Annotated in this window: 50 protein-coding genes (2 of these 50 cut by a window edge); 18 read left to right on the top strand and 32 right to left on the bottom strand. The window is 67.7% G+C overall.

The annotated features are described in order from the left end of the window. On the top strand, positions 1-872 hold the 3' portion of the coding sequence (locus CJZ80_RS07745; protein ID WP_094512014.1) for a glycosyltransferase. 226 nt of this gene lie to the left of the window's left edge; 872 of the gene's 1,098 nt are visible here — the last part of the coding sequence; its start codon lies off the left edge, out of view; the stop codon is at positions 870-872. On the opposite strand, the gene CJZ80_RS07750 is transcribed toward CJZ80_RS07745, so the two are convergent. Continuing rightward, on the bottom strand, positions 841-1,992 hold the full coding sequence (locus CJZ80_RS07750) for a histidinol-phosphate transaminase (protein WP_094512018.1): 1,152 nt from the start codon (positions 1,990-1,992) through the stop codon (positions 841-843). The genes CJZ80_RS07745 and CJZ80_RS07750 overlap by 32 nt on opposite strands. Positions 1,993-2,044: 52 nt before the next feature. On the opposite strand from CJZ80_RS07750, the gene CJZ80_RS07755 reads away from it, so the two are divergent. The 4 genes from CJZ80_RS07755 (at position 2,045) to CJZ80_RS07770 (ending at position 6,659) form a co-directional block, all read left to right on the top strand. Further along, on the top strand, positions 2,045-2,983 hold the full coding sequence (locus CJZ80_RS07755; RefSeq protein ID WP_233132904.1) for a MoxR family ATPase: 939 nt from the start codon (positions 2,045-2,047) through the stop codon (positions 2,981-2,983). After that, the gene (locus tag CJZ80_RS07760) at positions 2,970-3,947 is read left to right on the top strand and encodes a hypothetical protein (protein ID WP_233132905.1); all 978 of its coding nucleotides are present in this window, start codon (positions 2,970-2,972) and stop codon (positions 3,945-3,947) included. The genes CJZ80_RS07755 and CJZ80_RS07760 overlap by 14 nt, the downstream gene beginning before the upstream one ends. After that, entirely contained in the window at positions 3,944-5,761 is a 1,818-nt protein-coding gene (locus CJZ80_RS07765; RefSeq protein WP_158217451.1) for a DUF3488 and transglutaminase-like domain-containing protein, read from the top strand. The genes CJZ80_RS07760 and CJZ80_RS07765 overlap by 4 nt, the downstream gene beginning before the upstream one ends. 85 nt (positions 5,762-5,846) lie before the next feature. Next, positions 5,847-6,659 carry a pentapeptide repeat-containing protein gene (locus CJZ80_RS07770; RefSeq protein ID WP_094512384.1) on the top strand — a complete coding sequence of 271 codons (813 nt, stop codon included), beginning with the start codon at positions 5,847-5,849 and terminating at the stop codon, positions 6,657-6,659. Positions 6,660-6,677: 18 nt separating this feature from the next. Here CJZ80_RS07770 and CJZ80_RS07775 read toward each other — a convergent pair whose 3' ends face one another. From CJZ80_RS07775 to CJZ80_RS07800, 6 genes are all read right to left on the bottom strand, one after another. Further along, positions 6,678-8,363 carry a type II secretion system protein GspD gene (locus CJZ80_RS07775; protein ID WP_233132906.1) on the bottom strand — a complete coding sequence of 562 codons (1,686 nt, stop codon included), beginning with the start codon at positions 8,361-8,363 and terminating at the stop codon, positions 6,678-6,680. Positions 8,364-9,093: 730 nt separating this feature from the next. Beyond that, positions 9,094-9,846 carry a hypothetical protein gene (locus CJZ80_RS07780; protein WP_094512024.1) on the bottom strand — a complete coding sequence of 251 codons (753 nt, stop codon included), beginning with the start codon at positions 9,844-9,846 and terminating at the stop codon, positions 9,094-9,096. Next, entirely contained in the window at positions 9,843-10,412 is a 570-nt protein-coding gene (locus CJZ80_RS07785) for a PilN domain-containing protein (RefSeq protein ID WP_144036977.1), read from the bottom strand. Before CJZ80_RS07785 ends, CJZ80_RS07780 begins: the two co-directional genes overlap by 4 nt. Positions 10,413-10,538: 126 nt before the next feature. Continuing rightward, a complete protein-coding gene (locus CJZ80_RS07790) occupies positions 10,539-11,522 on the bottom strand; it encodes a hypothetical protein (RefSeq protein WP_094512030.1) in 984 nt (327 codons plus the stop codon). 64 nt (positions 11,523-11,586) lie between these two features. Beyond that, entirely contained in the window at positions 11,587-12,765 is a 1,179-nt protein-coding gene (locus CJZ80_RS07795; protein ID WP_233132907.1) for a quinone-dependent dihydroorotate dehydrogenase, read from the bottom strand. Positions 12,766-12,776: 11 nt separating this feature from the next. Next, positions 12,777-13,562, bottom strand: a complete 786-nt coding sequence (locus tag CJZ80_RS07800) for a ribonuclease H (protein ID WP_094512036.1) — start codon at positions 13,560-13,562, stop codon at positions 12,777-12,779. A 62-nt stretch (positions 13,563-13,624) separates the two neighbouring features. Here CJZ80_RS07800 and CJZ80_RS07805 point away from each other — a divergent pair, with 62 nt between their 5' ends. Beyond that, positions 13,625-14,323, top strand: a complete 699-nt coding sequence (locus CJZ80_RS07805; RefSeq protein WP_094512039.1) for a DUF3747 domain-containing protein — start codon at positions 13,625-13,627, stop codon at positions 14,321-14,323. A 467-nt stretch (positions 14,324-14,790) separates the two neighbouring features. On the opposite strand, the gene rplL is transcribed toward CJZ80_RS07805, so the two are convergent. From rplL to gloA, 8 genes are all read right to left on the bottom strand, one after another. Beyond that, positions 14,791-15,174, bottom strand: a complete 384-nt coding sequence (gene rplL, locus CJZ80_RS07810; RefSeq protein ID WP_094512042.1) for a 50S ribosomal protein L7/L12 — start codon at positions 15,172-15,174, stop codon at positions 14,791-14,793. A gap of 67 nt (positions 15,175-15,241) precedes the next feature. Then, a complete protein-coding gene (gene rplJ / locus CJZ80_RS07815) occupies positions 15,242-15,769 on the bottom strand; it encodes a 50S ribosomal protein L10 (RefSeq protein WP_094512046.1) in 528 nt (175 codons plus the stop codon). 376 nt (positions 15,770-16,145) lie between these two features. Further along, positions 16,146-16,853, bottom strand: coding sequence for a 50S ribosomal protein L1 (gene rplA, locus CJZ80_RS07820; protein WP_094512049.1), 708 nt, complete (start codon positions 16,851-16,853; stop codon positions 16,146-16,148). 147 nt (positions 16,854-17,000) lie between these two features. Further along, positions 17,001-17,426 (bottom strand): 50S ribosomal protein L11, encoded by a 426-nt coding sequence (gene rplK / locus CJZ80_RS07825; protein WP_094512052.1) that lies wholly within the window; start codon positions 17,424-17,426, stop codon positions 17,001-17,003. A 185-nt stretch (positions 17,427-17,611) separates the two neighbouring features. Next, entirely contained in the window at positions 17,612-18,238 is a 627-nt protein-coding gene (nusG, locus tag CJZ80_RS07830; protein WP_369803010.1) for a transcription termination/antitermination protein NusG, read from the bottom strand. A gap of 135 nt (positions 18,239-18,373) precedes the next feature. Beyond that, positions 18,374-18,622 (bottom strand): preprotein translocase subunit SecE, encoded by a 249-nt coding sequence (gene secE / locus CJZ80_RS07835; protein ID WP_198948268.1) that lies wholly within the window; start codon positions 18,620-18,622, stop codon positions 18,374-18,376. A 47-nt stretch (positions 18,623-18,669) separates the two neighbouring features. Beyond that, positions 18,670-21,705: an ATP-dependent Clp protease ATP-binding subunit gene (locus CJZ80_RS07840; protein WP_094512060.1), complete on the bottom strand. Its 3,036-nt coding sequence runs from the start codon at positions 21,703-21,705 to the stop codon at positions 18,670-18,672. Further along, positions 21,692-22,102, bottom strand: coding sequence for a lactoylglutathione lyase (gene gloA, locus CJZ80_RS07845; RefSeq protein ID WP_094512063.1), 411 nt, complete (start codon positions 22,100-22,102; stop codon positions 21,692-21,694). The genes CJZ80_RS07840 and gloA overlap by 14 nt, the downstream gene beginning before the upstream one ends. Before the next feature lie 147 nt (positions 22,103-22,249). Here gloA and eno point away from each other — a divergent pair, with 147 nt between their 5' ends. Continuing rightward, positions 22,250-23,545, top strand: coding sequence for a phosphopyruvate hydratase (gene eno / locus CJZ80_RS07850; protein WP_094512066.1), 1,296 nt, complete (start codon positions 22,250-22,252; stop codon positions 23,543-23,545). 499 nt (positions 23,546-24,044) lie between these two features. On the opposite strand, the gene CJZ80_RS07855 is transcribed toward eno, so the two are convergent. The 3 genes from CJZ80_RS07855 to CJZ80_RS07865 are packed head-to-tail and all read right to left on the bottom strand — an operon-like array spanning position 24,045 to position 26,632. Then, on the bottom strand, positions 24,045-25,724 hold the full coding sequence (locus CJZ80_RS07855; protein WP_094512069.1) for an AarF/ABC1/UbiB kinase family protein: 1,680 nt from the start codon (positions 25,722-25,724) through the stop codon (positions 24,045-24,047). Further along, a complete protein-coding gene (locus tag CJZ80_RS07860) occupies positions 25,724-26,065 on the bottom strand; it encodes a hypothetical protein (protein WP_094512073.1) in 342 nt (113 codons plus the stop codon). Before CJZ80_RS07860 ends, CJZ80_RS07855 begins: the two co-directional genes overlap by 1 nt. A 33-nt stretch (positions 26,066-26,098) precedes the next feature. After that, entirely contained in the window at positions 26,099-26,632 is a 534-nt protein-coding gene (locus tag CJZ80_RS07865) for a hypothetical protein (protein WP_094512077.1), read from the bottom strand. A 228-nt stretch (positions 26,633-26,860) separates the two neighbouring features. Between CJZ80_RS07865 and CJZ80_RS07870 the strand changes: the two genes are divergently transcribed. From CJZ80_RS07870 to gltS, 5 genes are all read left to right on the top strand, one after another. After that, a complete protein-coding gene (locus CJZ80_RS07870) occupies positions 26,861-27,589 on the top strand; it encodes a 20S proteasome subunit A/B (RefSeq protein WP_233132908.1) in 729 nt (242 codons plus the stop codon). Between the two features lie 39 nt (positions 27,590-27,628). Next, on the top strand, positions 27,629-28,615 hold the full coding sequence (gene glsA / locus CJZ80_RS07875) for a glutaminase A (protein WP_094512084.1): 987 nt from the start codon (positions 27,629-27,631) through the stop codon (positions 28,613-28,615). Further along, a complete protein-coding gene (locus CJZ80_RS07880) occupies positions 28,612-29,616 on the top strand; it encodes an AI-2E family transporter (protein ID WP_094512086.1) in 1,005 nt (334 codons plus the stop codon). Before glsA ends, CJZ80_RS07880 begins: the two co-directional genes overlap by 4 nt. 248 nt (positions 29,617-29,864) lie before the next feature. Then, the gene (locus CJZ80_RS07885; protein ID WP_369803007.1) at positions 29,865-30,332 is read left to right on the top strand and encodes a hypothetical protein; all 468 of its coding nucleotides are present in this window, start codon (positions 29,865-29,867) and stop codon (positions 30,330-30,332) included. A 45-nt stretch (positions 30,333-30,377) separates the two neighbouring features. Beyond that, positions 30,378-31,568, top strand: coding sequence for a sodium/glutamate symporter (gltS, locus tag CJZ80_RS07890; RefSeq protein WP_094512090.1), 1,191 nt, complete (start codon positions 30,378-30,380; stop codon positions 31,566-31,568). A gap of 37 nt (positions 31,569-31,605) precedes the next feature. On the opposite strand, the gene CJZ80_RS07895 is transcribed toward gltS, so the two are convergent. After that, the gene (locus tag CJZ80_RS07895; protein ID WP_094512095.1) at positions 31,606-34,437 is read right to left on the bottom strand and encodes a cyclic nucleotide-binding domain-containing protein; all 2,832 of its coding nucleotides are present in this window, start codon (positions 34,435-34,437) and stop codon (positions 31,606-31,608) included. A gap of 78 nt (positions 34,438-34,515) precedes the next feature. Beyond that, positions 34,516-35,754 (bottom strand): bifunctional glutamate N-acetyltransferase/amino-acid acetyltransferase ArgJ, encoded by a 1,239-nt coding sequence (argJ, locus tag CJZ80_RS07900; RefSeq protein ID WP_198948269.1) that lies wholly within the window; start codon positions 35,752-35,754, stop codon positions 34,516-34,518. Positions 35,755-36,379: 625 nt separating this feature from the next. Here argJ and coaE point away from each other — a divergent pair. Beyond that, positions 36,380-37,039 carry a dephospho-CoA kinase gene (gene coaE, locus CJZ80_RS07905; protein WP_094512100.1) on the top strand — a complete coding sequence of 220 codons (660 nt, stop codon included), beginning with the start codon at positions 36,380-36,382 and terminating at the stop codon, positions 37,037-37,039. A gap of 51 nt (positions 37,040-37,090) precedes the next feature. Here coaE and CJZ80_RS07910 read toward each other — a convergent pair whose 3' ends face one another. From CJZ80_RS07910 to gatB, 4 genes are all read right to left on the bottom strand, one after another. Continuing rightward, positions 37,091-37,912 (bottom strand): HpsJ family protein, encoded by an 822-nt coding sequence (locus CJZ80_RS07910; RefSeq protein ID WP_144036978.1) that lies wholly within the window; start codon positions 37,910-37,912, stop codon positions 37,091-37,093. Between the two features lie 487 nt (positions 37,913-38,399). Then, on the bottom strand, positions 38,400-38,555 hold the full coding sequence (locus CJZ80_RS15310; RefSeq protein ID WP_158217452.1) for a hypothetical protein: 156 nt from the start codon (positions 38,553-38,555) through the stop codon (positions 38,400-38,402). Next, positions 38,555-39,730, bottom strand: a complete 1,176-nt coding sequence (locus tag CJZ80_RS15085) for a hypothetical protein (RefSeq protein ID WP_144036979.1) — start codon at positions 39,728-39,730, stop codon at positions 38,555-38,557. The genes CJZ80_RS15310 and CJZ80_RS15085 overlap by 1 nt, the downstream gene beginning before the upstream one ends. A gap of 597 nt (positions 39,731-40,327) precedes the next feature. Beyond that, a complete protein-coding gene (gene gatB, locus CJZ80_RS07920; protein ID WP_094512113.1) occupies positions 40,328-41,824 on the bottom strand; it encodes an Asp-tRNA(Asn)/Glu-tRNA(Gln) amidotransferase subunit GatB in 1,497 nt (498 codons plus the stop codon). A 32-nt stretch (positions 41,825-41,856) separates the two neighbouring features. On the opposite strand from gatB, the gene CJZ80_RS07925 reads away from it, so the two are divergent. The 3 genes from CJZ80_RS07925 to thiO are packed head-to-tail and all read left to right on the top strand — an operon-like array spanning position 41,857 to position 45,650. Beyond that, positions 41,857-43,209 carry a sodium:alanine symporter family protein gene (locus tag CJZ80_RS07925; protein ID WP_094512117.1) on the top strand — a complete coding sequence of 451 codons (1,353 nt, stop codon included), beginning with the start codon at positions 41,857-41,859 and terminating at the stop codon, positions 43,207-43,209. Then, a complete protein-coding gene (locus CJZ80_RS07930; RefSeq protein WP_094512122.1) occupies positions 43,206-44,468 on the top strand; it encodes a cation:proton antiporter in 1,263 nt (420 codons plus the stop codon). Before CJZ80_RS07925 ends, CJZ80_RS07930 begins: the two co-directional genes overlap by 4 nt. 27 nt (positions 44,469-44,495) lie before the next feature. Continuing rightward, entirely contained in the window at positions 44,496-45,650 is a 1,155-nt protein-coding gene (gene thiO, locus CJZ80_RS07935; protein WP_094512125.1) for a glycine oxidase ThiO, read from the top strand. Here thiO and CJZ80_RS07940 read toward each other — a convergent pair. The 5 genes from CJZ80_RS07940 to ndk form a co-directional block, all read right to left on the bottom strand. Further along, complete coding sequence (locus tag CJZ80_RS07940; RefSeq protein WP_094512130.1) at positions 45,605-47,497, bottom strand: adenylate/guanylate cyclase domain-containing protein; 1,893 nt, start codon at positions 47,495-47,497, stop codon at positions 45,605-45,607. The genes thiO and CJZ80_RS07940 overlap by 46 nt on opposite strands. Positions 47,498-47,576: 79 nt before the next feature. Next, on the bottom strand, positions 47,577-48,347 hold the full coding sequence (locus tag CJZ80_RS07945; protein WP_144036980.1) for a FecR domain-containing protein: 771 nt from the start codon (positions 48,345-48,347) through the stop codon (positions 47,577-47,579). A 36-nt stretch (positions 48,348-48,383) separates the two neighbouring features. Next, a complete protein-coding gene (locus CJZ80_RS07950) occupies positions 48,384-50,225 on the bottom strand; it encodes an adenylate/guanylate cyclase domain-containing protein (protein WP_233132909.1) in 1,842 nt (613 codons plus the stop codon). Between the two features lie 44 nt (positions 50,226-50,269). Next, entirely contained in the window at positions 50,270-50,950 is a 681-nt protein-coding gene (locus CJZ80_RS07955; protein WP_094512135.1) for a FecR family protein, read from the bottom strand. A 33-nt stretch (positions 50,951-50,983) separates the two neighbouring features. Further along, a complete protein-coding gene (gene ndk, locus CJZ80_RS07960) occupies positions 50,984-51,442 on the bottom strand; it encodes a nucleoside-diphosphate kinase (protein ID WP_094512141.1) in 459 nt (152 codons plus the stop codon). A gap of 286 nt (positions 51,443-51,728) precedes the next feature. Between ndk and speA the strand changes: the two genes are divergently transcribed. After that, positions 51,729-53,705, top strand: a complete 1,977-nt coding sequence (gene speA / locus CJZ80_RS07965; protein ID WP_094512145.1) for a biosynthetic arginine decarboxylase — start codon at positions 51,729-51,731, stop codon at positions 53,703-53,705. Between the two features lie 9 nt (positions 53,706-53,714). Here the strand turns inward: speA and CJZ80_RS15315 are convergent, their stop codons facing one another. The 3 genes from CJZ80_RS15315 to CJZ80_RS07975 all read right to left on the bottom strand — a co-directional run bounded on the left by CJZ80_RS15315 (position 53,715) and on the right by CJZ80_RS07975 (position 55,077). Then, positions 53,715-53,864, bottom strand: a complete 150-nt coding sequence (locus CJZ80_RS15315) for a hypothetical protein (RefSeq protein WP_158217453.1) — start codon at positions 53,862-53,864, stop codon at positions 53,715-53,717. A 61-nt stretch (positions 53,865-53,925) separates the two neighbouring features. Beyond that, positions 53,926-54,294 carry a DUF3307 domain-containing protein gene (locus CJZ80_RS07970; protein ID WP_094512389.1) on the bottom strand — a complete coding sequence of 123 codons (369 nt, stop codon included), beginning with the start codon at positions 54,292-54,294 and terminating at the stop codon, positions 53,926-53,928. An 81-nt stretch (positions 54,295-54,375) separates the two neighbouring features. Further along, the gene (locus CJZ80_RS07975) at positions 54,376-55,077 is read right to left on the bottom strand and encodes an SIMPL domain-containing protein (RefSeq protein ID WP_094512149.1); all 702 of its coding nucleotides are present in this window, start codon (positions 55,075-55,077) and stop codon (positions 54,376-54,378) included. Positions 55,078-55,259: 182 nt separating this feature from the next. Between CJZ80_RS07975 and CJZ80_RS07980 the strand changes: the two genes are divergently transcribed. Beyond that, on the top strand, positions 55,260-56,391 hold the 5' portion of the coding sequence (locus tag CJZ80_RS07980; protein ID WP_094512154.1) for a mechanosensitive ion channel family protein. Its footprint extends 479 nt past the window's final position; only the first 1,132 of its 1,611 coding nucleotides appear in the window; its start codon is at positions 55,260-55,262; its stop codon lies beyond the right edge, outside the window.

Raw genomic sequence — 56,391 nt, forward strand, 5'->3', positions numbered from 1 at the left:
CCAGCCGTGAGGTGCGGCGGGTGATCCGCCGCGAGCGCACCCAGGTGGTGTTCAGCACTGGCGGCTACATCGCCGCCCCCGCCATCCTGGCTGCCCGTTGGTGCGGCATTCCGGTGGTGTTGCACGAATCCAATGCGATCCCCGGGCGGGTCACCCGTCTGCTCAGCCGCTGGTGCACCCGGGTGGCGATCGGCCTGCCGGCGGCGGCGGAACGCCTGCCTGGCAGCACGCCGCTGCTCACCGGCACCCCCGTGCGCCGCGCCTTTCTCGAGCCCACGCCCGTACCACCCTGGGTGCCGGCAGGGGAGGGTCCGCTGCTGCTTGTGATGGGAGGCAGCCAGGGGGCGCTGGGGCTGAATCGCATGGTGCGGCCGCTGCTGCCGTCCTTGCTCAACGCCGGTTGTCGGGTGGTGCATCTCACCGGTAGCAATGACCCAGAGGTGGGAGTGTTGCAGCACCCAGCACTGGTGGAGCGCACGTTCAGCGATGAGCTGCCGGGGCTGCTGCAGCACGCCGACCTGGCCATCAGCCGGGCTGGTGCTGGCAGCCTCAGCGAACTGGCGGTCTGCGGCACACCCGCCCTGCTGGTGCCCTACCCGCAGGCCGCCGACCAGCACCAGGAGGCCAATGCGGCAGCTGCCGCCGCCGCCGGCGCGGCCGTGATCGTGCACCAGCACGCTGCTGGGCATCCGGCCCTGGGCCGAACGCTCTGGCGGCTGATCGGACCAAGGCTGCGGGGCAGTGCTCCGGCCGCCGATCCCCTCCTGGAGCTGCGCAGCGGCATGGAGCGTCTGGCGGTGCGCGATGCCGACCGGCAACTCGCCCACCTGCTGGAGGCGCTCATTCCTGCCACTCACAACGCAGCGCCCTGAGGATGCGGCGGTTACCGCGGCGGTCCTGCAGGCCGATGCGCAGCCAGCACTCCCCCAGACCAGCAAACGAACGGCAGTCACGCAGCAGAATGCGGTGACGGCTCTCCAGACGCTCGCGCAGCTCCAGCAGGGGGCGGTCGCTTCTGATCAGCAGGAAGTTGGCCGCCGCGGCCTGTGGGCTCAGGCCCGGCAGACCGTCCAGCTGACGGTGGAACCAGGGGCCTTCCCGCGCCACCCAGCGCTGCACGCGTTGCTGCCAGCGCCGATCGGCGATCACCAGCGGGCCGACGGCAGCGGCCAGGCCGTTCACCGGCCAGGGATCCCGCCACTCCTGCCAGCGCTGTAAACGTGCTGGAGCTGCCACTGCATAGCCGAGCCGAAGCCCGGCAATCGCCATCAGCTTGGTGAGGCTGCGGATCACAACCAGCTGGGGATGGTCTGCCACCAGCGGCACCAACGAGTGCCGCTGGCCATCGGGCACCAAGGGCAGAAAGGCCTCATCCACGATCACCAGCGCGAAGCGGTCAAGCAGCAGCTCGAGCGAACGGCGGTCCCACAGCTGGCCCGAGGGGTTGTGGGGATTGGTGATCCACAGCGCCGCGCCGGGGCCGGCCGGGGCGGGGAACGGAGCCGGACAGGCCCAGGCCGGCTGTGCGCTACGGCGACCTGTCGGTCGCTGCGTTGAAGGGAATGGCGGCGGTAGCGGCAGAGGTTCGATGGCCCCGTCCCAGCAAGCCAGGGCGCGTCGGTAATCGGCGAAGCCGGGCTCGGGCAGCAGGCTGGGGCCCGCCGCCGCCGCCTCCCGGGCCGCCCAGGTGAACAGTTCAGCAGCCCCGTTGCCAGGCAGCACCGCCGCCGGGTCGATGCCGTGGTGGGCAGCGATCGCCGACCGCAGCCGGGAATAGCTGCGGTCGGGGTAGTCCCGCAGGGCCGTGCCGGCGGCACCTCCCTGCAGGCAGACCCGCAACGCCCGCCGCAGGGAGGCGGGGGGGCCAAACGGCACCAGTGAGGCGCTGGCATCGAGCACCTGATGCGGCTGGCAACCGAGGCGGCTTGCCGCCGCCTCGAGATTGCCGCCGTGCCGGAGCTCCAGCTCGTGGCTGCCCGGCGTACTGGTCATCGTCCCCTGCTCCCAGACTCAGAATCCTTTAATCTGATAGGTGGAACTGCTGGTGACGGTCCAGTCTGTGTCGCCGCAACGGGTCGTCCAGCATGTCAGCAAGGTCCTGCTCGGCAAAGACCAGCAGATCCGCTTGGCCGTGGCCTGCCTGCTGGCACGCGGCCACCTGTTGATCGAAGATCTGCCCGGCATGGGCAAAACCACCCTCGCCGAAGCTCTTGCCCGTTGTCTTGGGCTGGAATTCAAGCGGGTGCACTTCACCAGCGATCTGCTCCCTGCCGATCTCACCGGCATCGGTGTGCTCGATACGGGCAGTGGCAACTTCAGCTTCCAGCCTGGCCCCCTGTTCAGCCAGGTGCTTCTGGCCGATGAGATCAATCGGGCCAGCCCCCGCACTCAGAGTGCGCTGTTGGAGGCAATGGCCAGTGGCCGGGTCAGCGTTGATGGCACCAGCCATGAGCTGCCCTCGCCCTTCTTCGTGATCGCCACCCAGAACGGCCTCGATCAAACCGGCACCGCCCCGCTGCCGGAGTCCCAGCTGGATCGTTTCCTGATGCGGCTCACCCTTGGATTCCCCGAGCGGGAAGCGGAGTTGGCCCTGCTCAGCGGCCAGGCGATGCGGCCCGATCAGCTGCCGGCCCTGCTGACCGCCGCCGATCTGCTCGCCCTGCAACAGCAGGCGGCGGCCCAGCATGCCGAGCCTTCTCTGCTCGCTTATGTGCTCGATCTGGTGCAGCTCAGCCGCCAGGACAGCTTCGGTGCTTCGCCGCTCTCTCCGCGCGCCGCCCAGTCGCTGTTGGCGGCAGCCCGGGCGTGGTCGTTGCTGGAGGGGCGCGATTTCGTGATTCCCGCCGATGTGCAGGCCGTACTTCCCAGCGTCTGCGAACACCGCATGGACAACGGCGAGCCGATCGCCACCAACGGTGTCGGTGCCTGTGCCTCCGGCAGTTGGAGCCACCGCTTACTGGCGGGCGTCGATGGTCTCCGCTGACCACCCAGCTGTCCCCAAGGCGAAGCGCAATGGCCTGTTCCGGCCTCACGCCGGGCACCAGCTGCGCCTTGGAGCCCGAAGCATCTACATCCTGCCCACTGGATTCGGCGCCCTTTGGTTGATGGCCGTCGTGCTGCTGCAGGTGGTGGGCATCCAGCTGCAAAGCAACGGCACGCTGATGATGTCTTATCTGCTGCTGGGACTCTTCCTCCTGGCGATGCATCTCACCGCCTTCAATCTGCAAGGCCTCGAACTGAGCTGCAGCGATCCCCCGCCAGGATTCGCCGATGCCCCACTCAACTACCCGGTGGTCGTGCGCAGCCAGTGTCATCGCGATCAGCTGCGCATCGGCTTCATCCTGGGCTCTGCGCTGCGGCAGCACAGCACCACCCAGAGCCGCGATCAGGAGATCCAGCCGGGCCAGTCCGAGTTGTCAATTCCCTGGCAACCGCAGCAGCGGGGGTTGCAACGGCCCGGCCGACTGCGTATCAGCTCCAGTGCTCCCCTCGGTCTGTTCCGCTGCTGGAGCCTGTGGGAACCGCCCACCGCCCAGCTCGTTTACCCAGCCCGCCGCGAAGGGCCGGTGGCCGAAACCTTTGCTGAGGCAGAGGGGAACCGGCTGAACGTGAGCGGCCGCCCCAGCGCCCTGGGCCACGACCACTGGGTCGATCTGCGGCCACACAGGGCCGAGGAAGGGGTCAGCCGGCTGTTCTGGAAATCCATGGCGCGGGGCCGGGGCGCCCACTCCAAGGTGTTCGGCGGCTCCCCGCCGTCGGAGCCCCTCCTTAGCCCCCAACCGGACTTGCCGAAGGAGCAGGCGCTCGAACACCTCAGTGCCCGCATCTGGGCGCTCAGTGCTGCCGGTGACAGCTACGGCCTGATCCTGGGCGGCACCACGATCGCTCCGGGCAGCGGCAGCCGCCATCGCGACCAGTGCCTGGCGGCCCTGGCCCTGCTTCCGTGAGCGGGCACCGGCGGCTGCAATGGGTGGCGCTCGGCCTACTGGCCGCCTTGCTGCCAGCGATCGACACCGGCATGCCGCTGAGCTGGGGGGCGATCTGCCTGATCACGCTCACCGCACTCAAGCTGCGCGAGGCGCACTCCCGCAGCGAGTTGCGACGCGCCTCGCTGCTCATTCTGGTGATCACCGGGGTGATGGCGGCCCTGCTGCCCGGTCTGGGGCCCAGCCTGATCCAGCTGCTCACCACGCTGCTGGCGCTCAGCAGCCTGCTGTCGCTGGAACTCGGCAGTGCTGTGCAGCTGCGGACCCTTCTGGCCCGCAGCCTGCGCCTGCTCGGCGCCGCCCTGCCGCTGGTGCTGGTGCTGTTTCTGCTGGTGCCGCGGGTCGGGCCGCTCTGGACGGTGCCCATGGGACAGACCGCCCGCACAGGCCTCTCCGATCAGCTCGACACCGGCAGCATCGCCGATCTGGTGGCGGTGGACACGCCAGCGGCCCGGATCAGCTTCACGAACGAAGAGCCGCCACCACCGGAGTCCCGGTACTGGCGGGTGCTCACGCTGCACAGCTTCGATGGCCAGCGCTGGGAACGGCTGCCCAACGAAGACAACCTCAATGCCTTGCTCCCACAGACTGCCGGCGAGCCACCCACCGGCAGCCGCGAACAGTTCTGGCTAGCCGAGCCCATGTTGCTGCCGGTGCTCCCCTGGAGCGGCCAAGGCCAACCGCTGGATCCGGAGCTGCGCATCAGCCCCGATGGCGTGCTGCTCAACAACCGGCCACCGATCGAACGGCGCGCCTATGGCTTCACCAACCTGAGTGCGCCCGCTGCCTGGAAGCTTCAGCCGCCCAGGGAAGCCGCCCTGGAGCTGCCGGTCGGCATCAACCCCCGCCTACAGGCCCTCGGCCGTGAGTGGAAGGACACCCTTCCGCCTGCTGATCGGGTCGCTGTAGCCCAACGCTGGTTCCGCTCACAGCCGTTTCGCTACACCACCCAGCCAGGCTTGCTGCCGGGCCCTGATCCGGTGGACGCCTTCCTCTTCGACACCCGGACGGGCTTCTGTGAGCACTTCGCTTCCGGCTTCACGGCCCTGATGCGTGCCGCCGGCGTACCTGCCCGCATCGTGCTCGGCTACCAGGGGGGAGATTGGGTGCCCCAGGTGGGCGGCGGCGGTTACCTGGATGTGCGTCAGAGCGATGCCCATGCCTGGAGCGAAGTCTGGCTGGCAGATCAGGGCTGGGTTCTGGTGGATCCCACCGCCTGGGTATCGCCGCTCCGAATCACCGCCGGCCAGCCGATCTCTGCCGGGAAAACCCCCCGCCAGTTCAGCCCACTGGGCTGGGCCCTGCTCCAGTGGCGCGGCATCGATCTGCGCTGGACCGGGTGGGTGATGAGCTTCAATCGCCAGGATCAGATGGCGCTGATTGAGCGGCTGTTGGGCAAGCGGCATGAATGGCTGGGCGCCTTGCTGGTGGCAGCTCTGGCCCTCTGCCTCGGCCTCGTGCTGCCCTTGATGCACTGGAGCCAGCGGCGGCGCGACACCGATGGCCTGCGACGCGAGCTCGATCACTGTCTCCAGCGTCTGCGGCTGCTGGGGCTCGAACCACGCCCCGGTGAAGACCTCGGCAGCTTCTGCCGTCGAGCCGGACAGCAGCGTCCTGATCTCGCTTGCGCACTCGATGAACTGGCCTGCACCTACCTGCGGCAGCGGTTCGGGCCAGCGCTGCCGCAAGACCAGCGCCAGGCCTCCAGAAAGCGCCTGCGCCAGCTGCGGCAACAGCTCGGAGCCTTGCCCGCCGCCTCGAGCTCACAGGCATGAGCATCCGGGACAGGATCCGGCCCCGTTCCAGTCCAGTAAGTCGCGCTGCTCGATAGAACACATGGATCCATGCGAGCAGCGGATGATGGGCGGTCTCCAGCCAAGGCTGGCTGTGCTGCTGCTGGGTTCACTGACGGCCTTCGGGCTGATGCCCCCAGCCGGCGCCTCCTCATTTGATGCCGTCGTGCGTCTGCTGGACACGCGTTCCTGCAAGCGCTGCGAGCTGCAGGACGCCGATCTGGTGCGGGCAGACCTGCGCGACGCGGATCTGCGCAACGCCCTGCTGCAGCGCGCCAACCTGAGTGGTGCCCGTCTGGATGGGGCCAAGTTAGGCGGGGCGAATCTCAGCTTCACCAGCCTCCAGGGGGCCTCGCTCAGGGGGGCCGATCTGCGGGGGGCCACGCTGGAAGGCACCGACCTGCGGGAGGCCGACCTCAGTGGCGCCCAGGTCGACACGGGCAGCCTGGCCACCACCCACTGGCAGGGGGCCCGGGGCATCGATCCCGCCCTTCAGGGACACGCCGAGCTGCACAATGCCGGCGTCGCAGCGGCCAAAGCAGGGCGCCTGCCGGAGGCAGAACGCTTCTTCGACGCGGCCATTCAGCGCGACCAGGAGGCGGCGATCAGCTGGGTGGCACGCGGAATCGTGCGCGGAGAGCAAGCCAAGACCGAGCAGGCCGCCGCCGATTTCAGCTATGCCGCTCAGCTCTACGCCACCAGCGGGGATCTGGCCACGTCCGAGCAGTTGCTGGAGGCCTCCGCCAAGCTGAAAAAAGATCCCCAGCAAGGAAAAGACGGAGGCAATGGCTTCGGCAGCCAGGTTGTGGGCGGGGCAATGGGTGTGGTTCAGTTCCTGTTGCCGTTGGCCGCCAAGGCGTTCATCCCCCTGGCGTTCTGAGCCCTCACCGCTGCGGTTTCACTGCGGGTTGCTCATGAATTGGCGGGATTCCGGCGTAGAGGGCTGGAAGCCATAGCCGAAGGTGGCGCCGTCATTGTCGGAGATGATTCGCGGCGTCACCATGATCACCAACTCACGCTTTTCTCGTCGGTTGGAGGAGCCGCGGAAGAACTGGCCGACCAAGGGAAGATCACCAAGGATGGGCCATTTTGTTACCTCGGCGATATCCACATCGGAAATCACACCGGTGAGGATCAGGGTCTGGCCGTCGCGGACCCGCAGAGCGCCGGTGTCCAGCCGCCGCACGCTGAGAATGCTCACTTCGCTGGTGCAGGAGGGTGGGCCCGGCACCGAGTCAGTGACGGCGGAAATGCTGGGGGAAAGTGAGAAGGTCACGAAGCCGTTGTCATCGATTTTCTCGACGCGGGCGCCCAGCACCAGACCAGCTGTCGAGAGTTCCAACGTGCATTGGGTACCACCATTTTCCTGCTGCTCCACCTCAACATTGGTGATCACATTGGTGCCCACCCGCACGACTGATTCGTTGGCACGGCTGCGGGCAATGGGCGAATCGATCGTGTAGGAATCAAGGCCCTGATTGGAGTTGCCGCTGTCTCCCGCGCCTGCACCGCCATCGCGAAGGCGGGAGGGATTTTCTTGCAGGATCAACGTGGGACTTGCGATCAGCTTGGTGTTGCGCGAAACGATCTGGGCCTGAACAAAGTCGAAGAAACTGTCTTGCGGGAAGTTCTGGCCGGGATTCCGGCGGAAGCCATCGGTCAGGGAAGCGCCGACCGACCGACCGCCATTCAATGCTGCCGCACCGGTGGCCACCAGCCCTGGCAGATTGGTGCCGCCGGCCGTAACGGTTCCCGGTGTTGTGCCTTGGGCAGGCGTGAGTTCAACTGTCAGATCGCTGGGAACACCGCGCCGGAAATCACCAGCTGTGGGCGGGAGCCGCGACCCGAATGCACCCAGCAGCTGACCATTGTCATTGACGATGAAGTTATTGCCCCAACGGAACGCAAAGCTGTTGGCAATATCCTGGGAGTTCTCCAGGTTGATATCAAGGATGCGCACAGCAAGGGCCACTTGCCGCTGGCGCAGATCCAGCTGCTTGAGATAGGCCTCAGCGATCGCCACCAGAGAGCTTTCCCCCACCAGGGTGATGGTGCCGAGCCTGGTGTCGGTGGTACCGATCAGCCCCACCAGCGGCCCCTGGCTGGCGCCGAAGGAGTTGATCTGCGTGGTGGTGGCAGTCGTGGCGGTGGAAGCGGCCGTGTTGTTCGCCGGTGTGCCTGTGGAAGCCACCTCACTGGAGGTGGATGTGGTGGTGAACGTCTTGTTGATCGTGGCCCCGAGGCTCGCCAGGTAGTCGGCAGCGGAGTTGGCTGACGCCTGATTCAGCCGGTAGACCTTGGAGAGCTGAGATCCGAAGGTTTTGCTCAGCGCGCTGGGGCCAGCAACGATCAGATTGCCTTCCAGCTTTCCCTGCAAACCAGAGGCCAACAGGATCGCATTCACGGCTCTGGAATAGGCCTCATTACGGAAGGCGATCGACACGCGCCTGGCGTTGATGGCCGTGTCAGGTGGAGCGGGGGTCGCGCCAGGGGCAGGCGAGTCGTCAACGTAGACGAAGCCATAACCACCCATTTGGGCCACGGCCATCAGCGCGTCTTTCGCCGGGGCATTGCGCAGGGTCATGGTCACACTCGGACCCCGCAGGTTCACGAAGCTGCGGTTGCGCAGGAGCATGCTGCCGACGGCCATGTCGCCCACCGGCGGTGCCACCGCCCTGGGTTGCAGCGGCGGCGCAAAGCGCGGCTGATCCACCCGGCCCGGTGTATTGAGGTCAAGCCGGCCGGTCTGGGTGGAACTCTGGCGGGGAGCGGGGAAGGTGAGGATCAGGTTGCGGCCGTCTGCGCTCACCACCGGGCGGGGCATGGAACCCCCACGACTCGGAGACACCTGCAGGAAGAAGCGGGTGCCTTCGCCTTCAAGGCTCACCGTCTCGAAGCCCAGATCCGGCAGGCTCACCCTCTGGGGGCCACGCCGCAGGCTGTTTGGACCGGTGAGGAGGATTTGCCCCTCCCAGCCCCGGTTGTTGGTGAACTGCTGCAGCTGCGGAGCTGCACCGGTGCCTTCGATCACAAACTCCACCGAATCGGGCAGGCGGCGGATCTTCAGCTCCACTGAGCCGGACTGGCTGGCGGGAGGGTTCGTTCCGGCGGCAGGAGTCCCCGGCTGAAATGGGCCCACCTGGGCGGGCGCTGCCATGGCTTCGGCAACCGGCAAAAGGGTCAGCACTGGAAAGGCTGCCGAAAGAGCCAGACTTCCAACTCGTCGCACTGACCGGTTCTCCGCAAATTTCATCGTTGGGGGATCTTATGTGTAGAAGTGAACGTGTGCGACGCGGTGGGCATGAATGGGGAAATCAGGGCGTCGTGGGCTGAGCGGGCTTGGGCGGCTTAGGCGGCTTGGGCGCTGGATCTCCCTCTCGATAGAGAGAGAGATTGAGCTTGAGATCAGCAAGTGGAGGTGAATTAGCTCCAGCAGGGGCACTTGCCTCTCGAAGCGCCACGTTCAGATCGCTCTGCACAACCAGCAGCCCCAGACGCTCCAACCGGCGCAGGAAATCAAGCAGGTTGGGATAACGCCCGCGGGCACTGAGCAGGGTCGTCGCTTTCACCAGGCCACTGGCTTCCAATGGGTCCTGGGGCGGGGGCGGCGGAGCATTGGGGTCGGCGGCAGCCTTTCCTTGGGCCGGTTGGCCCGATGCGGGAGGGGCGCCCTCGGCAGCCGCCGGTGCGGCAGGCGGGGCAACGGGTTCAAACACATCCAGCTGGATTCCGGAAGCACTCGCTTCCCGGTTGAGCTGCGCCATGAAGGTATCGAAATCGCCGCTGCCGGCGATGAGCTGCAACAGGTTGCTCTGCTGCTTGCGGATTTTTTCGGTGTCCTCGATCTGGCGCAGCCGCTGAACTCGCAGCAGGGGAAGACGGCGCTCCATCTCGCGCAATTCATCAAGCTGGACCTGGTTTTGGCGCAGGCTGCTCCAGGGCTGCCAGACCCCGCCGAAGAACACCAGTCCTGAGAGCAGGGCACCGCCGGCGATCGGGAGACCCGCCAGCAGTCCGATCCGCAAGGCAGGGGATGGCGGTTTGATGCCTTCCTGGAGGTTCGTCACGGCAGCACTCCCTCACGGCGGAGCTTCTGCAGCCGCAAGGCGAGGCCTTCAGCGCCGAGGCTCTGCAGCAGGGCCAGGCGCTGGTTGAGTGATTCGGCCGTAGCGCGGAAGCCCGCAGAAATTTCGAAGGCCACCAGATTGGCCTCTGGGCTCGACCCTGACCCACCAGCTGAGGGCCGGCTTGCTCTGGCCAGGGTGATCTGGCTCGGATCCAGCAGGGGTGAGCCCTGGAGTTGGAGCACCAGAGCATTGATGCGCTCAAAGGCACCCGGATCAGCGCTGCGGCCTTTGATCAAGAGGGCCTGCTTCTCCACCGTGAGTTGGGTCAGCTGCAGGCCGCGAGGGGTGCGCTGGCTCACATCCGTCATCAGCGCCGAACCGGAGCGCAGTGTGACCAGTCCGCCGGCCAGGGACGCGTTGCTGGCGCGGGTTTTGTCATTGGCGGCCTTCTCGGCGGCCAGTTCCTGCTCCAGCTGGGCCACCTGCCCCCGCACCGGTGCCAGACGCTCCAATTCCTGAGAGATCATCTGCTGCTGAATCCGCAGCAGCAGCGAAACGGCCAGCATCGCCACCACCGACGGCGGCGCCGATCAGCAGCAGGCGCCGAGCGTCAAGAGGTGGTGGCCCATCCGCTGGCAGGCCCAGTTCAACCCGGCGTTCGCGCAGCAGGTCAACGGGGGGCAAGGAGGCGCTCATCGGGACAGGTCTCCGGCAGCCAGGCCGCACATCCGCACCAGGGACGCTCCACCGACCGCGTCGGCAGCAGAAGGATCAGGATCGCTCTCGGTGCCGACAATGCTCAGCCACCTTTGCTGCAGGGGGTCGACGATTTCCACGCTCCACGACGGTGTCGGCGAGAGCGTATCGGAAACCTTCGCGCAATCTTGAGCGGGGCCGTAAACCAGCACCCGCACGGACGTCATGCTCGGATCCCGGCGTTGCCAGAACGCCAGACAGGTACGCAGCTCCCTTTCGATCGACATGGCGCCTGCCGTGACCCGCCGGCTGAATTCGGGGATGCCATCACGAACCAGCAACAGATCGGCACTGTCCCCACGGAGCTCGAGCAACACGATCAGTTCGCCGGCAGGAGCCGCAGCAATCAGAGGATCCAACGCCCGCAGCGTCACAACCTGAGCGGGCTCAAGGCAGACAAGATCCAAGGCGGCAATGGAGAACACCTCCACCCAGGCCTGGATCATGGCGCGCTGGCCGATGGCCACCAGCGAGGTGGGGGGGCGGGATGGATCCCGCGAGGGGAGAGGCCCAAGAGTGATGTAGGTCTGGCTCATTGGGAATGGGAGCCCCAGATCCGGGTTCAACTCCCGCAGCGCCAGGTCGGGCTGCTCAGGCCAGTCGTCATAGGGCCACTCCACCACCCGGAGCGTGCAGGCAGCGGCGGGCAAGGCCGCCACCACCTCCGCTCCCATCAAGTTGAGCTCCACCACCAGATCACCGATCAGGTCCCCAAGGGCCGCTTTCTGCTGAGGTTGGCCACCGCTGCAGGTGCCGCGTGGCAACGGCACAGTGCGCAGCAAAGTGCCTGTGGGCGGGTAGGTGGCTCCCTTCAAATGCATCAAGGTGACTTGCTCGTCTTCCAGCACCAGCAGGAGGCGGGGAGGGAACAGACGGGCCGTCAGAGGCCGCAGCCGTTCTTGCAAGCCAGCGAGAACCAAGATCGGCGACGAAAAGATGCGCGAATCGTATCGGCAGACTTCCGCCGATGCACCGAATCGCTCGCTAGGCGCTCAGGTAAGGCAAACCGCTGCCCACCGCTTCGCCGATATGGCGGCAGCCGTGGCGGTCGAGTTGCTGCTGGAGGCCTTCAAGGATGGTTGGCACAAGTGCAGGCCCGGCGTAGATCCAACCGGTGTACAGCTGAATCAACGACGCCCCCGCCGTAATGCGCTCCCAGGCGGATTCAGGCGAGTCGATGCCACCCACCCCCACCAGTGGCAAGGCTGGTCCAGCCGTGGCCCGCAGCCGGCGCAACACCTCCAGCGCACGGCCACGCAGCGGGGCGCCACTCAGGCCACCGGCCTCCTCCTCCAGGGTGCGTCCGGTCTGCGCGAGGCGGCGCTTCTCCAGGCCCAGACGGTTCAAGCTGGTGTTCACGGCGATCACGCCAGCCAGCCCCTCCTGATACGCCAACCGCGCGATCGTGTCGATGGCGTCGTCTTCCAGATCAGGAGCGATCTTCACCAGCAGGGGCGGGCAACCTGGCAGGCGGCGCAACCGCTCCACCAGCCGTCGAAGCTGGGTGGCGTCCTGCAGGTCCCGCAGCCCCGGGGTGTTGGGAGAGCTCACGTTGATCACCGCGTAATCGGCCAGCGGGGCCAGCAGCTCCAGCGTGGAGGCGTAGTCGTCGGGGGCGCGCTCGAGCGAGGTGATCCTGGATTTGCCCAGGTTGAGGCCAAGCACGGCCGGACGTTGCCCGGCCGGCGGCAGGTGCTGCTCTTCCAGGGTGCGTTTGGCGGCCACAGCGCCGTTGTTGTTGAAACCCATCCGGTTGAGGGCGGCCCGCTCCTGCGAGAGGCGGAACAGGCGGGGCCGCGGATTGCCGGGCTGGCCGTGCCAGGTGATCGTGCCGAGCTCGGCGAAACCGAAGCCGAACAGGTGCCAGATGCCAGCCGCCACCGCGTTCTTGTCAAAGCCGGCCGCCAGGCCCAGCGGATTGGCGAAGCGGCAACCGAACAGGGTCTGCTCGAGGCGGAGATCCGGCCGCTGCAATTCCGCCCCCAGGCCCGCCAGGCTGCCCGACACCAGTGGCCAGTGCCGGCGCCGGGAGGCCAGCCCCAAGGCGGTGAGAGTGAGCTGGGTGAGCTGTTCAGCGTCGGCCCCGTCATCGCGGGCGAGCAACGGACCGACCCAGCGCCGATAGAGCGCTTCGGTGCTGGACAGGGGCGGGGCCGATGCCATGGGGGGTTCCATCAACGACGCTCCAGGCGCCAGCGACATTGGTCGAGCGAGCGGACGTGCCAATCGCGCCAGACCCAGTCGCCGGGACGCTCGGCCAAACGGGCGAGGGGAAGATCCACCAGCTGGGCCAGCTCGGCTGCCGAGAGGGTAAACCCGCCGTCCGCCAACCGGTCCGCCAGTTCCAGGCGGCTGAGCAAGGCGGTCAGTGCCGGTGGCGCAGGGTCGTCAGCAGGGGTGCCGGCAGCAAGGGGGTCGCCGGACGCGGGTGCAGAGGTGGCCGGTGGAGAAACAGAAGCAACAAGAGGAGCGGCGCCTGCGGCAGCGCTCCCGGCCAGGGCAGGTCTGCCGCCGCGGGAAAAGGCCACGGCGATCACGTCGCAGCGGTCGTTGTCGGGGTCTCCGCTGTGGCCGCGCACGTGCACGAGCGGCACATCCGACAGCCGGGCCCGATCCAGCGCTTCCCAGAGGTCTTTGTTGAGCACCGGGCTGCCCGAGGCGGTGCGCCAGCCCTTGCGCTTCCAGCCAGCCATCCAGCGCTGCAGGCCATCGATGAGGTAGCGGCTGTCGGTGCGCAGTCGCAGATCCGGGTGGCGTGGCAGCTCGCGCAGGCGCTCCAGCACCGCCAGGGCCGCCGTCAGTTCCATGCGGTTGTTCGTGGTGGCCGGATCCGCGCCCCCCAGTTCGATCATGCTGCCGTCTTCGAAGCGCAGCAGTGCCCCCCAGCCCCCTGGGCCCGGGTTGCCACTGCAGGCCCCATCACAGGCCGCTGCCACCACCCGCACCGGCTCAGCACCCACTGGGCGTCAGGCGAAAAGTTCGGTAAACATTGGATCCCCCTCGGGCCAGGACGCACACGATCATGAAGCGAACTTACCTGGCCCTGGCGGGACTCGGTCTGGCGATGGCCGCCGCCCCTGCCGTGAACAGTTCCGTGGCCCTGGCCCAGGGCGTGTTCAACAGCGTGCCTGTGGATGCCTCCCGCTTTGCGGTGCTGGCCAAGCCGGTGGGCTCGGCCGACTGGTCGCTGCTGGTGCTCGAGCAACTGGCACCCCGGCCCCTGTGCTGGGAACAGCGGCCGGATGGCCTGGTGGATCCCTCCCTCAACCGCTTCGATTTCACCGGCATCTGCAGCCGTTATCTCGACAGCAACGGCTACTCGCTGCGGGTCGCCGATCAGGATCTGGCCAGCCGCTACCGCCTGCGGCTGCGGCAGGTGGGCCAGGAGCTTCAGCTGCAGGCGATGAGCCCCACGGAAACCACCACCCTGGTCGTGGGGCGCGGCACCGTGCCGCTGCGCGATCGGGATGCCTTTGTGGCCATCACCCTGGAGCCCGACTGGCAGCTCAACCGCCGCGCCTTCGGCAACCAGACCCTCAGCCACGTGTATTTCGCCAACGGCACGCCGCTGGAGGACCTGCTGGCACGGGCCGCTCAGGCAAGGGGCTCGCTCGTGGCCGGCCGCCAACGCCCACTGCTGGGCCGCAGGGACGACAGCAGGCCCTCCTACGAAGAAACCGAGGGACCGATCGCCCTGCAGGTGGTGCCGTTCGAGGAGTGAACACCGAGGGGATGGGGGCGGCTACGAAAGGAGCAGCAACAGCCGCGGTGACAGTTGAACCAGCGACCCATTCCCCCACTCCCCCCTTTTCAGCAGCGTTAACGTTCGGGGGTGTGAGGGGTGAGGGACGACCTTCAAGGGTCGAAACAAGGACAGACTCCCTGAAACGTCCCACCTCTAAAGCCCTGCCTTCGGCGGGGCTTTTTTTTGTCTTGACGGTTCCGCGGCGGCTGGGGAGGCCAAGCTGCTTCAGGACGGCAGGCCAAGCAAGCCGCTCCAGCCGAGGGGACCAGCAGATCACGCCCACAAAAAGGCCAGCCTCGGGGGCTGGCTTCAAGAGGAAATGGGTAAGCAGACGGACCCCGGGAGGGAGCCCGAAGGCCAGCCGGGCCGTTGAGGCCGATCGGGCCAGGGAGAAAAGGCCGGAAACAAGCGGGGTGGGGCAGCCGAACGGCCACCCCCGGAGATCACTTGACGGTGACCTTGCCGCCCACTTCTTCGATGGCCTTCTTGATGGCTTCGGCTTCGTCTTTGGAGACGCCTTCCTTGATGGCCTTGGGAGCCGCTTCGACGAGAGCCTTGGCTTCGCCGAGGCCGAGGCCCGTGACTTCACGGACGGCCTTGAGCACCTTGATCTTGGAAGCAGCGTCGAAGCCGTCGAGCACGGCATCGAATTCGGTTTGCTCTTCGACGGCCTCAGCGGCAGCGGCAGGAGCCGCCATCATCACGGCGCCGGCGGAAGCGGCGGCGGACACGCCGAAGGCTTCTTCGATCTGCTTGACGAGCTCGGAAGCTTCCAGCAGGGAGAGGGTTTTGAGCGACTCGAGGATGGAGTCAGTGGTGGCGGACATGGTTGAGATTCAGCAACAGATCGGGTGAATGGGGAGCGACGACTCCAGGAATCGCCGCAGTCGGCGGTCAGCCTTCGCCGGAATCGGCGTGCTGCTTGAGCGCTCGGGCAAGACCGGACGGAACTTCGTTGATGCCCACAGCCAGCTTGGTGGCCACGGCGTTGATCGCACCTGCGATCTGCGCCAGCAGCACCTCCTTGGAGGGCAGCTCACCGATGGCCTTGACGTCGTTCTGGGACAGGAGCTTGCCTTCGAAAAGGCCTCCTTTCACTTCCGACTTCTTCGTGTCCTTCTGGAAGGACTGAACGGCCTTGACGGCAGTGCCGACGTCGCCCTTGATCAGGACGAACGCGTTGGTGCCGGTGAGCAGGGAATCAAGTTCCGACCAGGCACTGTTTCCATCGATCGCTCGGCGCATCAAGGTGTTTTTGGTCACCTTGCAGATGCCGTTGCTGGCCCGCAGGCGGGTGCGCAGGTCGGACATCTCCTTGATCGACAGGCCCTTGAAATCAAGGACCAGTGCCATTTCCGATGCACCGAGGAGCCCTTTGAGCTCTTCGACGATCTGTTGCTTGCTCTCCAGTTTGCGGCCCATAGGAGTGGAACGAATCGGTGGGAACAAGCCGGGCCCGCGGCCCCTGAAGCCCCTCACTCAAAGTGCCGCTCCTTGAAGGTGGCGGCCCGCAAAGGCCAGCACCCCTGGGGCGTTTGGAGTGACGGACCCGCTCCCGTTTCAAACGGGGGCGCGACGAGGCCGCCTGACGATTCGCACCACCGGAAACCGGAGTGCCAAACCTTCCGCGAGCACCTCGGCAGGACTTATGAACAAACAGACTCCCGGAAGGTTTCCCGGAAGCTCGATCGCTCACCTGCTGTCTTGGGTTGGGCGCGTGCCCTCTGGACAAGCCAGTGGATCACCCTACACCGGCGACCTGCCCGCTTCCGGGCCCTCGGCGCTCAGCAGTCGGAGCTCAGCTGTCGCGCTTGATGTCCTGCAGCACGGTGACATCCACCTGCACCGACGGACCCATGGTGGAGGTGAGATAGAGGCTCTTCCAGTAGCGACCCTTGGCACCGCTGGGTTTCTGGCGGTCGATCACTTCCTGCAGTGCCTTGAGGTTCTCCAGCAGCTTCTCGGTGCTGAAGCTGGCCTTGCCGAAGCGCACGTGCACGATGCCGGTGCGGTCAGCACGGAATTCCAGTTTGCCGGCCTTGAATTCATTGATGGCGGCGGCGAGGTCGGTGGCAACGGTGCCGGCCTTGGGGTTCGGCATCAAGCCGCGCGGACCGAGCACACGGCCCAGCTTGGCCACCTTGGGCATCATGTCCGGGGTGGCGATCAGCAGGTCGAAGTCGATCTGGCCGCCGGCGATCGACTCGACCAGATCCTCATCACCGGCGAGGTCGGCGCCGGCAGCCTTGGCTTCGGCGACCTTCTCACCACGGGCGATCACGGCAATGCGGATGCTCTGACCCGTGCCGTTCGGCAGGGCGACCGTGGTGCGGAGCTGCTGGTCGGTGTACTTGGGGTCGATGCCGAGGCGGGCGTGGGCCTCGATCGTTTCGTCGAATTTCGCGGTGGCGTTGGCCTTGACGAGCTCGATGGCCTCGAGAGGCTCGTAGGCCTGGTCTTTGACCGCTTCGGCCAGGGCGGTGTAACGCTTGGAAGGGTTCGGCATGGTGGGAGTTGGGGTGCGGGCGACGGAGCCGGCGGGCGCATGAGGCCCGGGCCCTGGGTCTCCCCCGGGTGGGGTGAAAAGGAAAGGAGTAGGGAACTGGATCCGGCGCAGGGGCCTCAGCCAGTGGCGACATCAGGCCGGGGACCTTCAGTCGCGGACGGCGACGCCCATGTTGCGGGCGGTGCCTTCGATGATGCGCATGGCCGCCTCGACACTGCTGGTGTTGAGGTCGGGGAGCTTGGTCTTGGCGATCTCCTCGAGCTGGGCGCGGCTGATGGCACCGGCATCTCCCTTGGCGGAAGTGGCGGCACCTTTGGGAATCCCGGCAGCCTTGGAGATCAGCACCGACGCCGGCGGGGTCTTGGTGATGAAGGTGAAGCTGCGGTCTTCAAAGACCGAGATCTCCACCGGGATCACATACCCGGCTTTGTCCTGGGTGCGGGCGTTGTACTCCTTGCAGAACGCCATGATGTTGACGCCGTGCTGACCGAGGGCGGGGCCCACGGGCGGAGCAGGGTTGGCTTTGCCGGCATTGAGGGCCAGCTTGATCACGGCTACGACTTTCTTGGCCATCGGCTGGTCTGGGGAACGGAAACTCCCTCGCGGGAGATGGGGGCGTACGCCCCGGTGGGCTGGACAGGATCTCCCCGAGGGGAGGTGTGCGGATCGCCGTTCGCGGGGAGCGGCGGTGTGGTGTGTCCGCCGCAGGCGGTGAACACACCCAGGGCCACCCTCCGCAGGGAGGCGGCCGCTGGTGATCAGCTCTGCTTGCTGATCTGGGAGAACTCGAGCTCCACCGGGGTTTCCCGGCCGAAGATCGAGAGCAGAGCCTTGAGCTTGCTGCGCTCTCCCGACACTTCGATCACCTCGCCCTGGAAATCCTTGAACGGACCAGCGGTCACGAGGATCTGATCCCCCTCGGTGATGTCGACCTTCACCAGTGGCTTCTTCTCAGCGGCGCGCTTGAAGATGCGCTCCACCTCGGGCCGGGTGAGGGGCCGGGGCTTGATGTGGCCACGGGCACGGCCGGTGGCGCGGCGCTCTTCGGCCCCCACGAAGTTGATCACGTTCGGGGTGCTCCGCACTGCCATCATCGTGTCTTCGTCGAGCACCATGCGCACCAGCACGTAACCGGGGAACACCTTCTCCTCGGTGGACTGACGGCTGCCGTCTTTCTTGAGCTTGATGGCAGGCGTCTGCGGGATCTCGATCTCGAGGATGCGGTTACTGACGCCCAGGGTGATCGCCCGCTGCTCCAGGGTGGCCTTGACCTTCTTCTCGCAGCTGGAGGCCACCTGCACTGCGTACCAGCGGGCCACCTGCGGCTTGGCCTCGGCTTCAGCGGCGGCTGCCGGATCGACAGCTACCGGGTCGACGGCTGCCAGGTCGACCGCCGCAGCGCTCAGGGCGTCAGCGTCGGTGAGATCGACGGCAGCGAGATCAGCAGGGGCGAGTTCGGCTTCTGACACGAGGTTGAGGAAAGGACGACGAGGCGGCGTGGGGAATGCGGGGCGGGAGGATCAGCGGAAGATCTGGGAGGACAGCCAGCCGAAGAGGCGATCGATCGCGGCGATCGAGGCAGCCGACAGGCCCACCATCAGGATCACCGCCACCGATTCGCTGAACAGTTGCTGGCGGCTGGGCCAGACCACCTTGCGCAGCTCTTCCAGCAGCGAGGGGAAAAAGCCCGTGGCTGCCGCCCCTGCCGGCGGCGTGGGCTCTGCCTCAGGCAAGGTTTCGGTGGTGGTGGAGCGGGTAGGGGATTCCACGGTGGCCTGCGCACCGGTGCGATCGCACGAACCGGCAAACAGACACCCTACCGGACGTCACTGCCAGCCCCGGCCAGCGGCGTGAAGCGAAAGCGGGCCGCCGGGTCGCCCTCGGCCGCATCCGCCAGGCTCACCCGTACGCCCCAGGCGCCGCTGAAGTGGTCGGCCAGCAGCTCAGTGGCCAGCGGATTCTCCACGCTGCGCCGCAACAGGCGCCGCAGTGGCCGGGCGCCGTACTCCGGCTCATAGCCCTGGAGCGCCAGGCAGGCCACCACCCCGTCCTCCACCTGCAGCTGCAAGCGCTGCTCCGCCAGCAGGGTGGCCAGATCGGCCAGCTGCAGGCGCACGATGCGCTCCAAGTCGGTGGCGGCCAGCGGGCGGAAGCGGATCACCTCATCGATGCGGTTGAGGAATTCGGGCCGGAACTGGGAGGCCAGCGCCCGCTCCACGGCCGCATCGAGGGCGGCATCCAGTGCCAGGACATCCGGCGGCGAGGCCTCAGGGGCACCAGCGGCGGCACCGGCACGGGCCCGCTCAAGGATGGCGCGGCTGGCCAGGTTGCTGGTCATCACCACCACGGTGTTGCGGAAGTCGACGGTGCGCCCCTGGGAATCGGTGAGCCGCCCGTCGTCGAGCACCTGCAGCAGCAGGTTGAACACCTCAGGGTGGGCCTTCTCCACTTCATCCAGCAACAACACGGCGTAGGGCCGGCGCCGCACCGCCTCGGTGAGCTGGCCGCCCTCCTCGTAGCCCACATAGCCGGGCGGAGCCCCCAGCAGGCGAGCCACGGCATTGCGCTCCATGAACTCACTCATATCGAGGCGCACCAGCGCCTCCTCCTCATCGAAGAGCGCTGCCGCCAGCGCCTTGGCCAGTTCCGTCTTGCCGACACCGGTGGGGCCGAGGAACAGGAAGGAGCCCACCGGCCGACGCGGATCCTGCATTCCGGCCCGGGCACGGCGGATCGCCGCCGCCACGGCTGCGACGGCCTCGGGCTGGCCGATCACCCGTTCCCCCAGCCGTGCCTCCAGCTCCAGCAGCTTCTGGCGTTCGCCGGCCAGCAGCCGCTGCATGGGGATGCCGGTCCAGCGGGCCACCACATCGGCGATGTCGCCCTCCTCCACCTGCTCCCGCAGCAGAGCCAGCCCGCCCTGCTGGGCGCTCTGCAGCTCGTCCTCGAGGGCGTTGCGCCGCTGCTGCACGCCGTGGAGCTGGTCGTACTGCAGACGGGCCGCCTCCTCCAGATCACCGTCGCGCTCGGCTTCGGCGATGGCGTGGCGCAGGTCTTCGTCCTGCTGGAGCAGCTCGCGCAGCTCGGCCAGCCGCTCCCGCTCCGCCTGCCAGCGGTGCTGCAGCTCCTGCAACCGGGCCAGGGCGAGACGACGCTCCTCCTGGCGCTGCAGTCGTTCGGCCAGCGGGGCGGCTTCGGCCGCCAGCAGGGCCAGCTCCACGCGGCGCAGCTCAGCCTCGGCCATCTCCACCACCTGGGGCTTGGAGGTGACCTCCATGCGCAGCTGAGCGGCGGCCTCGTCGATCAGGTCGATCGCCTTGTCCGGGAGGCAGCGATCGGCGATGTAACGATCGGCGAGACGGGTGGCCGCCACCAGGGCGCCGTCGGTGATGGTGACGCCGTGGTGCAGCTCGTAGCGCTCCTTCAGGCCGCGCAGGATCTGCAGGCTCACTTCCAGGTTGGGCTCCCGGATCACCACCTGCTGGAAGCGGCGGTTGAGGGCCGGATCCTTCTCCACCGTGCGGCGGTAGTCCTCGGGAGTGGTGGCGCCGATGCAGCGCAGGTCGCCGCGGGCGAGGGCTGGTTTGAGGATGCTGCCGGCGTCGGCGCTGGAGCGGTCGGTGCTCACCACGGTGTGCAGCTCGTCGATGAACAGCACCACGCCCGCATCGGGGTCGCTCACTTCCGCCAGCACGCTGCGCAGCCGTTCCTCGAACTGCCCGCGGAACTTGGCGCCGGCAATCAGGGCACCGAGATCGAGGCCGATCAGGCGGATCCCCTTGAGCGAATCGGGCACTTCGCCGGCCACGATCCGCTGGGCCAGCAGCTCGGCGATGGCGGTCTTGCCCACGCCCGGCTCACCGATCAGCACCGGGTTGTTCTTGCCGCGGCGCGAGAGCACCTGGATCAGGCGGCGGATTTCGGTGTCGCGGCCGATCACCGGATCCAGCAGGCCGGCGCGGGCGGCGGCGGTGAGGTCGCGGCCGTACTGCTCGAGAGCAGAGGGCTCGACCTCCAGCCGCAGGCCATCGGAACCGCCGTCGGCCTCGGGAGCTGCACCGGGGGCGGGGCCGGTGGCCGGGACAGCCGCAGGGATCGCCCGGACGGAGCCAGAGCCCATGGGGCGCGTGGCCGGAGGAGCGGCGGGGGCAGCGGAGCGAGCGGCCGCAGGGGGAGCCTGGGCCCCAGTGCGGCTGGTGCCCTGGTAAGGGAAGGGCACCGGGGGGGCGGCGTCGATCCAGTCGTCAGCCTCTCCCTCCCCGTCGTCTTCCCGCTCTGCCTCAGCCGCTGCGGCGCGGGCAGACGCTGCATCAGCGACCGCCACGCCTGCGGATGGGACGGCCAGGCGGCGGGCTCCACTGCCAGCCTCAGGCCGCAACAGGCGCAGCAGGCGTTCCTCGCTCAGGCCCTCAGCGGCCAGCAGGCTGCCGCCGATGCGGGGCTCATCCAGCAGGGCCAGCAGAAGATGGGGCACGTCGATCAGGCGGGAGCCCCAGCCGGCACGGCGTCGATCGGCCGCCTCCAGCAGATCCTCGAGGGCGTCGCCGACGAACAGCTCCTCCCCGGCGGCACCCGGCTGGTCGGCGCAGAAAGCCTCGATGCGATCGAGCAGGCGATCGGCATCCAGCGGCAGCGGATCGATCCAGGGGGCATAGCGCGGGGCCTGGAAGAGCACCTGCAGCAGGTGTTCCACATCCAGCTGGCCATGGCGCCAGCGGCGGGCCTGATCCTGGCCGGCCAGCAGCAGCTCCCAGGCCGCCTCGCTGAAGCGGTCGGGGTCGGCCGTGAGGCTGGCCGGCGGCGAGGCGGCGGGTGCGGCAGCGGTGTCGGGGTAACGCTCAGGCGGCTGCATCGGCCCCCGCAGCAGCGGGCCGCTGGATCAGCTCCACCTTGTAGCCGTCAGGGTCCTCCACGAAGGCGATCACGGTGCTGCCGTGCTGCATCGGCCCCGGCTCGCGCACAACGCGGCCCCCTTTGCCGGCGATGGCGGCGCAGGTGCCGTAAATGTCTTCGACACCGATGGCGATGTGGCCGTAGCCGGTGCCGATCTCGTAGCTGCTGGTGTCCCAGTTGTGGGTGAGCTCGAGCGCCGTGGTGTCGCTCTCGTCGCCGTAGCCCACGAAGGCCAGGGTGAAGCGGCCGGCGGGGTACTCACGCCGGCGCAGCAGTCGCATGCCCAGCACCTCGGTATAGAAGGCGAGGGAGCGCTCCAGATCGCCCACCCTGAGCATGGTGTGCAGCAGACGCATCAACGGGGAGCGGGATCGCCCCATTCTGGCCATGTGCCACCGCGCGGTGAACTTAGCCAGGGGCCAGTGCTGTGCCAACCAGCACGCCGCGGGGGGAGGGGGTGCCCCATAAGATCCGCACGCGTACCCGTTTGCCCCGAGGCCATCGTGATCGACACCCTCGACCTCGTGATCGACTCCATCGTTGCCCGTGAGGTGCTCGATTCCCGCGGCACCCCCACCGTGGAAGCGGAGGTGCGGCTCGAAGGCGGCGCCGAGGGCCACGCGATCGTGCCCAGCGGGGCCAGCACCGGTGCCCATGAAGCCCATGAACTGCGTGATGGCGGCAGCCGCTACTTCGGCAAGGGCGTGCTGCAGGCCGTCACCAACATCGAAGAGAAGATCGCACCGGCGCTCTGTGGGTTGAGCGCCCTGGAGCAGGTCACGGTGGATGGCGCCATGGCCGAACTCGATGGCAGTGACAACAAATCGGCCCTGGGGGCCAATGCGGTGCTGGCCGTGAGCCTGGCGGTGGCACGGGCGGCGGCCAACGGTGTGGGCCTGCCGCTTTACCGCTATCTGGGTGGCCCGATGGCCACGCTGCTGCCGGTGCCGCTGATGAACGTGATCAACGGCGGTGCCCACGCCGCCAACAACATGGATTTCCAGGAATTCATGCTGGTGCCGCACGGTGCCCCCAGCTTCCGCGAGGCGCTGCGCATGGGCGCTGAGGTGTTCCACACGCTCAAGGGCCTGCTGAGCGCCCAGGGGCTGTCCACGGCGGTGGGCGACGAAGGTGGCTTCGCGCCGGATCTGGAAAGCAACGACGCCGCCGGCGCCCTGCTGGTGCAGGCGATCGAGAAGGCCGGCTACAAGCCGGGTGAGCAGATTTCCCTGGCCCTGGATGTGGCCAGCACGGAGTTCTACAAGAACGGGCTCTATGCCTTCGGCGGCGGCAGCTACAGCGCCACCGAGATGGTGGATCAGCTCGAAAAGCTGGTGAGCCGCTATCCGATCGTGTCGATCGAGGATGGCCTCGCCGAAGACGACTGGGAGGGCTGGGCCCTGCTCACCCAACGGCTGGGCGGGCGCGTGCAGCTGGTGGGCGACGACCTGTTCGTGACCAACACCACCCGCCTGCAGCGGGGCATTGAGCAGGGCATCGCCAATTCGATCCTGATCAAGGTGAACCAGATCGGTTCGCTCACCGAAACCCTGCAGGCGATCGACCTGGCGGGTCGGGCGGGTTACACCAGCGTGATCAGCCACCGCAGCGGCGAAACCGAAGACACCACCATCGCCGACCTGGCGGTGGCCACCCGTGCCGGCCAGATCAAGACCGGTTCACTCAGCCGCAGCGAGCGCGTGGCGAAATACAACCGCCTGCTGCGCATCGAAGACGAACTGGGCAGCCAGGCGATCTACGCCGGCGCTGAAGACCGCGGCCCGCGCGGCCGGGGCTGAGCGCGAACAGAGAGGGAGCGGCGTCTGAATCGTCTGGACGATCAAGCCGGATGTTCGGCCTCGCCCTGGCTGTGTCACGACTTCCGCTTGACCGGATTCGGCAGAACGGCTGGAACAACAGGGTCCACACATCGAGATTGCAATGCCTTGCCTAAGACACAAGACGTAAACGCGATGTTCATATTGAGTGTCAACGAGCCATGCACCAGGCGCAATTGACAACATCATGACTGGAAGCAAGAGCCTGACTACACACAGCCTTCCGACTCATGGTTACTCACTTGAAACCGGCCTTCTCCAAAGATGAACCTATCCACCAAGTGCGGCAAACACCACGTGCGGCAAACAGGCTCAACCTCAATTGGAACGTAGATCAACTCTTCGAACAGAGGAGCAGCGGCTCTGTCGCTGAGCCCCAAATCCTTCCGAACGATCAAGAAAGCAGGGTGCCGATTGAAGCATCTTCACCGATACCTGCATCACCGGCTGCGCCGTTCATCTACCCGCCTGCGCCGGGAAGTTTTTCCAGGCGTCCATCGCGACGCAGGCGGCCCTGCAACTTCAGCCAGCTGAGCGTGACCGGCAACGCCGCCACCAACGGCACCGCCACAAGGGCCGGCCTGGCGCTGGCGGCCAGCAAGGCCGCAGACACCGCCAGGCCTCCGAGCAAGAACGACTGACCTGCCGCCTGCTGGGCGGTGGCGAGGCGGCGCAGGATGCGGTCGGTTTCGCCGGCACGCATCTGCACCTGGAGATCTCCCTGCTCAAGACGTGAAAGGCTGTCTTCCAGGCGGCGGGGCAGACCCAGCGCGCGGCTGCTGAGCTCGCCGGCCTGGCGGCCCAGTTCGCCGAGGAAATCGTTGGGTCCAGTGCCGCCGGAGGTCATCAGGGGGAGGAGGTAAGGGCGGGCAATGGCCACCAGGCTAAAGGTGGGGTCGAGGCTGCGGCCGACCCCCTCGAAGGTGGAGAGGGCGCGCATCACGAAGATCAGCTCCGCCGGCAGGCGGAATGGCTGGCCATACACCAGGTCGTAGAGGTCGCCGGAGAGCTTCTCCAGCACATTGGCGGAGAAAGGCGGCGTCAGCGCCTCGGTGAGCATCACCCGCACCAGGCGCCGCACCGGGCCGGCGTCGATGCCGGCGGCGATGACGCCCGCCCCCTGCATCTCTTCCACGAGGGCGCCGGCGTCGCGGGCGGCAGCGGCCCGCACCATGCGGCCCAGCCGCCCGCGCAGGCGCGAGGAGAGCTGGCCCATCATGCCGAAGTCGTAATAGATGAGGGCGCCATCGCTGGCCACCGCCAGGTTGCCGGGATGGGGATCGGCGTGGAAAAAGCCGAAACGCACCAGCTGCTGGAGATAACTGGCCGCCCCCTTTTCCGCCACCGCCGCAGGATCGATGCCCGCCTCAACCAAGGCAGGGCGGTCGTTGATCTTGATGCCGGGGAGATAATCGAGGCAGAGCACCCGGCGGGTGCTCAGTTCCCAGATCACCGCCGGAATACGGATGCCGGGATCATCCAGAAACTGCTGGCGGAAGCGGGCGGCATGTTCAGCTTCGAGGCGAAAGTCGAGTTCCCGCAGTAACACGCGCCGGCATTCCTGAGCGATCGAAACCCAGTCACGGCCCTGGCCCCAGCGGGGATGGCGCTGCAGCACCGCCGCCACCTGCTGCATCACCTCCAGATCGAGCCGGAACAGCCGCTCCAACCCCGGCCGCTGGATCTTGAACACCACCTGGCGACCGCTGCGCAGGCTGGCGCGGTGCACCTGGGCCAGGCTGGCGGAGCCGAGCGGCAGCTCCGCCAGATCGATGATCTCGTTGCAGCGCTCGCCCAGTTCCTCCTCCAGCAGCCGCTGCACGGTGGCGAAGGGGAAAGCGGGCACCCGGTCTTGCAGGTGCGCCAACTCCTCCACCCAGCCGGCGGGCAGCACATCGGGGCGAGCCGAGAGCAGCTGGCCCAACTTGATGAAGGCCGATCCCAGGCTGAGCAGCTCGTTGGTGAGCCAGCGGGCACGCTGGCGCTGACGCACAGCACGATGCTCCGTGCTCGGCGGCCCCTTACCCCGGTACGACCAGGCCCGGCCATCCAGCCACAGCCCGGCCAACAGCAACAGCACGCCGCGCCAGATGCGCAACGAACGGGACAGGCCCCGCCACCCTTGCAGCAGGCGCCCCATCAGGGCCGGTCCTCAAGGCGGCGCGACAGGCGCGCCACCTGGGCCCGCAGGGCATCGATCTGCTCCTGAGGCGTGCCCCAGGCGGCAGTGGCCACCGACTGCGCGTCCATGGCGCCGGAAGCAGCGCCTGATGCCGACGCCGACCCAGCCGCCGGATCGGTTTCCAGCCGCTCCGCCTCCGCCTCCACCTCTTCCAGGAAGAGGCTCCATTCCTGGCGCAGCCGCTCGGGCGCCTCCTGGGCAAGCACCGCCAGGGCTGCGGCGGTTTCCACCAGGCTGCTGCCAAGCCGGGCACCCAACCTGTTGATGGCGGCCTGAACGATGGATTGGGGCGCGCTCATGCGGGGGCCGTTGGTTGGCGAAACTGTGGCAGATCAGGGCGTTGTGCCGTTGGGATCAGCCGCCGCCGGCGGCTCAGTGGGCGTGATCACCGAATCGGAAGGAGGTGGCGGCTCGGCCGGCAACAGCGGCGCTTCCGGCACCGGCTCCTCGCGGGTGCTGGCCTTCGGGTCGGCGGGCGCCGGGGTGGCCCGGGCCGCAGCCTCGCGCTTCTCCTGTTCCTCGCGGCGGCGCTGCTCCTGCTCCAGCAGGCCCAGGTCTTCGACCCCCTCGCTGGGGGTACCGAAGCGCATGCGCAGGCTCTCCAGGCTGGTGCCAGGAGTGGGCCTCACCTCAAAACCCTCACCGAGGCGGGCCGTGCCATCGGGACGGAGATCGAGCAGGCGCCCGGTGAGGCCGTAGCCGAGCCCGAAGGCAACTCCCGCCACCAGCGCCAGCGTCCAGCCGGGAATTGGGGGCTGGGCCGGCGGGCGGGCGCCGGGGGTTCGTGCGCCGGAGCGGCCGGCGGAATCGGCGTCGGCGCCCCTGGCGGGACGCTTTGACCTGCGACGCGCACCGGCCTGGGTCATTGGTCACGGTTGGAAGGCCCCCATCCTGCCCGTGCCTGTGCGGAGCCGCCACGGCTGGCCGGCAGGTGACCGTTTGGGTGCCAGACCGTGGGCTGGGCGGATCGCTGAGCACAGCTGCGGAATCTTGGCGATGTCCTGTGGCTCACATCTCCCTCGACGCTAGGGTTTTGCTGCTCTTGCAGACCATTCAAGGTGACCTATTGCATCGGTTACTGGCTGGAAAAAGGGTTGGTTTTTGCTTCTGATTCCCGCACGAATGCCGGAGTTGATTATATTTCCAGCTATAGCAAGATATATGTGTTTCAGCCGGCCTCCGATCGGCTGTTCGTGCTGCTGGCCGCCGGCAATCTCGCCACCACTCAGGCGGTGGTGAACCACATCCAGCGCGACCTTGACCAGGAGATCGCTAGCCAAGCCAGCACTGGTGAGGACCTGCGTTCCTGCCACTACCTGTTCGAAGCGGCCAACTACATCGGCGCGGTGAGCGTGGCGGTGCAGGAGAAGCACCGGGCCGCTCTGCAGCAGGCAGGCACCAGTGCCGAGGCCACCTTCATCCTGGGCGGGCAGATCGGCACCGAACCCCACGGCCTGTTCATGGTGTACCCCCAGGGGAATGCGGTGATGGCCACGCCGCAGACCCCCTATCTCCAGATCGGTGAATCGAAGTACGGCAAGCCGCCGCTCGACAATGTGGGCTCCACCAATCTGTCGCTGGAGGATGCCGCCCGGCTCTGCCTGATCTCGGAAGTACTCACCCACCGCTCCAACCTCACCGTTGGGCCGCCGTTTGAGCTGGCGATCGTGCCCCGCAACAAGCACTCGGTGGCCCATCGCGTCACCTTCGAGGCGGAGGCGCCGGAACTGGCCGCCATGATCGACACCTGGAGCAGCGCCCAGCGGGAAGCCCTGCACCGGCTGCCCAGCTTCGTCTGGGAGCAGAACCAGGACGCGGCCTGACGCGCCGGTCGCCAACGCCCCACCACCAGCCGTTCACCCATGCACACCGTTTCCGAGTGGATCTCCACCGGCCACCTGCCCTCCGCCGAGGTGGTGGAGGCACTGGTGCTGGAGGCGCATCAGCGCTTTGCGCCGGTGCGAGAGGGCAAGGTGGCCGATTACATCCCCGCCCTGGCCGCCGCAGATGCCGAGCAGTTCGGCATCTGCGTGGCCGGCTGCGGCGGGCAGCTGATCGAAGCGGGCGATTCCCGCGCCTCCTTCAGCATCCAGAGCATCTCGAAGCCGTTTCAGTTCGCGCTCATCTGCCAGGCGATCGGTGAAGACGAAGCCCGCGAAAAACTGGGGGTGAACAGCACCGGCCTGCCCTTCAATTCGGTGCTGGCGGTGGAGCGGAGCAGCGAAGGGCTCTCCAATCCGATGGTGAATGCCGGCGCCATCGCCGCCACCAGCCTGGCGCCAGGCACCACGCCCGAGGAGAAGTGGGCCTTCATCGAGGCCGGCTTCTCCCGCTTCGCCGGCCGGCCCCTGGAGGTGGATGAAGAGGTGTACAGCTCCGAGCTGGCTACCAACCGACGCAATACCGGCATCGCCAGCCTGCTGAGCGCTCAGCAGCGCCTCTGGTGGGATCCGGAAGAGGCCACCGATCTCTACACCCGTCAATGCTCGCTGCGGGTCACCAGTGCCGACCTGGCCGTGATGGCGGCCACGCTGGCCAACGGCGGGCGCCAGCCGGTCACAGGGGAGCAGGTGATCGATGCCATCCATTGCCAGCACGTGCTGGCGGTGATGGTCACCGCCGGGCTGTACGAAACCTCCGGCGACTGGCTCTACGCCACCGGCCTGCCCGGCAAGAGCGGCGTGGCCGGCGGCATGATCACGGTGGCACCGGGCAAGGGTGGCCTGGCCACCTACGCGCCACCGCTCGATGAGGCGGGCAACAGCGTGCGCGGCCAGCTCACGGCCCGTTTTCTCTCGGAAGCCCTGGGCCTGAACCTGTTCGCCTCCAGGGCAGAGAGCCACCAATGATCAGCACCACGAATCTCGTGCGGTATCTCCTGCTGGTGGCCTGCGTTGGCGTCACGGTGCTGATCTTCGACTACTTCTCAGGCACGATTGCGGTGTTCACCGCTGCCGCCATCGTGGCGGCGCTGCTCAACATCCCGGTGACCTGGCTGAGCCGCTCTCTGCCACGGGGATGGGCGATTGCCATCGTTTCTCTCAGCGCCCTGCTCCTCCTGATCGGTTTCGTCACCGGCATTGGCCTGCAGGTGCTGAACCAGGGCCAGGGCCTGGTGCTGGATCTGCAGAGCAGGATGAAGCAGCAGGATCTCACGCCTCTGCAAGGCTACCTCGAAGCCTATGGATTCGACAGAATCACCTCCCTGCTGCAGGAGGGATTGCTGACGGGGCTGGGGTTGCTGCAGACCGTGTTCTCCGGTGTGTTCACCGGGATTTTCGGTGCGGTGATCAGCCTCTACATGTTGATCGATGGGGAGAAGCTCTGGAAAGGGTTTCTGCGGCTGATTCCGGAAGCCCACCGGGATCGTTTTGCCCACACCTTTCTGCAGAGCGTGCTGGGGTTCATTCGTGGTCAGCTGCTTCTGATGGTGTTTCTGACCGTCTCGACGGCTGTGGTTTTTCCCCTGCTGGGTGTGAAGTACAGCCTGATCCTGGCGGTGATCGTGGGGGTTCTGGATGTGATCCCCGGCATCGGTGCCACCCTCGGCATCGTGCTGGTCTCGGTGATGGTCTTTGCCTCCCAGGGAGGAGAGATCGGCCTGCGGGCCTTGATCGCTTCGCTGCTGCTCGGCCAGATTCAGGACAACATCGTGCGCCCCAGGGTGATGGGCAGGGCGATGGAGCTCAATCCGGTGCTGCTCTTTCTCTCGCTCTTCATCGGTCAGCGGGTTGCTGGTCTGCTGGGGGTGTTTCTGGCCATCCCGATCGCGGGCATGATTGCCCTCTGGCTCCATACGGAACGCCAGCAGCAGGAGGCCATCGCTCTCACACCCGCAGGCGATGAGTAGGGGCGGAGACGAGTAGGGGTGGAGCCTCTGCACTGAAGCTCCGCGCTGAACGTCTGCACTGAGCCTCTTCGCTGAAGAGTCTTGCCGCAGGCTCTGTCACGAGCAACGAGCACCACGATCTAGGCGCTCCCCTGTGCAGGTGGCCCTCGCTCCTGGTTCCCCTCGGTTCACGGGTTCCTCGCTTCAGGTGCCGGGATCTGAGCATCTCCAGCGGACTGCCATGCTGCTGCCTGGATGCGAGCTCTCCCATGGTTTCGATGCGCCTGATCCCACCGATCCTGCTCACCGCCTTGATGGTGGCCGCCGCCAGCACCACCAGCGCCGAGGCCCGCTGCCGCTTTCTGATGCCGCTCGGCGGCAGCGGCGAGCCGGTGGTGTCCAAGCGGATCGGCCCCGACCGGCTGCTGGGCCGCACCAACTGGAACACCGATTTCATCGTGGACCGGCCCTTCCGTAGCTATCAGTTCTTCTTCACGTCGGCCTCGACCGAACGGGCCACCTTCCCAGTGGCCGCCTTCATGCGCTTCACCGATGGCACCAGCCTGCAGGTGGTGAATGAAACCCCCACCTTTGAACCGGGTACCGGCCGGAAGTTCGGCCCGTTTCAGGCGGTGCCGGGCAAGCGCACCAACCTGATGAACTTCCGGGTGGGCTCCAGCACCAGGCCCGCAGCCGTGGGTTTCAGTTACCGGATCTCCGTGCAGGGATGCGACTGAGGCGACGGCCGGCCTGAGCCACTCCTGCCCTGATCCCCACCCGCCATGCAATTCGAGAGCTTCGCCACGTTCAACATCGCCATCGTGGTGCTGGCGGTCGGCCGCTGGTTGAACCGGAAGGTGGCCTTTCTGAGGGAATTCAACATTCCCGAGCCTGTGACCAGTGGCCTGCTGGTGTGTGTGCTGCTGGCGGTGGTTCATGCGATTTCCGGGCTGGAGATCGGTTTCAACCTGCTCACCCGTGATTTTCTGCTGCTCTATTTCTTTGCGGCGATCGGCCTCAACGCTGACATCCGCACCCTGCTCTCCGGCGGACGACCCCTGCTGATCCTGATCGCCACCACGGTGGTGTTCATGCTGCTGCAGAACCTCACCGGCATCGGCGTAGCCACAGTGCTGGGCCTGAATCCACTGGTGGGGGTGCTGGGCGGTTCGGTGTCGCTGCTGGGTGGCCACGGCACCGCCATCGCCTGGGCTCCCCGCTTCGCGGAAACGCACGGCATCAGCAATGCGTTGGAAATCGGCGTGGCCTGCGCCACCTTCGGCCTGGTGCTCGCCTCGCTGATGGGCGGGCCGATCGCCCGGCTGCTGATCCAGCGCAACAAGCTCCAGCCCACTCCCTGCGTGGTGGAAGACGCCGCCGCCGAGAGCAACGCGCTCGAACGGGTCACCTACTTCACGCTGCTGCGGACCCTCTTCTGGCTCAACATGAGCCTGGGCCTGGGTGAACTGCTCTTCGAGGGATTGCAGGCCGTGGGCAGCAATCTGCCCCTGTTCGTGTGCTGCCTGTTCGCGGCGATCTTTCTGACCAACACCGTGCCGCGGTTGGTGAAGGTGCGCGAGCTGGCGCCGGCACGATCCCTGGCCATCGTGTCCGACATCGCCCTGGGCATCTTCCTGACAATGTCGCTGATGAGCCTGCAGCTGTGGACCATCGCCTCGCTGGCGGGCCCGATCATCGCCATCCTCACCGCCCAGTTCGTGGTGTCGTTCCTGTTCGCGCTGTTCGTGGTGTTCCGTGTGATGGGCCGCGATTACGAAGCGGCCGTGATCTGCGCCGGTTTCGGCGGCATTTCACTTGGGGCCACACCCACGGCGATGGCGAACATGTCGGCGGTGGCGCAGAAGTATGGGGCGGCACGGCGGGCGTTCATCGTGGTGCCGCTGGTATCGGGCTTCTTTGTGGACATCAGCAATGCGGTGATCATCCAGCGCTTCCTGAATGTGTTCGGCTGATCCAGCGGGCACAGTGCTCGCAGGGGGGTGACGGCGCTCAGCCGGCCACCGCAGCAGGCAGGGTGCCCATGAAGCGCTGCAGCTGACGCGTTTCGAGTTCGAGCACGCGCTTGGCGAAGTCCTGATCGCGATCGAGCAGAGCATCGAAGCCATCCACCGGCACCGCCAGCAGGCGCGTGCCCTCCTGCGCCGCCGTGATCGTGTTCTCCGTGGCGCTGTGGGTGAGCACCTCGAGCTCATCGAGCATCTGGCCCGGCCGGAAGCGCTCCTGCCGGGTGCCTTGGCCATCAGCGCTGGGGTCGCCATCGCGGTAGTGCACCAGGGCTTCGCCTTCGATCAGCAACAGCAGTTCGCGGCAGGTGTCGCCGGTTTCGGTGATCAGGGCGCCGGCGCTGTAACGGCGCAGCTCAGAGACCTCCGCCAGGGCGTTGATGGTGTCGAGGTGGAGGCCGCGGAACGCCTCGCAGGTGGCGAGCACCACCCGCTTTTCGAGCTCAGGGCAGGCCTCGAGACTGGGCGGCGTATCGCCCTGGGCCAGCAGGCGCTCGGCCGTGCTTGCCAGCAGCGGGGCGGACGCGCCACCGCGCAGCGCCGCTGCCTGGGCCTGGCCCTTCTGGCCGTCCAGCCGGGCGATCAGGAACAGGGCGGACGCCTGGATCAGCGGGTTGCGGTCCTGCAGCAGGGTGTCGAGGTGGTGCAGGGTGACCGGCAGGGGAACCACCAGCGAGCAGCTGGCGCCTGTGCCCGGCTGGGTGAGTGCCGCCAGCACCTCCGCCGGCAGGCGCTCCTGCCACGGCTCCTGCTCCAGCAGCTCCAGCAGCACCAATGGCGAGAGCTTCTGCAGATCCGCCACCAGGGCGGGCACGGCAGGATCCTGCTGCAGGGTGGCCAGGGCCCACAGGATCGCCCGCAGGCTCAGCTGCTCCCGGTGGCGGATGTGCCCGCTGAGCAGGGCGCGCACCACCGGCGCCTCCGGCAGCGACGGCTGCTGCAGGGCGCGGAAGGCCTCAATCAGTTCCGGCAGGCGCTGCAGCAGCACCTCAGCCTTCTGGGCGGCGCTGGCCTGCGGCGACAGCCCGCCGAGAATCTCCTCCTCCTCCGCGGCGGTGATGCCGTAGCGGCGACGCAGCGAGCGGATCGCCTTGGTGTCGCCCTGCTCCTGCGCACGGCTCTGCAGCCGCATCAGTCGATCGAGCGACTTGCGGTAGCCGCTGAGCCGCACCTGATCCTCCAGGCTGCGGCGGTTGGCGGGATCGAGCAGGGTGGGATCCTCCACCCCCAGCTCTTCGAGCAGCTGCTCGTGCTCCTCATCGGAGATGCCGAGCTCGCGGCGCATCTGCTGCAGCACCTCCAGGCTGGTGGCCACACTCACGTAGCCCTCCTCAAGCGCCTCACGCACCACGCCCTTGTAGGCCTCGTGGCGTTTCTCGCTGCTGAAGCCCGGCAGCACCTTGGCCAGCACATACACCTCGTGGGCGTTGAGGTCGCCGAGGGTGCGGCCATCGAGGAAGCGGCCCACATCGAGCTGGAGGCGCTCCAGTTGCTTGCGGAAGCGGCTGGCCAGGTTCTCGCGGCTGTAGATCTCGGGGTTGCGGCGCCAGGCCTTGTACACCCACAGCGTGCTGAAGGCCACCAGGGCGCCGTCGAAGAGGTATTGCACCCAGGGCGGCAGCAGCCGCAGCAGCGGCCGACCCGCAAACAGAAAAAAGAAGTTGAACACCAGGAAGGTGGCCACCACAAAGATGCGGTGGCGGAGCTGCTCCGGCGGCAGCGGCATGGCACCGCTGCGGGCGGCAAGGCGCCGTTCGCGGGAGCGCGCACCGGCTTCGATCCAGCGCCCCACCACCACCCCCAGCCAGGTGAACAGCCCCAGCACCAGGGGCACCGCCACCAGGCGGGGGATGGGGATGGCCTGGCCGAACAGGAACAGCCCGGGGCTGAGCAGGGTGGCGAGCTGGTCGCTCTGGCGGACCCAGATCCCGGAGAAGTAGTACTCCCAGTTGCCGGCGTACAGGTAGTAATAGAGGAAGTAGCCCAGCACCAGCCCCACATAGCCATAACGCTCGAAGGCGAAGGCCGGTGTGGTGATCCGCGCCCAGTACATACGCTCGGCGTCGATGTCGATGCAGGGTTGCTGGCAGGCCACACAGGCGCTCTGCTCGCTGCCATCGGGCAGCGTGGTGCGGCACATCGACTGGGTGATCGGCTGCTCGCTCAGGTGCGCCTTGCTGCCCAGCAGCCCGGAGGGGGCGGAGAACACGCTCTGCACCGGCGCCATCGGGCAGAAGTACTGGCACCAGGCCTTGCCGCCGTACAGCCAACCCACCAGCATCGCCACTGCGATCGTGCCCAGCAGCCAGGCGGCCAGCACCAGGCGATCCGCATTGAAGAAAAGGATGCGGCCGCAGAGGCCCGCGAACAGCCAGCCGAACTGCACGCTCGAGTAGTGGCGGGCCAGCCAGGAATCGGCGGGCACCTTGGCCAGCTGGGGGCGCCGCTCGCCGGTGCGGGGATTGAGCTTGGCGATCTGGCGCTGCAGGCCCAGGGCGCGAGGGATCTGGGAGAGGAAGGAGAGCGGGCAGATGCGGCGCCACAGCTCATGGCCGAACACCAGCAGGATGAAGATTCCCGAGGGCACCACCGCCCCCCAGAAGAGGGTGGTGCCGAGCGGATAAGGCTGCTCGCCCAGGCAGCGGTCCTGCACAGGCACGCAGGCCTCGCTCAGGCGCAATGGACTCCAGGGGTGGCCCGGCTCGGTGAGCGCGGGACTCCAGGGGTCGAAGAACAGCGAGGCGATGATCAACAGCCAGCCGGTGGTGAGAATCCAGCGGATGACATGCATCCGGGATTCACGCAGCTGAATCGCCATCGGCCCCTGAAATCGGTGCGCTGACCCTAGCGATCAAACGCGAGCAAAGACCCACGCAAGCCGCTGGTACCAGGGGATTCAGGTGGTGTAGTCGGCGTTGATGCGCACGTATTGATCCGAAAGGTCGCAGCCCCAGGCCAGGCCGTGGCCGGGGCCGTCGCCCACCACCAGCCGGATGGCCACGGTGTCGTCATCGAGATAGGCGCCGGCGGCGCGATCGGCCATGTAGCGGGAGGCGGCCGGGCGATCGAAGGGCAGGGGCTGGCCGGCGGCCATCAGTTGGTACACCCCCAGCCAGAGCGCCACGGCCTCGGGATCGAAGGGCACGTCGGCGCGGCCCGCCGCCGCCACGATGCGGCCCCAGTTCGGATCGCGGCCGTGGATGGCGCACTTCACCAGCGAGGAGCCGCAGATGGTGCGGGCGATGGCGCGGGCGCCGGCCTCGGTGGCGGCCCCTTCCACCTGCACCTCGATCAGGCAGCTGGCGCCTTCGCCGTCGCGGGCGATCGCCCGGGCCAGGTGCTGCGACACCGCCGTGAGGCCGGCCTCCAGCGCCTCGTAGTGCTCGGGGCTCAGGGGTTCACCGGCGGCAAAGGCCAGGTACGTGTCGTTGGTGCTGGTGTCGCCGTCCACCGTGATCGCGTTGAAGGAGCGGTCGACCGCCCGCTGCACCATGCCCCGCCACAGCTCAGCCGGCACGCCGGCATCGCAGCTGAGATAGCCCAGCATGGTGGCCATGGCGGGGTGGATCATCCCCGAGCCTTTGGCCATGCCGCCGAGGCGCACGCGCCGCCCGCCCAGGTTGGCCTCCAGGGCGATCTGCTTGTCGACCAGATCGGTGGTGAGGATCGCCGTGGCGGCGGCGCCGCCGCCCTCGGGGCTGAGGGCCGCCACCAGCGGATCGAGGCCCGCGATCAATGGGTCCATCGGGATCGGCACGCCGATCACCCCGGTGGAGCAGATCAGCACCTGCTCCGGCGCCAGCTCCAGCTGGGCGGCGAGGGCGGAGGTGGCGGTGAGGCTGTCGGCCAGGCCGCGCGCGCCGGTGCAGGCGTTGGCCTGGCCTGAATTGGTGAGCACGGCGCGGGCCCGGCCGCCGCTGGCCGCCAGCCGCTGCTCACAGAGATCCACGCAGGCGGCGCGCACCCGGTTGGTGGTGAAGCTGCCGGCGCACACCGCCCCTGCCGGTGCCAGCAACAGGGAGAGATCGGGCTTGCCGGAGGCCTTCAGCCCGGCCGTGCTGCCGGCCGCCAGGAAACCGCTGGGGGCGGTGAGACCGCCGGGCACGGGCTGCCAGGGGGCGGGGATGCGGGTCATGGGGCGCCTGTTGGAGCTGTTGCCATCTTCGGGGGCGGCAGGCGGCCAGCCGGGGGCGCGGGGCCTGGGCAAACCACTTGAGCACATGATGAAAAGCATGCAGCCACATCCTGGCCGGCATGAACTGGCATGAACTTGAGTGGTCTTTGGCGCTAGCTTGTTCCGCAGCCATATTCATTTATTTCGACACAAAAGCCGGTGATCTGAGATTGTTTTCAGGTGGCGATTGAACGAAACCGAACACTGTTGACATCTGATTGTGACTGGCTTTAGAGTGATTCTGTCGAAACTGCACTCAAGCGCGATGTGCCGGGTGCTTTCCGGAGAGAAAATGCCGTCGATCAAGGATTGTCCGATCGAGCAGTTCAATACTGAGCTCATCACTGCGCACTTCACGATCGAAACAGTCAATGAATCTGATGGCACGAATGCGTAAGGATGGGCTGGCTGGTTTACAGCCTCGCTGGAACGATGGCTATCCGCCAACAGGATGCCGGTGGGTTCACCGTTCAACTCTTCAAGCACATGCTGCGCCAGCTGACTGCTCGAGTTCCCCGAAGCGAGCCGTTGAGGGCCGGCGTGAGACCAGCGCTCCACAGTCACCCTGCGACTTGAGGCGAGCCTGATGGCCACACACCAGCGCCGCATCGGCCTCACCGGCGGCATCGCCACGGGCAAGAGCACCGTGGCCCAGTTGCTGCAGGCCCGCTTCGCTGTGCCGGTGCTTGATGCTGACCTCTACGCCAGGGAGGCGCTCGCTCCCGGAACCGCCGGCAGCCAAGCCGTCGTGGCACGCTTCGGCACCCAGGTGCTGGTGCCGCGGCTGGGCGAAGACGGCGGTGCTGAAGGTGCCGAAGCGGATCCCGCTGAGACGCTCGATCGGCGGGCTCTCGGTCGGCTGGTGTTCAGCGATCCAGTGGAGCGCCGTTGGCTGGAAGGATTGGTGCACCCGCTGGTGCGCCAGCGCTTTACCCAGGAGCTGGCGGGCCTTGCAGAGGAACCGGCCGTGGTGCTGATGATCCCTCTCCTGTTCGAGGCCGGCCTGGAGTCGCTTTGCTCGGAAATCTGGTTGGTGGACTGTGAACCAGCCGAACAACGGGCACGTCTGCTGGCGCGCGATGGCACCACGGCTGCCGACGCCGACGCCAGGATCGCTGCCCAGTGGCCGCTGGAGCGCAAGCGCTCGCTTGCCGATGTGCTGATCGACAACCGCCAAGGCGCCGAAAGCCTGGCGAGCCAGCTGGGGCGGGCGCTCGGGCTGGAGGCAACGGGCGAAAGGCGCTAAGCCCTTGCTCGCCTGTGAAAACTGGCTGGAGCCGCAGCAGGCTGGAAGCGCTTAACGCCGGGTGGTGACGGAGGAGGCCGGCACGCGAGACGGCACGAGGTCATGCGAACGCGGGCGGGAAAAAACGCCCATGACGCTTCGGCACCGCCGTGCGCTCGCAGGACGGCACTGGAGCGCGCCTAGCGCGAAGGCAAAGGCAAAGGCCAGCCCGGACACGCCAATCCGGATGCCGTTCTGTACCAGCTCCATGATTCCCTTCTGATCGGGGCCACGCAATTTCTGGTCCATCACCGCCTGGGTGCGGTCAAGATTGCGCAGGGTCTGGGTGCGTAGGGCCGCGATCGGCTGATCCAGCTGCTGATCGTTGATGGCCGGGCCCCGCAGCACCCGCATCTCTCGCTGCAGCTCCTGGGGCGTGGTGGCCTCACCTACGGCGCTGCGCAGGGCCACGAACGTGGCTTCGGTGCTAGCCCTGCGTTGGGCGAGCTGATCCGCATCTGCGGTGAACAGTGTCCACAGAGCGGTGGCCTGCAGCGGGACCAGCAGGACGAAGCCCAAGGCCGCCACTAGGGCCCGCTGCCGCGCCGTGGCCAATCGCACCGTGTAGCGGGAGCGCTCCGGATCGAGATGGGCCGCCCCATGCAGCAGCAGAAAGCCCACCAGAGCCAGGGGAGCGGCCTGGATCACACCGCCGACCACTCGCAGCTGCCAGGTGGGATTGGTGGGATCGAGCGGCAGGAACAGCGTGAGGGCGCTGATCGCGAACACCACGAATAGACACGAAGCGGCGCCATCCAGAACGGCGCTGACGGCAACCGGCTGCCCCGTTGGGCGGGAAAACGGGGCGGGGAGGCCGGGGCGAGCGGTGGTCACGTGGGGTTCGCTGCGGAGATTCGTGAATGGGCCGGCGGGTGCTGCACCCCTGAGGGCGGAAGCGCCGTGGAGTCGACGGCCGGCCTTCAGGTGTGAACTGAGTGACCCACTCTCATGGATCTTTCAGGACATGGGCCGCCTGAGGAGGGCTGCAGTCGGGCAATGGCCGGAAGAGTGGGGCAATCGCCAGGAAACATACATGGTTTTCTCAGACTTTGCAAACCCTTTCATCATGCGTTGCTTCAGGCCGGACCATGGCGAGCCAGCCAGAGGGGATCCGAGCTGTGATGCAGCGTCGTGGCGGGGGAGGCCCTCCTACCGGAGGTGGGACGCCACGGCTCCTGACCGGCGACTCCATCAGCCAGCCGCGCTCAGCACGCCTGAAGGAACAGCCGACGCAACTGGCTGTGCGGCTAGAAGAGCCGTTGGACCCCAACGCCAGAGGCTCAGCAGGACAGCAGGCCCAGCGAGGCTTCAGGCTCGGACCTCAGCCGTTCAGCTTGGCGATCAGGATGATGAGCTTCGGGCCATCGTGGTTGAGTTCGTCAGCAGCATCAAGTTCTTGGGCAACCCGCAGGCGGTCGGCATCACGTTGCGCTAAGGCACGCTGAGCGATGGTCTGGAGGGCGAGGCGGGCGTTCATTACAGCAGTCCGCTCAGCGTGTAGCCGCCGAGAGATCCGTAGTCATCGAAGCCGGTGCTATTGAAGCCGGCGAAGGCGCCCTCTCCCACGCCATCCACGCGGACGAAATATGTGCCCGCAGGCAGGTTCAGATCCGTGAAGGCCGCGCCCTTGCTGTTGGTCGGCGAAGACGTGAAGGCTACGGTGCCGTTGCTCCTGAGAATGTCCATCTGCAGGTTGAGGCCGGAAATGTCGTCGGTGGCCCCGAAAGCAGTCTGCGTCCCTGCCCCCATTACGGCGCCAGCGGGGTCTACCCGAAGACTGAGCGGCCCGCCATTCCATTGGACCCTGAAAATGTCCACATCAGTCCTAGTGCTGATGGTGCCAGATACAAACCGACCGTCGCCTACGCTGCGAGTTGGCATGGTGCTGGTGATCAAGTCGGGGAAATCGTCAGGGCGCAGGCCAAGGCGAGCGGTTAGAGCGGCCACTTCATCGACGGCATTTGAGGCTGCGCGACCATTCTTGAAGTAGTCACCCTTACTCCACTGCGGGAACACATTTGTTCCAACAGGCGCCTTTCCCATGTAAGGGAACCAGCGATTGCCTGCTGTGGTTGCATGGCCGCCGTAATACTCCTCGGCACTTTCCGTGCTGGAAGCCAGAAGCCCCTTGTGCCGCAAATCAAGTGTGTGGCCGATTTCATGAACGGCAAAAAAGCCTACTTCGTTGACAGTTAGCGGCGTCCTTGTGTTCCATCTGACGGCGGCGATAGGGTTGCTGCTCGTGCCTCCAAACGAGTTTGACCTAGCAATCCCAGGAACGCTAGAAAGGGGGGCTGCATTCCTGGTCATGGTTGCCCCGATCAACAGTTTCCCTGCGTAGTATCCGGCACCGGGAAGTGGATTGGGGTCCGTAGTGAATCGCACGTTGAACGGAGCGTAAGCGCTGTCGAGAGCTTCAAGCACTTGGCGGCGCTGATCCAGCGTGTAGCCGCTGTTTGTCGTTGCATACCGGGACGAAGTTGTGACTTCGGTTGGTCCGGTTACGTGACCGTCGAAATCAACATGAACCCAAGGGATCCCTGCGGTGATGCTGTTGCCGCTTGGGCGTGCGGTGGTCAGCGTGTCGGGGTTGGTGATCCAGGTGCCAAACCGCTGGTCGTGGCTGGCGCGAATGTCGGAAGCTGCAGGCATTGCTAATCAGATGATGTTTTCGTGAAAGGGCCGGCGGGTGCTGCACCCCTGAGGGCGGAAACGCCGTGGAGTCGACGGCTGGCCTTCAGGCGTGAACTGAGAGACCCGCTCTCATGGATCTTTCAGGACGTGGGCCGCCTGAGGAGGGCTGCAGCCGGGCAATGACCGGAAGACTGTGCCAATCGACACCAAACATACATGGCCCTCTCAGGCTTTGCAAACCTTTTTCTCAGGCTTTGCTTCAGGCCGGACCACGGCGAGCCAGCCAGAGGGGAGGCGAGCTGTGATGCAGCGTCGTGGCGGGGGGCCTCCTACCGGAGGTGGGACACCACGGCACCTGACCGGCGACTCCATGAGTCACCAGCGCTCAGCACAGCTGAAGGACCAGCCGACGCGACTGGCTGTGCGGCTAGAAGAGCCGTTGGGCCCCAACTCCAGAGGCTCAGCAGGACAGCAGGACAGCAGGACAGCAGGCCCAGCGAGGGCTCAAGGCTCAGCGCCAAGCAGCCCTAGCGACCCAGCAGACTCTTCCCCTCTGGCGGTGGACCCAGGGAGTGTCCAGGCCCGAAACACTCAGCGAGGCTTCAGGCTCGGATCTCAGCCGTTCAGCTTGGCGATCAGGATCTGGTTGGCGAGCTTGGGGTCGGCCTTGCCGCCGGTGCGCTTCATCAGCTGCCCCACAAAGAAGCCCTGCAGTTTGTTCTTGCCGCCACGGAAGGCAGCCACTTCCTCGGGATGGGCCGCCAGCAGCTCCTCCACGATCGCCGTGATCGCCGCCGGGTCACTGATCATGCCGAGGCCCCGTTCGGCCACGATCGCCTTGGTGGAGCCGCCCTTCTCCAGCAGCTCCGGCAACAGTTCCTTGGCAATCTTGCCGCTGATCACCCCGGATTCGATCAGCTGAACCATCTCAGCCAGTTGCTCCGGCTTGAGCGGCAGCTCTGCCAGCGAGAGGCGATTGGCATTCACATAGGCGGCGATGTCGCCGGTGACCCAGTTGGCCACGCCTTTGGGATCGGCGCCGGCCGCCACCGCCGCTTCGAAGTATTCGGCCATCCCCCGCTCTTCGGTCAGCACGCGGGCGTCGTAGATCGACAGCCCCAGCTGCTCGGCGTAGCGGTGACGCTTGGCGGCCGGCAGCTCGGGCAGTTCGGCCCGCCAGGCCTCGCGCCGCGCCGGAGTGACCTCGATCGGGCCGAGATCGGGCTCGGGGAAGTAGCGGTAGTCGCTGCTGCCCTCCTTGCTGCGCATGCTCTTGGTGAGCTGCTTGCTCTCATCCCACAGCCGCGTTTCCTGGTGGATCGGCTCACCAGCCTCGATCGCCTTGATCTGGCGCGCGATCTCGTAATCGCAGGCTTTCTGGATGGCGGAGAAGGAGTTCATGTTCTTGATCTCCACCTTCACGCCGAACGGTTCATCGGGCCCGCGGCGCACGGAGATGTTGACGTCGCAGCGCAGCGAACCTTCCTGCATGTTGCCGTCGCTGACGCCTAGATAGCGCATGATCCGGCGGATCTCGGAGGCGTACTCCGCCGCCTCCCGGCCGGTGCGCAGATCGGGCTTGCTGACGATCTCGGCCAGCGCCACACCGGCGCGGTTGTAATCCACCAAGGAGTGGGTGCTGCCCGCCAGACGGTCGCTGCCGGCGTGCACGAGCTTGCCGGCGTCTTCCTCCATGTGGAGCCGTTCGATGCCGATCGTCTTCAGGTAGGTGTCCTTGCCCTTCTCGGCCACTTCCACCTCGATCCAGCCGTTTTCGGCGATCGGCTGATCGAACTGGGAGATCTGGTAGTTCTTCGGCAGATCGGGATAGAAATACTGCTTGCGGTCGAACTTGCTGTGCTCGGCCACCTGCAGATTGAGCGCCAGGGACGCCTTCACCGCATACTCCAGCACTTTCTCATTGAGCACCGGCAGCGTGCCCGGCAGGCCCAGCACCACCGGGTCGATGTGGGTGTTGGGGTCGTCGCCGAAGCTGGTGGAGGCGGCCGTGAAGATCTTGCTGGCGGTGCCGAGCTGCACGTGGGTTTCAAGGCCGATCACGGCCTCCCAGGGTCCGGTTGCTTCAGCGTGTGCCGTCCCATCAGCCACCATGAGCCCATCGCCTGCCAATCAGGGCCGATCCTATGGAACTGGTTGCAACGATCCACCAGTTTGTCTGGGACCTCCTGGTGGACTGGGTGTGCTTCGTGGCGGTATTCCTCTGCCTGGGGCTCAACTTCGCGCCCTGGCGGCTGATTCCCTTCGGCCTGCGCCAGCTCTGGCGGGCCCTGCGCCACCCCGGCCCCGCCCCTGGGGCTGCAGAGGGCGAGCTGGACAGCTGGAGCGCCTTTCTGGTGACCCTGGGCGGCACCGTGGGGATCGGCAACATCACCGGCGTGGCCCTGGGGATCAGCCTGGGCGGGCCCGGGGTGCTGGCCTGGCTGTGGGCGGTGTCGCTGGTGGGCATGGCCCTCAAGTTTGCGGAGACGGTTCTGGCCGTCCAGTTCCGCCGCCGCCTGGCCGATGGCAGCGTGCTGGCGGGGCCGATGCTCACCATCCGCCGCGGCCTGCACCGGCGCTGGCGCTGGCTGGCGACGGTGTTCGCAGCGATGACCGTGGTCTCCGCCTTCGGTTCCTCCAACGGCCTGCAGGTGCGCCAGCTGGCCCGGGTGATGGCCCTCGACCTGGGCAGTCCGCCCCTGCTCACCGGCCTGGTGGTGGCCCTGGCCACAGCGGCGGTGATCAGTGGCGGACTGAAACGCGTCGCCCGCGTGGCCGTGGTGCTGGTGCCGCTGATGGTGCTGGGCTACGGCCTGGCCATGGCGGTGCTGCTGCTGGACCACCTCGACCAGCTGAAGCAGGTGCTCGTACAGGTGCTGGACGGAGCCCTCGCCCCCAGCGCCATCGCCGGCGGCAGCGTGGCGGTGACGGTGAGTGCCGCCGTGCGCCTGGCGGTGTTCTCCAATGAGGCCGGCACCGGCAGCGCCGCCATCGTGCAGGCCACCGCCTGGCCCGCCGATCCGCTCCGCCAGGGCACGGTGGCCATGCTGGGAAACCTGGTGGACACCGCCGTCTGCAGCGCAATCGGCCTGCTGGTGATCGCCAGCGGCGCCTACCGCAGCGGCGGCGATCCGTTCAGCGTGGTGAACGCCGCAATGACCTGGGCACGACCCGGCTCACTCTGGATCAGCCATCTGGCGCTGGTGCTGTTCGCCTTCAGCACCATCCTCACCGCCAGCGTCGTGGCGGAGCGCTGTCTGGTGTTTCTTACAGGCCTGCGCTGGCGGCCACTGTTCCGCGGCTGCTGGTGCGGCGCCCTGGTGCTGCTGGCCCCCGGCAGCGGCGATGGACTGTGGCAGGTGGCCGAACTGCTGGAGGCCCTGGTGGTGCTGCCCAACCTGCTCTGCCTGCTGCTGCTCTCCCCGTTCCTGTTCCACTGGTTCGCCGCGCTGCCCAAGCCGCTGCCCCCAACCCCCACCCCTGGCCACCACCCATGACCGCAACCGGGCCCATAGCCACCGGCCTGCAGATTCCGCTGCATGGCCTGCTCGCCGCCATCGCCGTGACCTACCTGGCCACCCTGGTGGCCAGCCGGCTGGCCCTGCAGCTGCGGGTGCCTGCCATCCTCGGCATCCTGGTGCTGGGGGTCGCCATCCAGCCCAGCGCCGGACTGCTGACGGTGCAGGCGGTGGAGGCCCTGCACACCGTGACCCTGAGCATGCTGCTGTTCGTGGCCGGGCTCAACTCCGACACCCAGCACATCCGGGGCTTCCTGGGCTACGGCGTGCTGCTGGCGGTGGGCGGCGTGGCCGTGTCGTCGCTGCTGCTCGGAGGCCTGATCTGGGCGGTGTTCCATGGTCTGGGCCAACCCATGCCCCTGAGCGTGGCCCTACTGGTGGCAGCCTGCCTCGGCTCCACCGACGCCGGCGCCACCCTCAGCGTGCTGCGGGTGGTGCAGGACCGCATTCCGGTGCGGGTGCGCTCACTGCTGGAGTTCGAGTCGTCGGTGAACGATCCCGCGGCGATCCTGTTCCTGTTTCTGATCGTGGGGCTCACCGGCCAGGGGGGCAGCGAAGGTGGAGCCCTGCTGGATCAGCTCCAGGGCTTTATCAAGAGCGTGGGCAGCGGCATCCTGGTGGGCCTGATTCTCACCTATCTGGCCCAGTACGCGCTGAATCACCTGATCACCAGCAAGGACCAGATCCTGGTGGTGGGCATCTCCATCGCCCTGGCGTCTTACGGCTTCGCCACCCTGCTGGAGGGCTCCGGCTTCATCGCCACCTACGTGACGGGTCTGTTTCTGGCCAACAACATCTACGAGAACAAGCTGATCACGCCGGAACTGCTCGAGCACAGCCTGGAGCCCTTCAACACCACCATGCAGATCACGGTATTTCTGCTGTTCGGTGTGCTGATCGATGCCAGCAGCCTCCCTGGCGCCGCCCTGCCCGGAGCGCTGGTGGCCCTCGGACTGATGCTGCTGGCCCGGCCATTGAGCGTGTGGGTGTTTCAGCCCTGGTCGCCCTTCGACTGGCAGGCAGGCGTGTTGATCGCCTGGTGCGGACTGCGCGGGGCGGTGCCGATCGCCCTGGGCTACAGCGTGACCCAGGTCCTGCCCTCCCTGCCCGGCATCCCCCCCGCCGAGCTGCCCCGGCTGGAGGATCTGGTGGAGGGACTGATCTTCGTGGTGGTGTTCCTCAACCTCAGCCTGCAGGGCCTGAGCCTGCCCTGGCTGTGCCGCCGGCTGGAACACTAGAGAGCTGTGCGATCTCCCCGCCCAGCCATGCCGGCAGCGGCCAGCGACCCACTCCTGATCCTCGGCGGTGGCCTGATCGGCCTGGCCGTCGCCCATCAATGTGCCCGTCGGGGTCTGGCGGTGAAGGTGCTCAGCCGCCGGCGCAGCGAGGCGGCCGGCTTCGTGGCCGCCGGCATGCTCGCCCCCCATGCCGAGGGACTCAGCGGCCCGCTGCTCGCCCTCGGCCAGGCCAGCCTGGAGCAAATTCCGACCTGGGTGGCCCAGATCGAAGCCGACAGCGGCCTGCGCTGCGGCCTGCGTGCCTGCGGCATCGTGGTGCCCTTCCGTTCCGTCGGTGAGCGCGACACCTACCCAACGGCCGCGCTGGGGGAAGCGCTCGATCGCACGCGGCTGGAGGCGGAGGTGCCCGGCATCGGACCCAGCTTCCAGGCCGGCCTGTTGTTCGCCCAGGACGGCCAGATCGACAACCGCCGCCAGCTGATGCGGGCCCTGGAGCGCGCCTGCGTGGAGCGGGGTGTGGCCTTCGAGGAGGGCGCCGAGGTGCTGGAACTGCTGCACGATCGCCGCCTCACCGGCGTGCGACTGCGGGGCGCCGACGGGGAGGAGCGGCGCCTGGCCTGCCAGCAGGCGGTGCTGGCCTGCGGCGCCTGGAGCGCCGACCTGCTGCCCGCGCTTCCGGTCCATCCGGTCAAAGGGCAGATGCTGTCGCTGCAGGGACCGCGCCAGGCGCTGCGGCGGGTGGTGTTCGGCCCCGGGACCTACCTGGTGCCGCGTGACGACGGCCTGGTGGTGGTGGGGGCCACCGCCGAGCCGCAGGCCGGCTTCGCGGACGGGCTCACTCCCCAGGGGCAGCGCCAGCTGGAGGACAACCTGGCCGCCCTGCTGCCGGCCGCCGCCGGCTGGCCGCCGATGGAGCGCTGGTGGGGCTTCCGGCCCGGCACCCCGGACGAGGCGCCATTGCTGGGGGCCGGCCCGATCGAGGGGGTGTGGCTGGCCACGGGCCACTACCGCAACGGCGTGCTGCTGGCCGCGATCACCGCCGAGCTGCTGGTGCCGCTGCTGCTGGGCTCCACCGCGGTGCCGGAGCTGCTCGCCCCCTTCCGCTGGGACCGGGCTTTTGCGGGTGGCCGCGCAGATCAGCCGCCGACTTCCGCAGGCCGCACCGCCGGGCCGAGGGTGTAGATCGGCAGCGCCTCCATCCCCTTCACCGGCCGTTCCCCCAGCCCCTGGACCGGCAGCACCTCCGCCACCAGATCGGCGGTGGCCTGATCGAACAACAGGCCGGCGTCCACTTGGCGGGTGAGCCCCTCCAGGCGGCTGGCCAGGTTGACCGTGTCGCCGATCACGGTGAATTCGAGCCGCTGGGGGCTGCCGATCTGGCCCACGATCACCGCGCCACTGGCGAGGCCGATGCCGCTGGCGAAGGGCGGCAGGCCCTCTTCGGCCCAGCGAGCGTTGAGCTGCGCCAGTGCGGCCTTCATGGCGGTGGCGCAGCGCAGGGCCGTCAGGGCTTCCGCCTGCGGGCCCCGGCTGAGCGGCGCGCCGAACACCGCCATCACCGCATCGCCGATGAACTTGTCGATGGTGCCGCCGTGGGCGGTGATCACCTCCACCATGGCGCCGAGGTAGCGGTTGAGCTGCTGGACATGCAGCTCGATCTCGCCGTTGCTGCTGCGCAGGCGGGTCAGCTGGGTGAAGCCCTTGAGGTCGGAGAACAGCACGGTGACCGGCCGCAGCCGGCCGCGCAGCATGCCATCGGCCGCCGCCGGATCGGCCAGGATCTCGGCCACCACACTGGGAGCCACGTAGCGCTCGAAGGTGCGCCTCAGGCGCCGCCGTTCCCGCTCCTCGCGCAGGTAGGCGTCGCCGCCGTAGAGCAGGCCCAGCAGCACCAGGCCGCTCACCGGTGCCAGCAGCGGCAGCCAGCGGTGAGCGCGGGCGAGCAGCACCGCCCCCGCCGTCAGCTGCACCACCAGCACCACACCCAGGGCCAGGAGCCGCCAGCGCAGCGCCGCCACCCGCAACGCCGCCAGCGCCACCAGCAGCACCGGCAAGGCCGCCAGCAACGCCCGGGCCAGGGGGGCTTCCGGCCACGGAGCCAGCCCATCGCCCTGCAGGGAGTTGGCCGTGGCGGTAGCCAGCAGCTCCAACCCCGACAGGTTGCCGAACGGGGTGGCATTGCCTCCTTCCCCTTGCGACACCACCGGCCCCACCAGCACCAGGGCGCCCTGCACGGCAGCGCGGCGAGGATGGCGGCGCCAGCGCTCCGGGTCCAGCACCTCCCAGGCGGAAAGGCGCAGGAAGGTGCCTTCCGGGCCGTAGACGTTGAGGGCGCGGTGCTGGTCGGGTTGCAGGCTCGGCCGCCCCAGCAGCCGCAGCGCGGTGCCGGCCAAAGAGGGAAACGGCTCCACCCCATTGGCCGGCAGCAGGCCGCGGCCGTAGGCCTCGGGGTGGAAGGCCGGCGCCCCCTCCTGCTGGGGCAGAACATTGGTGAGCCCAAGCTGGGCGGGGCCGCCGATCGCAGCCAGGAAGGCTTCCGGGCGCACCAGGGTGAGGCCGCTGCCTGCTTCCGGGTCCTGCGGTTCGAGCATCTCCGCCGCGAGTGCCACGCGCCCGCGCTGCTTCTCCAGCAGGCGGTTCATGGCCCGGTCGTCGCTGGTCCCCTGGCTGCTGGGGCCGGCGAACACCACATTGATCGCCACACCGGCCGCGCCTGCCTCCAAAAGCCGCTCGGCCAACAGGCCATAGGCGGTGCGGGGCCAGGGCAGGGTGCCGATGCCGCGGGCCCAGGGGGGAATGGTGGCGCGGTTCTGGCTCACGAACCAGCCACCCTGCTGCAGGGTGGCGTCATCGATCGCCACCACCACCACCGCCGCCGGTGGCTGGCGCGGACCGCGCCACAGCACCAGTTGTTGCTCGATCGAGCGCTCCCAGGCGCGCCAGCGGCCCGGTGGCCACCCCCCCAAGGCCCCCACCGCCAGCACGAGCGCCAGCGACAGCAACGGCAGCCGCCGGGTGCTCAGCTTCATCGCCCCACCATGCCGGCCGGCCTAGCGGTGCAGGCCGGCATGGTGGGGCGGGCAGTCGCGGCAGCCGGCCGGGTCCCCACTAGAACAACCGCGGCAGACCGAAACTCGGAATCGACGGGACCGACACTGGCGCGGAGGGCAGCGACACCCCGGGCACGTACGAGCGGATGTAGCTCTCGAGTGACCCGATCGCCGGCAGGGGTGTGGTGAAGCCCTGAAAGAGTGGTCCGTTGATCAGGGAGCCGTAATCACCGCTGGTGAGCCGCAGCAGGGCGAGCACCACACCGGCGGGCGAGAGGCGCAGGCGTTCACCCGCGTTCACGGTGGTGGGTGCGGCGCCGGTCGGCGTGCCATCCCGGAGCGCTTCCACCTCCACAGAGCCCTCCAGCACCGAGAGCTCTGCGATGCCGTCGTCGTCGACCTGAAGCACATAGTTGGTGCCGCGCACGCTCAGCCGTGAGGAGCGGGTGCAGCCGCTCTGCGGGCCGGAGACGAGCACCTGGCCCTTGCTGAGCAGGAAGCAGGTGCTGCCAAGCCGCAGCTGGGAGAAGCGGTTGAGCCGTCCGGCGGCGCCGGAGGCGAAACCGAGCTGGGCGCGGCTGTTCTTCGTGCTGATCTCCTGCGGGGTGATGGCCGTCTGCTTCACCTTTGCCTGACGGTCGTCGATGTAGAGCTCCTTGCCATCAAGAATCTCCCGCACCGTGGCCTTCTCGTTGGCGCGCACAGGGGAGCTCGACAGAGCCAGACCCGCCCCAGCCGCCAGGCTCAGCAGGGCGGCTGGGCGCAGCAGAGCATTCAGGCTCAGCCGAGCGGCCAGGAGATCACCGGCGGAAGCAGCAAGAGCGGGCATGGCGAATCCTGAATTCAGACGAAGCGAACGGCGCCGTCAATCTCCCGCGCCCGGATCTGGCAACGGAAAAGGGCCATCCAGACATTCTGGACCGTTTATCCGCCCGCACACACCCCGCAGGCCGAAGACCTCGAGCGGCTGGGGCCAGCCCTTGAGCGTGTGCGCCCCCAGAGGCACCACATCCAGCTCACCGGGCAGCAGGGCCAGCAGCTCCCCACTGATCAGGATCGGCTGCTCGGGATAGCGGCGGGTGAGCCCCTCCAGCCGGCTGGCCACGTTGACGGTGGCCCCCACCACGGTGAACTCCAGCCGCTGGGCCGCGCCGAGATTGCCGGCGGTCACCTCGCCCACGTGCAGACCGATGCCATGGCGCAGCGGCTGCCGGCCCACCGCCGCCAGCTCCCGGTTGAGCGCCTGCAGGCCGCTCTGCATCGCCAGCGCCGCCCGCACCGCCGCGCGGGCCTCCTCGCGATCGCCGCGGCTGCGGGGCACGCCGAATTCCGCCATCACCGCATCACCAATGAACTTGTCGAGCAGGCCCTGCTCCGCCAGCACGGCGCTGGCCATCACTTCGAAGTAGCGGTTGAGCAGGGTGAAGAGCTCGGTGGCGGGCATGTCGACACTCAGCGAGGTGAACCCCACCAGATCGCTGAACAGCACCACGCAGCGGGCGCGGCTGCCGCCGACCTGGGTCCAGATCGGCCCGGGGTTGCGAAGGATGTCGTGCAGCAGGGCGGGCGACACACGCCGCGACAGCAACTGGTGGAGGTAGGCCCGTTCGCGGCCCTCCACCAGCACCTGCCCCACCGCCAGTAGTCCCCCTCCCGCCACCGTGGCCAGCAGCAGGGCAGCCAGGGGCAACCGCAGCAGCGCTCCTGCCCAGAGCCCCCAGCCGGCCAGCAGCGCCATCGCGATCAGCACCAACGTGATCAGCAGGGTGTGACCAGCGGAGCTGCTGCGGCTGAGCCACCACCAGGCGCCGATCCCCCAGAACAGCAGCAGCCCCGCCTCAATCGGCAATGGGAGCGTGTGCAGCCCCTGGCCTGACAGGGCGTTGGCGATCGCCACTCCCAGCACCTCGGTGCCGCTCTGGGGACCGAAGGGAGTTTCCTGCTGATCCCCCAACTCCGGGGTGGTGGCGCCGAACAGCACCGTGCGGCCGCGCCAGAAGCCGGCGGGGGTGTCAAGCACCTGCCAGGCGGGCACCCGAGCCAGGCTGCCGGAGGGGCCGATGTAATTCAGGCCCATCGGGGCCCGAGGCAGCGGCCGGTCGTTGACCAGAAAGGCCATCGGGCGCGGGTGGGGCAGCGGGAAACCGGCCAGGTGCTGGTCGAGCCAGGCCTGCCCCGGCACAGCCTCCGCCATCCCCTGCGGGGACTGGAGCAGGATCGTCAGCCCGGGTGCCCCGAGGCCATGCAGCGGCTTTGCCAGGACCACCTGCGCCACCCCCTGCCGTTCAGTGCGCCCGTAGCGGACGGCCAGATGCACCCGTTCGCGCCAGGGCGCCAAAGCCGCCTGGAAGGCCGCGTCATCGGCCGGCCCGAACGGGCTGGGCTGGCTGTATTCAATGTTGACGAGCACTCTGGCCGCCCCCTGCTCCAGCACCCTGGCGATCACCTGCGCCTGCAGGGCCCTTCGCCAGGGCCAGGGGCCCATCTCCCGCCACAGCGGCGACGCAGCCCGGTCGGCCGGCCTGAGCAGGGCCGCGAGTTGGAGCGATTCAGCATCGATGGCCAGCAGCACTGGATCCGGAGGAGCCGGGCGGGTGCCGCGCAACCGGAACCAGAGCGCGGCGATCTGGCCATCGGCCAGCTGCAGGGCCTGGCCTGCGGGTGTGACCGGCTCATGATCCAGCCCAGCCAGCAGGGGCAAGGCCAAGGCGAGCCACCAGAGCCTCCGCCACCGACCCGGCCCGAGCAGCCTCAACGGTCGAGGCCTAGCTCGCGCTCGATCACCGGCAAGGTTGCCATCGGGGCGGAGAAGCCATTCATCAGCACACTGGTGCGGCGGCGCACGCGCGCCTCCTCAACGCTGAGCCGGCGGGGGCCCACCCAAGTGCCTGTGGTGGTGGCGGTGAGGATCTCTCCACTATTGAGCGTGAAGCGGCGGCCATCGCTGGCGCTCACCTGCACGGTTCCTTCCCAGCTCAGAAAATGAACTTCGCTGGGAAAATCCTCGATGAACACCGTGGTGCCCTGAATCGAGGCCGTTCCCACCCGGGTGCGAACCCTGAGGGGAAGGAGGCGGGTCCCGTCCGGATCGATCCAGGCAATGATCTGGCCGCGCTTCAGGGAGGGGCCGCCCGGATCGAGCCGCAGCAGGGCATCACCGCCGAGGCGGAAACTGCTGCCATCCGCCAGCTGCACCTGCATCCGACCCGGGCGCTGGGTGCGGATCTCCGTGCGGGACGTCAGCACCTGGCCCGCGTTGGCCTTCTGCTCCGTTCGGCCGGGAGGCTTGATGAAGGCGGGTCGCTCCGCCACATCGATCACCCGGGGCAATTGCACGGTGGCCGGGGCCCCGCCGGAAAGGCCTAACACCGCCACCAGCGACGCACCGGTGAAAACAACTGCGGCGTAAGCCCGGCTGGCGGAGCGCGGCATCAAGCTCGCTGTTACGGCCCTCAGGATGAAGGCTCAGGGCTCGACGCGCCACACCTGGTCAGCCGGCGTCCAATCGCTGAGCTCGGAGGCTTCGAACCAGAGGCCAATCTCGAAATCGGCGGTTTCCGCCGCATCAGAGCCATGAATCACGTTGCGGCCGATGTTCACGGCCAGATCGCCGCGGATCGTGCCGGGCTCGGCCTCCAGGGGCTTGGTGGCGCCGATCAACTTGCGGGCACTGGCGATCACACCATCGCCCTCCCATACCATCGCCACCACAGGGCCGCTGGTGATGAAAGCCACCAGGCCGGCGAAGAAGGGCCGTTCCCGGTGCACGCCGTAATGGCTCTCTGCCAGTTCCCGGCTGGGCACCAGCTGCTTGAGGCCCACCAGCTTGAAGCCCTTGCGCTCGAAGCGCCCCAGGATCTCGCCCACCAGCCCGCGCTGCACCCCGTCCGGTTTGATCGCGAGGAAGGTGCGTTCGGTGGCCATGGCAGTTGCTCTTGGGAATGGGGCCATCGTCCGCGCTGGGGCTGCCGCTTGGCAAGCAACCCCGATGCGGGCGGGCGCCATGTCATCGGCTGGACCTGTTTCTGCTGAGGTACCGAGCCCCAGCGGGGCCGGCGCTCGGCCTGCAGCGGATGGTGGGCAGAGGAGGCGCCCGGGACCGGGGGCGTGGCAGCGTCCTCGGCTGGGAGCTGACGCCTGCGACGCCCTGAACCTGGCCTGTTTCCGCTGACTAAGCTGCCTTGGGCCGCTTCTTTCCAGCCCCGTGCCCATGCCTGCTGAAACCGTTGCCGCCGCTCCGTCGGGCCTGGCCTGGAGCGTGGCCGACAGCAGCCGCCTGTACGGCCTCGAAGCCTGGGGGGATCCCTATTTCACCGTGAGCGCCCGCGGCCACGTGATCGTGCAGCCCCGCGGCGAGCGCGGCGGCTCGCTCGATCTGGTGGAGCTGGTGCAGGAGCTGCGGGGGCGCAACCTCAGCCTGCCGCTGCTGATCCGCTTCGACGACATCCTCGAGGACCGCCTCGAGCGGCTGCACGGCGCCTTCGAGCGCGCCATCGCCCAGTACGCCTACGCCGGCCGCTATCAGGGCGTGTTTCCGGTGAAGTGCAACCAGCAGCGCCACGTGGTGGAGCAGCTGGTGGAAAGCGGCCGGCAGTGGCATTTCGGCCTGGAGGCCGGCAGCAAGGCGGAGCTGCTGATCGCGCTCTCGCTGGTGAACGATCCCCAGGCGCTGCTGATCTGCAACGGCTACAAGGATCAGCGCTACATCGAGACGGCGATCCTGGCCCGGCGGCTCGGCCGGCAGCCGGTGGTGGTGATCGAGCAGGCCGATGAGGTGGAGCGGATCATCAGCGCCAGCCGCGACCTGGGGGCGGCGCCGCTGATCGGCATCCGCGCCAAGCTGGCCACCCGCAGCACCGGCCGCTGGGGCAGTTCGGTGGGCGAGAAGGCCAAGTTCGGCCTGTCGGTGCCCGACCTGCTGGCCACCGTTGAGGCCCTGCGCGCCGCCGGCCTGCTGGGCGAGCTGCGCCTGCTGCACTTCCACGTGGGCAGCCAGATCAACGACATCGCCGTGCTCAAGGACGCCCTCCAGGAGGCGGGGCAGATCTATGCCGCGCTCACCCGGCTGGGGGCACCGATGGGCTACCTGGATGTGGGCGGCGGCCTGGGCGTCGACTACGACGGCAGCCGTACCGCCACGGCCGCCTCCAAGAACTACTCGCTGCAGAACTACGCCAACGACGTGGTGGCCACCGTGCGGGAGTGCTGCGACAGCGCGGGCATCGCCGTGCCGACGCTGGTGAGCGAGAGCGGCCGGGCCCTCGCCAGCCACTTCTCGGTATTGGTGTTCGACGTGCTGGGGGCCAGCGGCCTTCCCGGCGCCGTGCCGGCGGCCAGCGGCGAGGAGGCCCTGATCCTGCGGAACCTGCGTGACACCCATGCGGGGATCGAGGCGGTGGCGGCCGCGGACCCCGCGTCGATCGCCCTGGCCCTGGAGCGGTTGCAGGAGGCCTGGAACGACGCCCTCAAGTTCAAGGACGACGCGATGGCGGCCTTTCGCCTCGGCTACCTGGGCCTGCCGGAGCGGGGCCTGGCCGAGCAGCTCACCTGGGCCTGCTGCCAGGCGATCGCCGAACGGCTGGCCCTGCTGCCGCCTGAAACGCCGATTCCCCAGGAGCTGCGCACCCTGCCGGCGGCCCTGGCCTCCACCTATTACGCCAACCTCTCGGTGTTCCGCTCGGCGCCTGACACCTGGGCGATCGATCAGCTGTTCCCCGTGATGCCGCTGCAACGGCTGGACGAGCGGCCGGGCCGGCTGGGCAGCTTCGCCGATCTCACCTGCGATTCCGACGGCAAGCTGGCCCGCTTCATCGACCGGGGCCAGGTGAAGACCCTGCTGGAACTGCACCCGCTGCGGACCGGTGAGCCCTACTGGATCGGCCTGTTCCTGGCCGGTGCCTACCAGGAGGTGATGGGCAACCTGCACAACCTGTTCGGCAGCACCGATGCCGTGCACATCCGCCTGGCGCCCGGCGGCGGCTACCGGGTGGATCACGTGGTGCGCGGCGACACCAATGCCGAGGTACTGCAGGCGATGGAGCACGACCCCCAGCTGCTGCTGGAGCGGCTGCGCATGGCCAGCGAGACGGCGATCGCCCAGGGGCAGCTGGGCATCGGCGATGCCCGCCGCCTGATGGATCACCTGGAAACCAGCCTGCGGCAGACCACCTATCTGCAGGCCCGCTGAAGCGCCCACTCAGCAGGCGGCGGGGCCGAGGCCGCGCTCAATGCTCACGTCATCAAGCTGCTCGGGCTTGAGGAAGGCCTCGGCGTCGGTGGGACACACCCCGGAGCGCAGGAGCACGGCGACCCGATCGGGATCTGAGTCGATGGGCAGGATTTCCACCAGCGCCTGCGCGTGTTGCGGCCGGCTGCGCTGTCTCGCAGCGAATCAGGCACTGGCCGGTTCAGGAGAGCGCCAACCTGGCAGCGATATGCACGGCGCTGAACGCCCAGAGCAACTTGCAGAGCAAGTGAAGGGTCTGGTCGAGGCCAAGCCTGTAGTAGCCCGCGCATTTCCCCCAGTCGATCAGGGCATGCACCAGCCACTCGGCCACACCCAGCCAGACGATTCCAGTGAGGAGGGCCACCAGAAAGCCATGGACGCCGGCGTGGGCGGTGAGCCACCACGACCAGGAGAGGGTGTGATCGCGGCCCCTGCATTTCTCCACTGCCATGCGATCGCTCTGGAGGGCGAAATCACCGACGAAGTGCCCCATCGCCAGCAACAGAAACAGCTCCAGACCCGAGAGGCTGTGCGCAAGGCCCGACAGCATGGCTGGCTCCGTCATCGCTACAGAAAATCAGCATGACGGCACGCCCTTCAGACGGCTCAGCAAGCGCAGACCCTGGCACGTTCAACGGGCGCAGAAGGTGGCCTGCAGCGCCAGCCGATCCACGGGTCCGGGAAGTTCGGCCGGGTCAAAGCCCACGCTCTCGGCGGCAACGGCCTTCATCAGCATGGGGCGCATGCCGCCTTCGAGCACCACGCCCAAGGGGGTGACCGTACGCAGGCCGATCGCGTCAGCCAGATCCCGCGCCTGGGTGAGGGCGTCCTGGTAGGCCCCCTTGAGCAGCTGGCGCCGGGCGGCCGCATCACCGCCCGCCGACGGCTGGGTGCTCACCGGCGCCAACTGCACCCCCGGCAGCCCGCCCACCTGGCGGATCAGCGCCTGCAGCCGGGCCGGGGCGAGCTCGCCACTCACCTGCAGCCGGGCCTGGATCGCGGCCGGCTGCTGCTTGGTGGCCGGCCGTGACCAGGTGGTGGGCGAAGTGACCTCCAGCTCGCTCACCTGCAACGCCTGCAGGGCGGTGCGCACGGCCGCCAGCCGCGTCTGGAGCTGTGCCAGGGCGGCGTCGTTGCCGGGAGCTTCGGCCTGCAGCTCCAGGGAGAAGCGCAAGCGGTCGGCAGCCCGCTTCAGCTCGGCGCTGCCCCGCACCTCCAGCGTGGTGCCGTCGCAGCGAAGCGGCTGCGCCTGGGCCAGGGCCGGCCGCGCCAGCAGCAGGCAGGCAGGCAGCAGGCAGGCAGCGGTGGTGAGAGCGGGGAGGGCGCGACGCATCGCAAGGCTTTCAGTGGGGCAGGGCGGTCACGCCCCTCTGAAGCTTGGGGCCTGAACGGCTGTTTGCCGCCTCCAGACGCATGGGGTCAGATCTTCGTGGTTCCCCGTCGGCATGACCCCTAGGGTGCTGCCGGCAGGCCCTCTCCTCGCGGGGCTGCACCCTCCGCCACCGCCCTCTCCCCATGCATCCGCTGCAGGTGTGGCTGATCGCCCTCAGCAGCCTGGCCCTGCTGCTGTTGGCCCGCAATCTCTGCAGAGCGGGGCGCTGGCCGGCATTTCCCCTGCAGCTGCCGGCGGTGGCCACGGTGGTGTGGGCGATCAGCCGCTCGCTGTCGCCGCTGGTGATGCCGCTGGGATACCGGCCCTGGTTCGCCCTGCTCGATGAGCTGGTGTTGATCTATGCCGCGATCCGGCTGCTGCTGTGGGTGGGCCTGGAGGTGCCGGCGGCCCTGAAGCTTTGGAACCGGCCACCGGAAATCCTGCTGCAGCTGCTGATGCTGACCAGCGGCACGGTGGCCACCGTGGTGGTGTTCAAGGAACTGGCCCGCTTCGACCTGCTCGGCCTGGTGACCACCTCGGCCGTGCTCACCGCCATGATCGGCCTGGCGGCCCAGGAACCGCTCAAGGATCTGTTCGCCGGCCTGGAACTGCAGCTCGATGAGCACTTCCAGCAAGGGGATTTCGTCTGGCTCGAAGATGGCACCGCCGGCGTGATCGTGGAGATCAACTGGCGGGACACCTGCCTGCGGGATCTCACCGGCACCCTGGTGATCGTTCCCAACACCAAGATCACCTCCGAGGTGGTGCGCAACCATGGCGCCTTCGGCTTCATGGGCAACCGTTTCAGCATCGGCCTCGATTACGCCTTCCCCACCACCCAGGCCAGGCAGCTGCTGCTGGAGAGCGTGCGTCAGCATCCGCGCGTGCTGGCGGAGCCGGAGCCGATCGTGTGGGTGAAGGAGTTCGCCGACAGCGCGATTCTCTACGACATCGTGGTGTATCAGGCTCCCGGTGGTCTGGCCGCTCAGCTGTCGCTGCGGAGCGATCTGCTCGAACAGATCTGGTACCGGCTCGAGCGCGCAGGGCAGAGCATTCCCTATCCCGTGCGCGAGCTGCGCCGCCAGGCTCCGCAGGGGAAGACGAGCCAGCCGGTGAGCAGCGCCGAGGCGGAGCGCAGGCGCCTGCTGGCACTCAATCCGCTGTTCAAAGCACTCAATGAGGAAGAGATTGATCGCCTCGCCAGCCACATCCGCTGCGTGCGCTATGCCGCGGCAGAGGTGATCGTGCGCGAAGGGGATCGGGGTGGGGCGATGT

This window comes from Synechococcus sp. MW101C3, assembly GCF_002252635.1.
Taxonomy (GTDB): domain Bacteria; phylum Cyanobacteriota; class Cyanobacteriia; order PCC-6307; family Cyanobiaceae; genus MW101C3.

What these genes read in the sequence shown, in the direction of transcription:
- CJZ80_RS07885 (WP_369803007.1), top strand. Translation starts at nt 29,865, where the DNA reads ATGGTTTCGATGCGCCTGATCCCACCGATCCTGCTCACCGCCTTGATG.
- ndk (WP_094512141.1), bottom strand. Translation starts at nt 51,442, where the DNA reads ATGGCCACCGAACGCACCTTCCTCGCGATCAAACCGGACGGGGTGCAG.
- rplJ (WP_094512046.1), bottom strand. Translation starts at nt 15,769, where the DNA reads ATGGGCCGCAAACTGGAGAGCAAGCAACAGATCGTCGAAGAGCTCAAA.
- coaE (WP_094512100.1), top strand. Translation starts at nt 36,380, where the DNA reads ATGGCCACACACCAGCGCCGCATCGGCCTCACCGGCGGCATCGCCACG.
- CJZ80_RS07945 (WP_144036980.1), bottom strand. Translation starts at nt 48,347, where the DNA reads ATGCCCGCTCTTGCTGCTTCCGCCGGTGATCTCCTGGCCGCTCGGCTG.
- CJZ80_RS07895 (WP_094512095.1), bottom strand. Translation starts at nt 34,437, where the DNA reads ATGGCGATTCAGCTGCGTGAATCCCGGATGCATGTCATCCGCTGGATT.
- CJZ80_RS15310 (WP_158217452.1), bottom strand. Translation starts at nt 38,555, where the DNA reads ATGAACGCCCGCCTCGCCCTCCAGACCATCGCTCAGCGTGCCTTAGCG.
- CJZ80_RS07955 (WP_094512135.1), bottom strand. Translation starts at nt 50,950, where the DNA reads ATGCCGCGCTCCGCCAGCCGGGCTTACGCCGCAGTTGTTTTCACCGGT.
- CJZ80_RS07940 (WP_094512130.1), bottom strand. Translation starts at nt 47,497, where the DNA reads ATGAAGCTGAGCACCCGGCGGCTGCCGTTGCTGTCGCTGGCGCTCGTG.
- CJZ80_RS07930 (WP_094512122.1), top strand. Translation starts at nt 43,206, where the DNA reads ATGACCGCAACCGGGCCCATAGCCACCGGCCTGCAGATTCCGCTGCAT.
- CJZ80_RS07760 (WP_233132905.1), top strand. Translation starts at nt 2,970, where the DNA reads ATGGTCTCCGCTGACCACCCAGCTGTCCCCAAGGCGAAGCGCAATGGC.
- gatB (WP_094512113.1), bottom strand. Translation starts at nt 41,824, where the DNA reads ATGGTGGCTGATGGGACGGCACACGCTGAAGCAACCGGACCCTGGGAG.
- CJZ80_RS07785 (WP_144036977.1), bottom strand. Translation starts at nt 10,412, where the DNA reads ATGCTGGCCGTTTCGCTGCTGCTGCGGATTCAGCAGCAGATGATCTCT.
- thiO (WP_094512125.1), top strand. Translation starts at nt 44,496, where the DNA reads ATGCCGGCAGCGGCCAGCGACCCACTCCTGATCCTCGGCGGTGGCCTG.
- rplK (WP_094512052.1), bottom strand. Translation starts at nt 17,426, where the DNA reads ATGGCCAAGAAAGTCGTAGCCGTGATCAAGCTGGCCCTCAATGCCGGC.
- CJZ80_RS07775 (WP_233132906.1), bottom strand. Translation starts at nt 8,363, where the DNA reads ATGACCCTGCGCAATGCCCCGGCGAAAGACGCGCTGATGGCCGTGGCC.
- glsA (WP_094512084.1), top strand. Translation starts at nt 27,629, where the DNA reads ATGCACACCGTTTCCGAGTGGATCTCCACCGGCCACCTGCCCTCCGCC.
- CJZ80_RS07750 (WP_094512018.1), bottom strand. Translation starts at nt 1,992, where the DNA reads ATGACCAGTACGCCGGGCAGCCACGAGCTGGAGCTCCGGCACGGCGGC.
- gloA (WP_094512063.1), bottom strand. Translation starts at nt 22,102, where the DNA reads ATGCGTCTGCTGCACACCATGCTCAGGGTGGGCGATCTGGAGCGCTCC.
- CJZ80_RS07925 (WP_094512117.1), top strand. Translation starts at nt 41,857, where the DNA reads ATGGAACTGGTTGCAACGATCCACCAGTTTGTCTGGGACCTCCTGGTG.
- CJZ80_RS07770 (WP_094512384.1), top strand. Translation starts at nt 5,847, where the DNA reads ATGGGCGGTCTCCAGCCAAGGCTGGCTGTGCTGCTGCTGGGTTCACTG.
- CJZ80_RS07805 (WP_094512039.1), top strand. Translation starts at nt 13,625, where the DNA reads ATGAAGCGAACTTACCTGGCCCTGGCGGGACTCGGTCTGGCGATGGCC.
- CJZ80_RS07855 (WP_094512069.1), bottom strand. Translation starts at nt 25,724, where the DNA reads ATGGGGCGCCTGCTGCAAGGGTGGCGGGGCCTGTCCCGTTCGTTGCGC.
- CJZ80_RS15085 (WP_144036979.1), bottom strand. Translation starts at nt 39,730, where the DNA reads ATGCCTGCAGCTTCCGACATTCGCGCCAGCCACGACCAGCGGTTTGGC.
- rplA (WP_094512049.1), bottom strand. Translation starts at nt 16,853, where the DNA reads ATGCCGAACCCTTCCAAGCGTTACACCGCCCTGGCCGAAGCGGTCAAA.
- speA (WP_094512145.1), top strand. Translation starts at nt 51,729, where the DNA reads ATGCCTGCTGAAACCGTTGCCGCCGCTCCGTCGGGCCTGGCCTGGAGC.
- CJZ80_RS07860 (WP_094512073.1), bottom strand. Translation starts at nt 26,065, where the DNA reads ATGAGCGCGCCCCAATCCATCGTTCAGGCCGCCATCAACAGGTTGGGT.
- CJZ80_RS07970 (WP_094512389.1), bottom strand. Translation starts at nt 54,294, where the DNA reads ATGCTGTCGGGCCTTGCGCACAGCCTCTCGGGTCTGGAGCTGTTTCTG.
- rplL (WP_094512042.1), bottom strand. Translation starts at nt 15,174, where the DNA reads ATGTCCGCCACCACTGACTCCATCCTCGAGTCGCTCAAAACCCTCTCC.
- CJZ80_RS07795 (WP_233132907.1), bottom strand. Translation starts at nt 12,765, where the DNA reads ATGGCATCGGCCCCGCCCCTGTCCAGCACCGAAGCGCTCTATCGGCGC.
- CJZ80_RS07840 (WP_094512060.1), bottom strand. Translation starts at nt 21,705, where the DNA reads ATGCAGCCGCCTGAGCGTTACCCCGACACCGCTGCCGCACCCGCCGCC.
- argJ (WP_198948269.1), bottom strand. Translation starts at nt 35,754, where the DNA reads ATGACCCGCATCCCCGCCCCCTGGCAGCCCGTGCCCGGCGGTCTCACC.
- CJZ80_RS07880 (WP_094512086.1), top strand. Translation starts at nt 28,612, where the DNA reads ATGATCAGCACCACGAATCTCGTGCGGTATCTCCTGCTGGTGGCCTGC.
- CJZ80_RS07975 (WP_094512149.1), bottom strand. Translation starts at nt 55,077, where the DNA reads ATGCGTCGCGCCCTCCCCGCTCTCACCACCGCTGCCTGCCTGCTGCCT.
- gltS (WP_094512090.1), top strand. Translation starts at nt 30,378, where the DNA reads ATGCAATTCGAGAGCTTCGCCACGTTCAACATCGCCATCGTGGTGCTG.
- CJZ80_RS07865 (WP_094512077.1), bottom strand. Translation starts at nt 26,632, where the DNA reads ATGACCCAGGCCGGTGCGCGTCGCAGGTCAAAGCGTCCCGCCAGGGGC.